The organism is Siphonobacter sp. SORGH_AS_0500 (assembly GCF_002838835.1).
Taxonomy (GTDB): domain Bacteria; phylum Bacteroidota; class Bacteroidia; order Cytophagales; family Spirosomataceae; genus Siphonobacter.
The window spans coordinates 1-46,238 of record NZ_NHPP01000029.1; the positions used below are offsets into that span (position 1 = coordinate 1).

General features: G+C 41.5%; 46 protein-coding genes, 1 other RNA gene and 1 pseudogene. 14 read left to right on the forward strand and 34 right to left on the reverse strand.

All coding sequences use genetic code 11. The features are described from left to right. The 11 genes from BWI96_RS23030 to BWI96_RS20930 all read right to left on the reverse strand — a co-directional run. Positions 1 to 377: DnaJ domain-containing protein (locus BWI96_RS23030; protein ID WP_157830475.1), on the reverse strand; the 377-nt coding region annotated here is incomplete at its 3' end. Between the two features lie 18 nt (positions 378 to 395). Beyond that, complete coding sequence (locus BWI96_RS20885; RefSeq protein WP_157830476.1) at positions 396 to 698, reverse strand: DNA/RNA non-specific endonuclease; 303 nt, start codon at positions 696 to 698, stop codon at positions 396 to 398. Next, complete coding sequence (locus BWI96_RS23505) at positions 679 to 876, reverse strand: DNA/RNA non-specific endonuclease (RefSeq protein WP_106638439.1); 198 nt, start codon at positions 874 to 876, stop codon at positions 679 to 681. The genes BWI96_RS20885 and BWI96_RS23505 overlap by 20 nt, the downstream gene beginning before the upstream one ends. After that, a complete protein-coding gene (locus tag BWI96_RS23510) occupies positions 857 to 1,252 on the reverse strand; it encodes a DNA/RNA non-specific endonuclease (RefSeq protein WP_106638440.1) in 396 nt (131 codons plus the stop codon). The genes BWI96_RS23505 and BWI96_RS23510 overlap by 20 nt, the downstream gene beginning before the upstream one ends. Positions 1,253 to 1,262: 10 nt before the next feature. Continuing rightward, positions 1,263 to 2,321 (reverse strand): hypothetical protein, encoded by a 1,059-nt coding sequence (locus tag BWI96_RS20900; RefSeq protein ID WP_106638441.1) that lies wholly within the window; start codon positions 2,319 to 2,321, stop codon positions 1,263 to 1,265. Next, positions 2,318 to 2,641 carry a hypothetical protein gene (locus BWI96_RS20905; protein ID WP_106638442.1) on the reverse strand — a complete coding sequence of 108 codons (324 nt, stop codon included), beginning with the start codon at positions 2,639 to 2,641 and terminating at the stop codon, positions 2,318 to 2,320. The genes BWI96_RS20900 and BWI96_RS20905 overlap by 4 nt, the downstream gene beginning before the upstream one ends. Positions 2,642 to 2,671: 30 nt before the next feature. Further along, entirely contained in the window at positions 2,672 to 2,905 is a 234-nt protein-coding gene (locus BWI96_RS22745) for a hypothetical protein (RefSeq protein ID WP_106638443.1), read from the reverse strand. Next, positions 2,902 to 3,969, reverse strand: a complete 1,068-nt coding sequence (locus tag BWI96_RS20915; protein ID WP_157830477.1) for a hypothetical protein — start codon at positions 3,967 to 3,969, stop codon at positions 2,902 to 2,904. Before BWI96_RS20915 ends, BWI96_RS22745 begins: the two co-directional genes overlap by 4 nt. Before the next feature lie 17 nt (positions 3,970 to 3,986). Then, positions 3,987 to 4,610 (reverse strand): hypothetical protein, encoded by a 624-nt coding sequence (locus BWI96_RS20920; RefSeq protein WP_106638445.1) that lies wholly within the window; start codon positions 4,608 to 4,610, stop codon positions 3,987 to 3,989. A 41-nt stretch (positions 4,611 to 4,651) separates the two neighbouring features. Then, entirely contained in the window at positions 4,652 to 5,728 is a 1,077-nt protein-coding gene (locus tag BWI96_RS20925; protein ID WP_106638446.1) for a dsDNA nuclease domain-containing protein, read from the reverse strand. Positions 5,729 to 5,780: 52 nt separating this feature from the next. Further along, on the reverse strand, positions 5,781 to 6,533 hold the full coding sequence (locus tag BWI96_RS20930; protein WP_106638447.1) for an Ig-like domain-containing protein: 753 nt from the start codon (positions 6,531 to 6,533) through the stop codon (positions 5,781 to 5,783). A 165-nt stretch (positions 6,534 to 6,698) separates the two neighbouring features. Here BWI96_RS20930 and BWI96_RS20935 point away from each other — a divergent pair, with 165 nt between their 5' ends. Beyond that, positions 6,699 to 6,899: a hypothetical protein gene (locus tag BWI96_RS20935; protein ID WP_106638448.1), complete on the forward strand. Its 201-nt coding sequence runs from the start codon at positions 6,699 to 6,701 to the stop codon at positions 6,897 to 6,899. Between the two features lie 27 nt (positions 6,900 to 6,926). On the opposite strand, the gene BWI96_RS20940 is transcribed toward BWI96_RS20935, so the two are convergent. The 10 genes and pseudogenes from BWI96_RS20940 to lpxK all read right to left on the reverse strand — a co-directional run bounded on the left by BWI96_RS20940 (position 6,927) and on the right by lpxK (position 18,347). Continuing rightward, positions 6,927 to 7,253 carry a helix-turn-helix transcriptional regulator gene (locus tag BWI96_RS20940; RefSeq protein WP_106638449.1) on the reverse strand — a complete coding sequence of 109 codons (327 nt, stop codon included), beginning with the start codon at positions 7,251 to 7,253 and terminating at the stop codon, positions 6,927 to 6,929. 272 nt (positions 7,254 to 7,525) lie between these two features. Continuing rightward, on the reverse strand, positions 7,526 to 7,705 hold the full coding sequence (locus tag BWI96_RS20945; RefSeq protein WP_106638450.1) for an Arm DNA-binding domain-containing protein: 180 nt from the start codon (positions 7,703 to 7,705) through the stop codon (positions 7,526 to 7,528). Positions 7,706 to 7,889: 184 nt separating this feature from the next. Beyond that, positions 7,890 to 9,229, reverse strand: a pseudogene (mnmE, locus tag BWI96_RS20950) (tRNA uridine-5-carboxymethylaminomethyl(34) synthesis GTPase MnmE). Between the two features lie 246 nt (positions 9,230 to 9,475). Further along, a complete protein-coding gene (locus BWI96_RS20955) occupies positions 9,476 to 9,760 on the reverse strand; it encodes an SCP2 sterol-binding domain-containing protein (protein ID WP_106638451.1) in 285 nt (94 codons plus the stop codon). A gap of 82 nt (positions 9,761 to 9,842) precedes the next feature. Then, positions 9,843 to 10,835 (reverse strand): oxygenase MpaB family protein, encoded by a 993-nt coding sequence (locus BWI96_RS20960; protein WP_106638452.1) that lies wholly within the window; start codon positions 10,833 to 10,835, stop codon positions 9,843 to 9,845. Positions 10,836 to 10,838: 3 nt separating this feature from the next. After that, positions 10,839 to 11,732: an aldo/keto reductase gene (locus BWI96_RS20965; RefSeq protein ID WP_106638453.1), complete on the reverse strand. Its 894-nt coding sequence runs from the start codon at positions 11,730 to 11,732 to the stop codon at positions 10,839 to 10,841. Between the two features lie 59 nt (positions 11,733 to 11,791). Further along, on the reverse strand, positions 11,792 to 14,737 hold the full coding sequence (locus BWI96_RS20970) for a PD-(D/E)XK nuclease family protein (protein WP_106638454.1): 2,946 nt from the start codon (positions 14,735 to 14,737) through the stop codon (positions 11,792 to 11,794). A gap of 464 nt (positions 14,738 to 15,201) precedes the next feature. After that, positions 15,202 to 16,017, reverse strand: a complete 816-nt coding sequence (locus BWI96_RS23035) for a putative porin (protein WP_157830478.1) — start codon at positions 16,015 to 16,017, stop codon at positions 15,202 to 15,204. After that, positions 16,014 to 17,288 carry a putative porin gene (locus BWI96_RS23040; RefSeq protein ID WP_106638456.1) on the reverse strand — a complete coding sequence of 425 codons (1,275 nt, stop codon included), beginning with the start codon at positions 17,286 to 17,288 and terminating at the stop codon, positions 16,014 to 16,016. Before BWI96_RS23040 ends, BWI96_RS23035 begins: the two co-directional genes overlap by 4 nt. A 6-nt stretch (positions 17,289 to 17,294) precedes the next feature. Continuing rightward, complete coding sequence (lpxK, locus tag BWI96_RS20985) at positions 17,295 to 18,347, reverse strand: tetraacyldisaccharide 4'-kinase (protein ID WP_232793859.1); 1,053 nt, start codon at positions 18,345 to 18,347, stop codon at positions 17,295 to 17,297. A 122-nt stretch (positions 18,348 to 18,469) separates the two neighbouring features. Between lpxK and BWI96_RS20990 the strand changes: the two genes are divergently transcribed. The 3 genes from BWI96_RS20990 to BWI96_RS21000 all read left to right on the forward strand — a co-directional run bounded on the left by BWI96_RS20990 (position 18,470) and on the right by BWI96_RS21000 (position 21,120). Beyond that, positions 18,470 to 19,570, forward strand: coding sequence for an o-succinylbenzoate synthase (locus BWI96_RS20990; RefSeq protein WP_106638457.1), 1,101 nt, complete (start codon positions 18,470 to 18,472; stop codon positions 19,568 to 19,570). Positions 19,571 to 19,658: 88 nt separating this feature from the next. Then, positions 19,659 to 20,081, forward strand: coding sequence for a hypothetical protein (locus BWI96_RS20995; protein ID WP_157830479.1), 423 nt, complete (start codon positions 19,659 to 19,661; stop codon positions 20,079 to 20,081). A 169-nt stretch (positions 20,082 to 20,250) separates the two neighbouring features. Continuing rightward, positions 20,251 to 21,120: a PE-PGRS family protein gene (locus BWI96_RS21000; protein ID WP_106638459.1), complete on the forward strand. Its 870-nt coding sequence runs from the start codon at positions 20,251 to 20,253 to the stop codon at positions 21,118 to 21,120. 249 nt (positions 21,121 to 21,369) lie between these two features. Here BWI96_RS21000 and BWI96_RS21005 read toward each other — a convergent pair whose 3' ends face one another. The 3 genes from BWI96_RS21005 to lysA form a co-directional block, all read right to left on the reverse strand. Next, positions 21,370 to 22,371: an alpha/beta fold hydrolase gene (locus BWI96_RS21005; RefSeq protein ID WP_106638460.1), complete on the reverse strand. Its 1,002-nt coding sequence runs from the start codon at positions 22,369 to 22,371 to the stop codon at positions 21,370 to 21,372. Positions 22,372 to 22,427: 56 nt separating this feature from the next. Continuing rightward, entirely contained in the window at positions 22,428 to 22,955 is a 528-nt protein-coding gene (locus tag BWI96_RS21010; protein WP_232793860.1) for an alpha/beta hydrolase, read from the reverse strand. 195 nt (positions 22,956 to 23,150) lie between these two features. Next, positions 23,151 to 24,386 (reverse strand): diaminopimelate decarboxylase, encoded by a 1,236-nt coding sequence (gene lysA / locus BWI96_RS21015; RefSeq protein WP_106638462.1) that lies wholly within the window; start codon positions 24,384 to 24,386, stop codon positions 23,151 to 23,153. A 309-nt stretch (positions 24,387 to 24,695) separates the two neighbouring features. Here lysA and BWI96_RS21020 point away from each other — a divergent pair, with 309 nt between their 5' ends. Together BWI96_RS21020 and BWI96_RS21025 are read left to right on the forward strand one after the other, a co-directional pair. Further along, complete coding sequence (locus BWI96_RS21020) at positions 24,696 to 26,021, forward strand: alkaline phosphatase (protein ID WP_106638463.1); 1,326 nt, start codon at positions 24,696 to 24,698, stop codon at positions 26,019 to 26,021. Between the two features lie 280 nt (positions 26,022 to 26,301). Then, positions 26,302 to 26,811 carry a DUF421 domain-containing protein gene (locus tag BWI96_RS21025; protein WP_106638464.1) on the forward strand — a complete coding sequence of 170 codons (510 nt, stop codon included), beginning with the start codon at positions 26,302 to 26,304 and terminating at the stop codon, positions 26,809 to 26,811. A gap of 325 nt (positions 26,812 to 27,136) precedes the next feature. Here the strand turns inward: BWI96_RS21025 and BWI96_RS21030 are convergent, their stop codons facing one another. Both BWI96_RS21030 and BWI96_RS21035 read right to left on the reverse strand, forming a co-directional pair. Next, the gene (locus tag BWI96_RS21030) at positions 27,137 to 27,889 is read right to left on the reverse strand and encodes an SDR family NAD(P)-dependent oxidoreductase (protein ID WP_106638465.1); all 753 of its coding nucleotides are present in this window, start codon (positions 27,887 to 27,889) and stop codon (positions 27,137 to 27,139) included. A 130-nt stretch (positions 27,890 to 28,019) separates the two neighbouring features. Beyond that, the gene (locus BWI96_RS21035; RefSeq protein ID WP_106638466.1) at positions 28,020 to 28,661 is read right to left on the reverse strand and encodes a hypothetical protein; all 642 of its coding nucleotides are present in this window, start codon (positions 28,659 to 28,661) and stop codon (positions 28,020 to 28,022) included. 178 nt (positions 28,662 to 28,839) lie between these two features. Between BWI96_RS21035 and BWI96_RS21040 the strand changes: the two genes are divergently transcribed. From BWI96_RS21040 to ssrA, 3 genes are all read left to right on the forward strand, one after another. Beyond that, positions 28,840 to 29,364 (forward strand): metallophosphoesterase, encoded by a 525-nt coding sequence (locus BWI96_RS21040; RefSeq protein WP_106638467.1) that lies wholly within the window; start codon positions 28,840 to 28,842, stop codon positions 29,362 to 29,364. A gap of 54 nt (positions 29,365 to 29,418) precedes the next feature. After that, entirely contained in the window at positions 29,419 to 29,652 is a 234-nt protein-coding gene (locus tag BWI96_RS23515; protein WP_369804249.1) for a hypothetical protein, read from the forward strand. A 273-nt stretch (positions 29,653 to 29,925) separates the two neighbouring features. Then, positions 29,926 to 30,298, forward strand: a transfer-messenger RNA (tmRNA) gene (ssrA, locus tag BWI96_RS21050). 224 nt (positions 30,299 to 30,522) lie between these two features. On the opposite strand, the gene BWI96_RS21055 is transcribed toward ssrA, so the two are convergent. The 3 genes from BWI96_RS21055 to BWI96_RS21065 form a co-directional block, all read right to left on the reverse strand. After that, positions 30,523 to 30,834, reverse strand: coding sequence for a protein-export chaperone SecB (locus BWI96_RS21055; protein WP_106638468.1), 312 nt, complete (start codon positions 30,832 to 30,834; stop codon positions 30,523 to 30,525). Between the two features lie 597 nt (positions 30,835 to 31,431). Further along, the gene (locus BWI96_RS21060; protein ID WP_106638469.1) at positions 31,432 to 32,331 is read right to left on the reverse strand and encodes a glycoside hydrolase family 26 protein; all 900 of its coding nucleotides are present in this window, start codon (positions 32,329 to 32,331) and stop codon (positions 31,432 to 31,434) included. Then, a complete protein-coding gene (locus BWI96_RS21065; RefSeq protein WP_106638470.1) occupies positions 32,292 to 33,170 on the reverse strand; it encodes a hypothetical protein in 879 nt (292 codons plus the stop codon). The genes BWI96_RS21060 and BWI96_RS21065 overlap by 40 nt, the downstream gene beginning before the upstream one ends. A gap of 543 nt (positions 33,171 to 33,713) precedes the next feature. Between BWI96_RS21065 and BWI96_RS21070 the strand changes: the two genes are divergently transcribed. Both BWI96_RS21070 and BWI96_RS21075 read left to right on the forward strand, forming a co-directional pair. Continuing rightward, entirely contained in the window at positions 33,714 to 35,015 is a 1,302-nt protein-coding gene (locus BWI96_RS21070) for a glycoside hydrolase family 2 TIM barrel-domain containing protein (protein ID WP_157830480.1), read from the forward strand. Next, positions 35,012 to 38,350 (forward strand): glycosyltransferase family 2 protein, encoded by a 3,339-nt coding sequence (locus tag BWI96_RS21075; RefSeq protein ID WP_106638471.1) that lies wholly within the window; start codon positions 35,012 to 35,014, stop codon positions 38,348 to 38,350. Before BWI96_RS21070 ends, BWI96_RS21075 begins: the two co-directional genes overlap by 4 nt. A 220-nt stretch (positions 38,351 to 38,570) precedes the next feature. Here BWI96_RS21075 and BWI96_RS21775 read toward each other — a convergent pair whose 3' ends face one another. Continuing rightward, positions 38,571 to 38,774 carry a hypothetical protein gene (locus BWI96_RS21775; RefSeq protein ID WP_157830481.1) on the reverse strand — a complete coding sequence of 68 codons (204 nt, stop codon included), beginning with the start codon at positions 38,772 to 38,774 and terminating at the stop codon, positions 38,571 to 38,573. Positions 38,775 to 39,691: 917 nt separating this feature from the next. Between BWI96_RS21775 and BWI96_RS21080 the strand changes: the two genes are divergently transcribed. After that, positions 39,692 to 40,543, forward strand: a complete 852-nt coding sequence (locus BWI96_RS21080; RefSeq protein WP_106638472.1) for a nucleoside deaminase — start codon at positions 39,692 to 39,694, stop codon at positions 40,541 to 40,543. A 245-nt stretch (positions 40,544 to 40,788) separates the two neighbouring features. Here BWI96_RS21080 and BWI96_RS21085 read toward each other — a convergent pair whose 3' ends face one another. The 3 genes from BWI96_RS21085 to BWI96_RS21095 all read right to left on the reverse strand — a co-directional run bounded on the left by BWI96_RS21085 (position 40,789) and on the right by BWI96_RS21095 (position 43,696). Beyond that, a complete protein-coding gene (locus BWI96_RS21085) occupies positions 40,789 to 41,340 on the reverse strand; it encodes a hypothetical protein (protein ID WP_106638473.1) in 552 nt (183 codons plus the stop codon). 154 nt (positions 41,341 to 41,494) lie between these two features. Then, on the reverse strand, positions 41,495 to 42,580 hold the full coding sequence (locus BWI96_RS21090; protein ID WP_106638474.1) for a hypothetical protein: 1,086 nt from the start codon (positions 42,578 to 42,580) through the stop codon (positions 41,495 to 41,497). Positions 42,581 to 42,592: 12 nt separating this feature from the next. Then, positions 42,593 to 43,696 carry an STING domain-containing protein gene (locus tag BWI96_RS21095; protein ID WP_106638475.1) on the reverse strand — a complete coding sequence of 368 codons (1,104 nt, stop codon included), beginning with the start codon at positions 43,694 to 43,696 and terminating at the stop codon, positions 42,593 to 42,595. A gap of 571 nt (positions 43,697 to 44,267) precedes the next feature. Between BWI96_RS21095 and BWI96_RS21780 the strand changes: the two genes are divergently transcribed. Continuing rightward, a complete protein-coding gene (locus BWI96_RS21780; RefSeq protein WP_157830482.1) occupies positions 44,268 to 44,459 on the forward strand; it encodes an aldo/keto reductase in 192 nt (63 codons plus the stop codon). Between the two features lie 80 nt (positions 44,460 to 44,539). Here the strand turns inward: BWI96_RS21780 and BWI96_RS21100 are convergent, their stop codons facing one another. Next, the gene (locus BWI96_RS21100) at positions 44,540 to 44,977 is read right to left on the reverse strand and encodes a cold-shock protein (RefSeq protein WP_106638476.1); all 438 of its coding nucleotides are present in this window, start codon (positions 44,975 to 44,977) and stop codon (positions 44,540 to 44,542) included. Positions 44,978 to 45,253: 276 nt separating this feature from the next. Here BWI96_RS21100 and BWI96_RS21105 point away from each other — a divergent pair, with 276 nt between their 5' ends. Continuing rightward, positions 45,254 to 45,445, forward strand: coding sequence for a cold-shock protein (locus BWI96_RS21105; RefSeq protein WP_106638477.1), 192 nt, complete (start codon positions 45,254 to 45,256; stop codon positions 45,443 to 45,445). The last annotated feature ends 793 nt before the right edge of the window (positions 45,446 to 46,238 follow it).

The window sequence follows — 46,238 nt, forward strand, 5'->3', positions numbered from 1 at the left end:
GTATTATTCGTATTATTCGTATTATTCGTATTATTCGTATTATTCGTATTATTCGTATTATTCGTATTATTCGTATTATTCGTATTATTCGTATTATTCGTATTATTCGTATTATTCGTATTATTCGTATTATTCGTATTATTCGTATTATTCGGCTGGTTAAATTTGGATTTATATTTTATATCATAATTAAACCTAGCCTGATCATCCATTAGACAGACATAGGCTTCATTGATCCTTTTAAAATGATCTTCAAAAAACTTATCACCATCATTTTTATCAGGGTGAAACTTTAAAGATAATTTTCTATAAGCTTTCTTGATATCTTCTTTTGAGGCATTGGTACTAACCCCCAATATTTCATAATAATCTTTCATTGATGCTTTGTCTTCGTGTTAATTCTCAATCTTGTCCTGTATATTCTGATCCAACTCAGTAAAGAAGTTAAGGCCCGTCCGGCCTTCCAGCTCCCTTACCTTCAGCTCGTAGTTCCTCCAGCGAGTACCAGAGACATCCTGGCTATTCGGCACATCGATTGCAATGATTTCTGACTTTACACCACTATTGAGACGAATCACATCATTAATACCCTCTGGCATGATGAGAATAACTTTCCAGCAACGTTTGGGTACAGTAACCTTACCACTGGATATGGATGCGACTTCACCATTTGAACCCTTACCCCCCCCCCGTGCCATATCCTCCGGCATAGATATACGCCTCATAGCCTAATTTGACCCGAGTGCGGCAATACTCTTCCAAATCACTCCAAAGACCGCGGTTTAAGCTTGGGGCTTGGGGAATCATGTTAGTCATCAGGAACGTAGCTGAGTTATCAATCTCACTGGCCGTACGATCAACCGGATGGACATACATGGCCCCGATCAAATCCGGATCCGCTATAATCTGTCGGCCGTACCTTTATAGCATCCGAGGGCAAAGACTCATCCAGTCTAAAATCATCCTGACGGTCAATGTCTCCTAGATCACTCGTCTGTAAATGCCAGCCAACCCAGCGAGGGATACCCTGCTTATAGAGATAAGCCGCTACGTATTGCTTTTTGAATAGCGGTTTCTCATGATCAATAATTACGTAGGTCTGAGTATTGTAAGAAGGATAGCCAAGAAGGATCTGATCAGAGAGAAGGCTCTCTTGAATAGGCTCAGTTGGGTATACAGTCTTACAAGCCCAAATTGTTAAAGCTAGTGTTAAGATTACAAGTGTACTTTTGGTAGGTAGGTGTTTGGTCATATTTTCAAAGTTACTTCGCTAATACAAAGGCGGCTAAATAAGCTAGATGTATCAATCCAATTACATAAATGGTATAGATCAATAAAGCAATCCATGGGTATCTGCGATAATCTACCCTAGCATGGTCTACTCTCCAACTAAAGAATACCAACGCTGTATAAAAGAACACTACCTTAAATCGTTCCAAGAAACTTTCGGTACATTCTTTAATAACTAATTCAGTATCATGATCTGAATTTGGAGAGTAAGCTCGAAATACTTTCTTATATCCAATGAAGACTATCAACAATGAAGCTAAAAAAGCCCATACAATATTAAGCAAGATATTACTTCGCTTATACCCGAAACCCCACCAATAGTCCTGAAACTGAACTATAGATTCACCGAAAATACCGTATTTATGCCTAATTTTAAATATTTGGTACTGGATATCAAATCCTTCAATACTTTCCTCCATGTTCAATTCACGACATGTATTAATAACTTTCTCGTAAACTGTTAGCATTTCATCATATCTAAATAAACTATCATACTCAATCCAAAATAACTTAGAATCAATTATAACGTTACTTGCATTGTCCGGGGATAACGTAATTAAGCATTTACCAAGAGGATTCTTATTAAAATATTTAAATTGTGCACTGTCCATTTTACAGTAAGTAAAATTCAATTTATAATCTGCTGTTTTAAATTTGTTATTCTTTAATTTAAAATATACAGGAAGCTGTGTATCACTTAAATCAATGTCTGAATTAAATAAATTATTACTCCAATCCCATCTATATTCAGAATTATAAGAATAAATATCTAATTTCTCATTAATTGTATTATCTTTTAATGTAAAATAATCAGAATCTAATAATCTTACTAAAACTGCTTTTTTTATTAAATTTTTCTTTAAAATAATATGAGCAGCTTTACCATTTAGTGTAAAAATATCATTAAAATCGCAATATTCGAAAGAAACATAACCTTTAGATGTAGCATCAAAGTGACAGGAATTTATTAATTTCAGACTATGAACATCAATGTTATTTGCATAAATACCATCTGCTCGTACAAAATTCATTTCAGAATTACTAATCGCAAAATCTTTCTTAAAATATACTGAAAAAAATCTGATATATAATTATAATTTTTCACTTCTAACTTAAACTCTTTTTCGACGATTGTTTCTCCAATACCGATACTTTCTACACCACCTAAATAAATCAGATCACTAAAAACTTTTCCATTTGTAATAGTATCCTTTTTAAAATCTTTCAAATAAAATATCATTCTAGTAGTACCCCTTCTGAATGCTTTCAAATCATCATAGTAAAATGTTTGACCTATAGAAGTGGTGATACCAACTACGAAAATTAATAATACTGTAATCAGCTTATCCATAGTCGAATGATCTTCAATTGGTGATGTATTTTACATCTTCTTCCTAATCTGCACTTTCCTTCCGTATCGGACCACCTCATACCCTATCTCACCAACTTGTACTATATAGTACGGCTTGTCGCCCATCTCATTGACAATCTCATTCTGCTTGCGGTTGAGCTCATTGGTCAGTGGGATAAGCATCTCACTTTGGTCCAGAGCAAAAGCGGTCATGAGGTCTTGAATACCTAGGTACTGGGCAGTGAGATATTCGATTTGGGTCATGATAAAAGAATAGCAAACTCAAAACTGTCGAAAACCGATTTAGCCCTAGTGAACTGACCAATGCTAATGACTTGTTTTTCAGCTACGTGTACAACATGGCTTTTCTTCTTAAAATCACTGAGAATCGGCTTATCTACTGCACATAAAAATATCTGCGATTCTTCTGGTGTCGAATTAGAAATCAAGTCTAACATAGACTTGTAATTTTTATCAGATTGATCCTGTTGTTGAGGTGTATCAACAATTAAAGGAGATATAATTTCCTGACTGTGTTTATTAATCAAATTATACAATGCAATATAATAAGCCAGTCTACTTCGTATTTTATCAGCTTCACTTCCTTGCTTACCTAAGGTCTTAAAGTCGGTGGGCTCCTTTGTCTTATCAGAGAGTAAAGATTCAACATCTACCTTCTGAAAGAATTCAATCAGGTAATTTATGAAATCTCTATTAATGTCCTTCTGATCGTTTTTAGTATTCTTTTGATCTAGTTTAAAACTTTTTATATCAATATCTATCTCATGTATAGCAGATAAGCTTGTACTACGGCTAGTATTGATTTTAAGCCTCAATGATTTTGAAGAGTAAGATTCAATTACATTCTCCAAATCTATACTCTTATCCTTATCTTCAATCAAATATTTATCTTGTAATTTTTTAATGTCATTTTTTATATCATCTAAGCTTTTTCTTGTTTCAAGAAGATCATGTTCATATTTTGAAATTTCTTGCTTTAAGTCTTTAGCCAAATCTTCCATTTTAGACTTGTCTTTTAGAAAATCTAGCCTACTATCCATACTGTTCTCATGAATAGTACCACATACAGGGCATATCAACTCATCCTCTAATTCAGTACTTGCAAACTCATAATCTAGCTGCAGATCTTCAATACTATTAAGTACAATTTCGTATTGACTTTGCAAATAAGATCTCTCACCTTCTTGAATAGCCAAATCATTTAGTGTCAATTCTTGTTTTCGAGTTAACTCAAATAAATCATTTTGCAATTGACTTGTCAATAACGAAAACTCTTTTTCACTAATTGATAAAATAGTTTCCGGCACTATAGCCCCAATTATTTCTAACGTAGTATCATACTTATCAACATATTTTTTTGATTCTCCTTTTCAAATTTCTTTTCATTTATTTTAATCTCTAAATCATAATACTCTTTCTTCAATATACCTACATGTGTTTGTATAATTGGCTTTTCCCAATTAGGGTATTGAGTAAGATTTTCAAAATTTATAAAAGAGGACACCCAACCTTTCCATTGCTCGATATAAAATGGCGTAAAGTAATAAGCTGGAGGAGGAACTTCTAATCGATTACTATAAGAAGGTAACAGAGCAGGGAAATTAACTATCTCAGCAAATCTAGATGAATAATCACCCGTTATTTTATCATAAAACTCTACCGAATTATCATTTACTTGAATCCAGACACTATTCAATATCCGTTGAAAAGTAAAGGTTGTTTCAAGTATTGTAAAAGAAACGATTGATTTACATTTTAAATTTTTCCAATCATCATCAAAAAAGGGCTCACAACCTAGTGTCCATAATAGCATTTTTATTATTGCTGACTTTCCATAAGAATTGCTATCAGATGTTATTAGGTTTAGGTTCTCTCCGAATTCGTAATACCCCCCTTTCTCTTCTGTAGTTGATAGAATCGACAGCCTTTTGAATTTTAAGCTCTTCATGTTTCTTATTTCTTAAATTTCGAATAAATAGTTTGTAGTTTTCATTTGCCATCTTTTTGTAATATTAAGTATTCGCAAATAATTGCACAATTTAGTTTATCGTCAGACTCAAAAGAAGTTACACATTCATTCGAAAGAATTGCTTTAACTAATGACAATAAAACAATAATATCTTCTTCCTCTTTATCTAAAGTATTTATAATAGCATTCCTTATTTCTTTAATTAATGACAATTTAGTTAAAGTTAATGAATATCTATTTTGATAATAGTTTCTAAAAGCATTTTTAAATTTTACTGCTTTCATACCTTTAAATTCAAAATCCACCACTAAAAGATCAAAGTCTTCCATGATAGAAGTTTCTTCTTCGGAGACTATTAAGCTTTTTATTAACTGATCAACTGTAGTAAATGTTACCCCTTTATGAAATACAAATTCTTTCCATTTTGGATAATCTCTAATGTCTGTACCTTTTCTATGTAACTCAATTGCTAAACTTGCAAATATACTATGTGATTTGTAAGAATATTTTGGGTAAACATTCTCTATCATTCTACTTAAATTACCAACTACTGTACTTTCACTTGATGTAATAGGTAATGTGGAGTTAATAAAACCTAAATTATCCGGAAGCTTGTCCAATTGCAATTCTGAATTTAAGGCTTTAATAAAATAGTCAATTACATTATCAGTCAAATGGCAGGTATTAATGCATGTCAACTTAAGTTCTGGATCTAACGTACGTATCTTAAAACCACTGGCTGAAACTAAATTTATATTTCGAATCAGTTTTCTGAATTTAGGTTTACTCGAACTTATAAACATTTTCCCTAATACTGAATTCTTATCTTTTTCTTCTATTTTAATTAATTTATGTTCCGTAAATTCTTTTTCTGTAGCTTTAACTTGGTTGAAATCAAACTTAACTTTTTTAGGATCTATTGAGTCTGCCAATACTACATCTTCATGTGTTTCCATGAAAATAATGTACTCTTCTCCTTTATAGTGAAGCTCAATTATTTTATCAATAGCCCAATGGTATTGATAATCGAATCTTCCTAATGAAATTGAGCCCATTTTCTCTCTTTGTGGCTCAAACAATGGATTATCTTCTTCCAAAACCTATATGTTAAGATCTAAAATTCAGCAGTGAGAAATTCAAGACTAGATTTTAATGTCCATTAGCTTCAAGTGCCTTCAAACCTTCTTGAAAAGAATCATAATTCGCCGATTGTCGGCCTCCGCTTTTTTGAGGCATATATAATGCAACCATTCCTAAAGATGAGCTAACTCCTACCCCTACAGTAACAGTACTGGATACTCGGAAAAAGTATACACCGTTGGCTGTACCTATTGGTTTATATCTTTCTAAAAAGAAAGTAGCAACTTCTTTGGCTATTGCAGAATTTGATCCAAATACTAGGGTCGAAGAGGTCAATGCGTTATTTTCAAATAGGTATATAACATTTTTGAGCTTCGAGTTTTCACCCGTATAAACAATTCCCGTAGACGTACCCGTGCCATATTGAGTCCGAGTTTCTTTACTTTTTAGGGCGGCTTGGGTAATACCAAACTCGATAATAGGTTCTTTACAAGTATTATAATATGGTATCACCTTTACTATACTTTCCACTGTTTCGGATCCATTTTTTGATACCGCAGTTACTTTGGAGTCTCCTACTATGCCAGCATCGAGTTTGCCAGAAGTGCTAATTTCAGCTACATCGGTGTTGGAAGATTTCCAGGTATAGTCAGTAGCTGCAACGTCCGATGCCCCTTTTTTAAGAGTAAACTGATGCGTCTCATCATAATGAAGCGATAATTCCTGAGAATCTATTAGGGTTGCTGGTTCTTTTTGTTCCTTATTACAGGCAAGAACAGTAAGGGCAAGAAAAAGGATGGGGTAAAATTTTGCGATGAGCATAGTTGGGTGGGTTAAAATGTAATAATAAATTTTTACTATAAAAAATATAATAATCTCAATAAAAGATCACATATATTACTCAAAGTATGTGTTTTTTATACATATCATAGTTTGTTTGTGCATATTTATTAACTAATTTTACATAACTATAAACCTTTGATAAGTATGCCCTCTGAAACATCCACTCAAGCACTCACTGAATTATCTCAAATTCAAAGCCCTTCTGAATTTGATACTGATATTGATCTACTTATCGCCTTAGCTTCTGGAAGTAAGCATTTTAAGAAACTTAAGGGCTTAGAACGAACTAACATTCTTTTGAAAGCTCAGGCTTTATCAAATTACTTTCGAAGTATCAAGCATTAACGAGCCCTGCCCCGCCAGGTAGGCCTATTAACCTTTGATCATTTCCTTTAGCATCTCATTCTTAGAATTGCATATATCCAATTCTCTGCGAAGGTTATCAATGATCTCGTTCTTTTCAGCCAACTCTTTCGTGGTCTCGTCAGACTTACTCATTATTTCTGTGTACCCAAAAAGCCAATCTAACGATACATTAAATACTTCGCATATCTTCTTTGCATTCTTTAAGGATAAAGACCTTGTGCCATTTTCGATAAAAGAAATACTCCCCCTATCTGTACCTATCAAAGAAGCAAACTCTTCCTGTGTTTTATTACCACGCAATTCAATAACCCTCTGAGCCTCAATTGATTTCATAATCGACAAAAAATTATGTAAAAAATTGTAGCTAATAAGTATCTTAATAATACATTTTTGCTACATTTGTCCTGTCCTTATAACTAAGCTTAAACAAAAGTACACATATAAGCATAGCATAAGGGCTGAAAGGTTATCAAGCAGCATAGAAAATTGTAACATTTGTTACAAACATGTTTGAAAAATTGCACGGGTCTCTGGCGGAATTGGCAACGCACATCTTTCGAGGTGGTACCAATAAAGACAGAAAGTGCACTGGGCTCTTAGCTAGGCTAACAGCCATCCAGGTTCGAGTCCTGGGTAGTCTTGGCCGGGACGATGTAAAGTTTCAGGTATTCATAAGACCGCTTACCCTTGATATAGATATCAAGGTAAAGGCTTTTGACTCCGTTTTTAAGATCTTTTTCCCTTAAGCGTACTGCTTCTTTAGAGGAAGATTTTCTAGTTGCCATTTTTGTTTCTTTTGTTTCTCGGTATCCGTTGAGGCACAAAGGAGAAACAAAAATGACTAACTAACAAATGAGAAAAATGTAACAAAATGATATTAACTAACCTCATTAGATGCAGTATAAATAATTGTATATCAATTACTTGTATAATTATTAATCATTTTATTATATTATTATAGTGCAAACTCTATTTCCCGATACAAAACTTAGAAAATATATTCTCCAACAAATCATCCGTAGTAATTTGACCCGTAATTTCTCCTAGATGTAGTAAGGCCTGACGGATATCCATGCTAGCCAATCTTGGGTAATGCCCGCATCCAGCCCATTTAATGCTCTTTGCAAAGAAGCATCGGTTGCGGTTAGATGTTCGAAATGGCGTAGATTTGTTACTACGGTATCGTTCGTACGATGCTGATTAACCCGATCAAGTAACCGCTGTTTTAACTCTTCAATACCTTGTCCGGTCTGGGCGGAGATGGCCAGATCGGCGTTACTCTCCTCGGATAAATCGGCTTTGGTATGAATCGAGATCACCCGGCTTGGGTCTCCTACCCGCTCTGAAAAGAGTTCTTCAAATTCGGTGCTGGCCACGTCTGGACTGCTTAACTTCAAAATAATCTCGGCTCGGTTGAGAGCTTCTAGGGAACGTTCTACACCGATGGCTTCCACCCGGTCATTTGTGGTGCGAATACCCGCCGTATCCAGAATGCGGAATTTGATTCCGCTGATAATTAAGGTATCTTCGATGACATCGCGGGTGGTTCCGGCAATTTCAGTCACGATGGCCTTTTCCTCGTTCAGTAAAGCATTGAGCAGGGTTGATTTTCCCGCGTTCGGCGGCCCGACAATGGCTACCGGAATGCCTTCTTTCAGGGCATTTCCAAGCATGAAGGAATCAATAAGCGGCTGTAAGGTTCGACGGATGGCATTAATTAAACGGCGTAGCTGATCCCGATCCGCAAACTCCACGTCTTCTTCGCCAAAATCAAGTTCCAGTTCGATGAGTGAAGCAAAGTGAATGAGTTGCTCTCGTAGCTGAGCAATGTCTTTCGAAAATCCCCCGCGAATCTGGTGAATAGCAGCCCGGTGACTGGCATCATTGTCAGAAGCAATAAGATCGGCAACGGCTTCAGCCTGGGCTAAATCCAACTGACCATTCAGAAAAGCCCGTTGCGTAAACTCTCCCGGCTGAGCCATCTGACAGCCATTCTGGATTAGTAGTCGCAGGATTTTCTGAATAATATAGGCCGATCCGTGGCAGGAAATCTCGATGGTATCTTCACGAGTGTAAGAATGCGGCGTTCTGAATAAGCTGAGTAATACCTCATCCACAATGCCTCCATCTTCATCCCGAAGGGTTCCGAAAACGATCGTGTGGCTAGCCTGATCCGCCAGCTTTTTACCTCGAAATAGTTTCTGAACAATGGGGAAAGTCTCGGCACCCGACACCCGAATCACGGCAATAGCTCCAATTCCAACGGGAGTAGCCAGGGCACAGATGGTAGATTGAGCTATAATCGACATGATTAGTTTACTGTTTGGGATTTTGAGTTTAGCGTTATTTACACTCTACTTCCTAATACAAATTCTATTATTTTCTGAACATTTAAATAATTATTAGACAGACTATTATCCATCTCTTGCTCATCTAATAGTTCATCACCATTTATTTTCTCATTCCATCCTTCACTCATTCAAAATTATAAAAAGCAAACCCTGACGAATTGGTTCATCAGGGTTGCTGGACTCTTGAGATTAAATCGCTGAGATTTAGAAAAGATCCTTCAATTTCATGGCGAGTGACATATCACCGCTGATGTTAATTTTTCCGAACATCAGAGCCGTCATGGGATTCAGATCGCCCGTCATCAGCTTGCTGAGGTCTTTTGCACTGATTCCGATGGTAACGTCGCTTTCACGATCATCGTTGTAAACGGTTCCATCACGGTCAATCACAATGTTACCTTCGTCAGTCTGAAATTTTATAACGTCACCGGTTCCGCCCTTCTGAGCCGCCAGTTGCTTGATTTTCGCGTCTACTTCTTGAAATGTCATAGATGTCTGTTAAATAAAAAGGTTCAGCGTTTCTAACTTCACCCACAAAAGGGCCGCAAGTTGCTTAGTTCTGATGAAATAATCAACCCTGACTTTTGAAAAATAGTCCAGAAGGAATCCAGGGAATAATCTTCTTCTCGAAAGGAACCGCTGGAACTGCCAACTGATCCGCCCATTCATCCCCCAACAAAAACCGCATTTGGGCGGCAGGTAAGCTTTTTAAAGCTTCTGGAATATCTTCCTGCATAACCTTCAACAAGGCCCGAGTTAATAACTGTCCCTCCGTTGAGGCTCGGAATAAGTGACGGGAAAGCTGCTGACTCAGGATATACGCTTCCCGTAAATTAATGGGGAGCAATTCTTCAGCTACCCCACTTAAAAAGCCAGCTACTTTCCAGAAATGCAGGTAGGATTCTTCCTCTTTTTCATCCAAATGAACGTTCATTTTTCGGAGCCCCAATACTACTAAATAACTGAAAGACAGATTCGTTCCAACCATATCTTCCTGATTAATGGGCATTCCCCACGCAGGATTCCATTTGCCAGAATGAAGCGAAAACCAGCGAACGGCGGCATGAATTAATCGTACGTTCAGAAGGCGTTCGAGTGCTTCGGGGGAATCTCCCTTCCAGGCGGATTCATCCAGAATGCCAAAAACAAATTCACCCGTTTCTTCCAGTCTTTTACGGGTATCGTTCTGCATCCGCTGCGAAAGCATTAACACCTGAACGCCATCCGCCCCCAGGTACGTATAAGGCAAAGACATACATCCTAACAATAAGGTTACGATATCCTTATTCTTTTGAAACAACTGACAAGCCTTGTCTATTTGTCGCTGATCCGCCCAGGCCGGTAACTGATGATGCGTTTCGTAAAAATCCTTACAGTAAGGATCGTCCTTTAGCTGAATGTGTCCTGCCGTCCGCTCCAGCAATAGCTGCCGAACCCCTTTCGCTCCTCCTTTTTCTGCCATAACGGACACTACTGCATCAGCCGCCGGATCCATTTGCTGGCGATACTGATTAAGCAATTCCGTTGAGAAAAAACGAGTGGTTTTGATGATCCGGGTGCTCATAGGCTAGTTGATGCGGTGTTCTTTGTAATTAGCAGCAGAAAGTACATTACCTAGTTCCGAGAATTCTTCGGGACTTAATGTGGCCTCCCCCGCTTTCAGGGCGTCTTCCAGTTGCTTCAACGTTCGAATGCCGACTACCGCCGCAGCCACCGCTCTCGGAAACAAGGCATAACGAATCGCCGTAGCCGCTTCGTTTCGCTCTGCTGAACTTAGGGCTTTTATGGCTTCTGCGGCCTGTTGAACCTCGCTTTCATTATAATTCAGGTACGGTTCCGGCGTTTTACCCGCCAGTAAACCTTTCGCCACACTTCCGCGAGCAAGAACGCTGATGTTGTGCTCCGCGAGTAAATCCAGTACATTTTCTTCAGGCCGACGATCCAGTAAACTGTACTGCATCATAACGCTGGCAATGTTCGAACGCTTGACGTATTCATTAATGACATTGGGACGAATGGAAGAAATGCCGTACGCCCGGATTTTTCCCTGATCTTTCAGTAACTCAAACGCCTCAATGGTCTCGTCTATCGGATCTTCAATTGTGCCGCCGTGTAATTGGTAGAGGTCAATGTAATCCGTTTGAAGCCGTGTCAGGCTTTTCTCAACCGATTCAAGAATATAGGCTTTGGTCGGGTTCCAGTCCCAGCCTTTTCCATCTGCTCTTTCCTGATTACCCACTTTGGTGGCCAGAACAATATCTTTCCGGTGCGAACGCAGGGCTTCTCCTATCATTCGCTCGTTTTCTCCTTTGTTATAAATATCAGCCGTATCGAAAAAAGTAATTCCTTTGTCAAAAGCCTGCTGAAGTAACTGCGTAGCAGTCTCCTTTTCCAGCGACATGCCGCCAAAGGCAATTTCGCTGACTACTAAATCGGACGATCCAAGTCGGGTATAATTCATAGCTTACTGATCAAATAATGACTGGCGGAATCTTCAAAAAAACTCCGCCAGCCAAGGCCTCACACGCCACGACCACAGATGCGGGCGTAATCGCAATATTCACAGGCTTTAAGGTTTTCCGTTTGAATAAACGGGGTTGCTTCGTTCAATAACTCATCCATAAATTGAGTCAGAATCAGCTCACTATCCTCAATAAACGTTTCAGGGGTTTCATCGGCTCGGAACCGTAACTGTTCCTGAGCCATAAAACCTTCGGCAAGATTTCGGAAGGAAATCATTCCTGGCTGAACCATCTGCGAAGCGGATAAGGCTACGTCCCCAATTTGCTTATGATTTTGTTTGATTACCAGGTATTTATACAACCATAACTGACGTAATACTTCCCAGTCTTCGTTCGTCAGGAATTGCTGATGCAACTCCTCCAAATCCTGATTGGCTTTCACATCCAGGTTTTTGGCTTCTACTTTTCCTGTCTTATAATCGACAATGCGAACCTGTTCATTCACTCGTTCTAATCGGTCAATTTTACCGGAAATCAGTACCTGGTGACCTTTATATTCGAAGCTAGCGGTGAGTTTCTGTTCGGGAGCGAGCATTTCCACCACCATCCCCGACTTTAGTTCCTCGATACGCATCTGAAAGTAATTTTTCAGATTGCGTCGGGCAATGTTATAGAGTAACAAATTCTGGCCTTCGTCCATAACCTGGCCTTTGAACTTGTCCTGAAAAACCGCTTCCAGTCGAGCCGGAATTTGTTTTATAAACTGTTCGTAATCCATTTCCTGATAGATACGAACGTCACGGTCAAGCATTTCCCGGTCAATGCGTTCCAGCACTTCGTGTACCCAAACCCCAAAATCATTCGCCTCCAGTTTTTCGGATACTTCCTCTTCTTCAGCCACGCCTGCAATGCGTTTGAAGTAATACTGGAGCGAGCATTTGTAGTACATATTCAGGTGCGTGGCGTACACCCCTCGCTCGGTAAGCGACTTCAAAATTTCCTGTTGAATCCGGGGTGTTTTATGAATCAAGAGTTGCGTTACTTCCGCACCCTCACCCTGTGGGGCCTGAAATTCAATCGATTGCGTTTTCAGTTTGGATTGGGAGCTATTACTTTCCTCCCACTCATGCTTCAGTTGCAGCAGAAAGCGACTTTTCTCCGATTTAGGGCCTTCACCACCGGGCTGGGTATAGAGGAAGACGACTTCTTTGGCCCGCTGAATCAGTCGGAAAAAGTGGTAACTCATTACCGCATCCGCATCCATGTAAGTAGGTAAGCCAAACTCCTGGGCGGCGTCAAAAGGAATGAGCGAATTTTGCTTCTTCCCCGTTGGTAAGGTGCCTTCGTTCACGGACAGAATAATTACGCGATCAAAGTCCAGACACCGCGTTTCCAGCATCCCCATTACCTGCAAAGGAGCCGCTGGTTCCCCCGAAAAAGGAATCTTGGTCTGGCGTAACAACTCCAGCAAAAAGCGGCGATACGACTTGATCGACACGGGAGCTTTGCGTTCGGCCAGCAGGCGTTCCAATCGCTTCAGAATGGTATAAAACTCGTAGAGATATTCCGTTTCAATGGCATCTTTTTCATCATAAAGTGGCCGCAGAATATCAATCAGGGCGTACAGGGCATGCGTAGCCTTTTTCGAATCATTATCCCAACGGGTAAATAAAGTCCGAACCAAAGGTTCATCATTAGCTAATTCCCGTAATTCCTTTTCATCAACGAAGAGTCGGTTTTCGTTTTTCAGCGTTCGTAATAACGGTCGAAACGACTCTTCCTGCTGCATCCAGTAGTTCTGAATGAACGGATGGTGCAGGATTTTCGCAATGTGCTTGTAACTGAACTTCGGCACCATAACCGTCCCAACGCCGTCCTTTTTTCGAAATTCAATTACGTTGCGTTGTAATTCAAACAAGCTTTCCACCAATGAATACAGCAAACTGCTTCGCATGGAAACGCCCATCGTTACGTTGAAATCATCGTATTTTTCGGGAATGGAAGCCAGCATCGGCATCAGCAGGTTCTCGTCGCCGAGCACCACGGCTGTATGGGGCCTGTAGACCGGATTACCTTCGATCTGCTCCCAATTCTCCATCAAATAAGCCGTTACTTTGGGCTGCATGGTGGCGTTTGGAACGCCCATTTCCGTGAATGCTTTGGGCTTGATAAGTAACTCAGCCGGAAGCTCTGGAGCCATCGGGAAGGACTTATAGTGGCGAAAACGCTTATTCCATTCACCCCGACTTAAGTCCGCGTCAGCGAGGTATTTACGAATGAATCGTCCGGCTTCGTGATGGCCTTTGAGGTAATAGGCATCCGCATCCCAAAGCATTTCGGCCCGGTTCAGCGAACTTAGTTTTCGTAAAATCCGCTCTTCAGAGGCACTCAGGGCATTAAATCCGAGGAAGTAATAATAGTCGTGGCTGGGATTATCAATGAAAATGGACTCGACGTTTTCGGCCACTTTACGATAAGCCATGCCCCGATACGCCCGGTCCTGCTGTTCCAGCCTGACTTTTAATTGATCGTAGACATGCAGCAGGTTTTCAAAAAGTCGGAAATAATTCTGGGTATACACCTGATCTGTAAATTCCCTATCCTTTGTTCCCCAGCGTTCAATGGCCTTCTCGGCCTCTACCCAGCGAAAAACTTCCCGGGCATTACAACCGTATAAATCAATCTGATCGAAATCCCGCAAAACGACCGGAGCCCAGCTTGTGAAGCGGTCAAAATCCAGATGTGGATCAATTCCTTTGAAGGTGTCGTATAACTCGAATAATAAGGCAACCGGGTCAATCTCCTGCACACCCGAACGCTCCATCACAAAATCATCCATTGCCATGACCTCTGGGGCCAGAAAAGGACGATCCGACAGAGCCGCCAGTTCCTGTTTGAAAAAGTAAACCGCCCGACGGCTGGGTAATACCACGCTGATTTTAGAAATCGTTTCGGGCGTATATTTTTTCCAGATATAATCAGCCGATTCAGAAAGGAAAGACATAGGAAGCGTTTTCTGTTTGGGGGTTTTCAATTCTGAACGAGTAAATCTATGTGATGCATGAGTGAATGCTATACTTTACTGTCGCTTACTCATTTTACCCGTAAAGCTTTAGGGTAATAACCCCAACGTGAAGTAATAACAACAAGAACTGAATAGAATTCAACTATTCATACAATCTATTTAGTTACCAATATAATCATTTATATATCAACACTTTAGTATGCTATCTTTCTAAACGTTAGTCTCAAGTTATTATATAATTTTACCAGCCCGGTTTCCAATGCCAGCAGAAGAATGAAGGAATAAACCACCATAGCTAAAAAATAAACGAAGCCCTCTAGGATGCCGATACCCGCTTTTCCACTAGCATCACTAGTTACACTAGATCAAACAAAAATGTCCTTGATCATTTACCCATCGCTTCATCTAAACAACTAATATTCATTCCCTTCATTCATTCAAAATTAATCAAACAAAGGCCAGCAGACGCCGAAGCCGAAGGAGCGTTTCATGCCGGGGTAAAAAGGAGTTGGCATGAAGTTTCGGGGGATTAAGCCATCGGCAGCGTTTTTCAACTGCACAAATACCCTTACCCGATTAATCCGAACATCGGCGAAGGCATCCAGTTGAACGTAGCCATTAACTTTGAACTTGTTATTGAGGTAAAACTGATTGGAAAGCGGCTGGTACAAATCCGCATAATATGCCGAACGGTAATGGGCATCTATGCCCACCTGCACATACATTACTTTCGAGTACACAAAATCAAAACCTACTTTCGAGAGGGTCTGAACTTTGGGCATCCGAATCAGATCCGGGCCGGAAGTGGTGGTTAGGTAGGCCAGGTGTGACGTGCTGAACTTACCTTTTCGCCAGGAAAGATTTACTCCCGCCCGATACACGCTAATGGGGCGACTTTCCTGCTGAGCCACAGAACTCGAATCAAAGTAAATATGGTTTTTAGTCAGACTGTAATGAATATTGGGTTCAATCAATAAATCCTTGATTTTAATCGGTGCCGAGGCCTGAATCTGGTTTGTAAAGACGTTCGAAAGATTTTTGTTCCAGTTCAGAATCGGGCTATAAAACTGCTCCTGTAACAAGGTTGGCGAGTTAAGCGTACTGGTAAACGTAGCCTTAAACCATTTTGCGTAATAGTTGCCGTGGAGACGATAATCCGCTCCGATCAGATACTCTCCTTCCGCTTCCAATCGCGTACTGTCTTTGAAGTAATAGGCCAGCCAGACTCCCAGAAAGTTTTCATTCTTGCGGCGACTCACGTGATCTGCAGGGTAATATTGGAAGGCGTAAAACTCTGGGTAGTGGGGTAAGTAACCCCACCAATCACAACCGGAACTGTGGTGATATAAGTAGAATCGGCTCCCACGACGGTCGTTCTGGAACGTTGATTCACCTGATAATCCCGACGTCTGAGGTGTACCCGGTAATTGAAACCCTGATAAGCTCCTTTCAGGCCAAATTTATTTTCCAGTAACCAGTAATTAGCCTCGGCTAATAAAGTATCCGCCTGTAAACGCCGATCTGTCAGGTTATTATAAAAGCCTGTAGTTGTAGCAGTTAGGTATCGGTTGTCTCTAAATCGGTTGAAACGATTGGTATAGTCCCCCACGTGATAGACCTGAAAACCTTTTACCGGCACGTATTCCTGATAGACGTGCACCTGATTCCGACGATCCCGGCTACTGGCTGCGGGTAACATTTCAATGGCATCGCTCGGGCTTTCCAGGAAAGTATTCCAATTGGCCTTGACTGGATCTGTACCGGGGTAAATACCCCCCGTTTCCCGAATGCTATGTTCAAAAATATTGGTATGAGCCAGAATAGCGTATTTGTTGTCTTTCGTATGGTAATTGGTATGAACTACAAAGTTCCAGAAACCCCCTAAATCCCGCTGGGCACGTGTCGTAGCTGCCCCCAGAGCAATTTGCCGCCGACTAATGTTCCGCTCCACGTGTAAACCGATGTTCCACTGCGAGTTAATGTTACGCGACAAGTCGAATTGAAGCACACTCTGGCCATTTCCTCCCTGCACATAATACGCCTGCGTGAAAGGCGATTTGGTGTCATAATACTTTACGTCGTAGGGCTTAATGGTATAAGGCGTATAGGAATCATACCCCAACTGAGCTCCAATTTGCTGGGGAGCCTCAAAGAATAAGGGCCGCAGAGCCGAATTCATCACCCCCAGATCTGTATACCATTTATTATTCTTGAATTCGTAACTGAATCGATGGAAATTGACATAATTCGTATCAATCGTATACAGGGTCTTACGATTGTTGAAAACGTCTTCTTCGAGAAAATAACGGGAAGTGGTTGGACCGTAAATCTGCTTGGTAGAATCATCCAGAATTTTACCGCGTGCAGCCGGATTGTCTCCCGGTTTAGGGGAAACTTCGCCGGGAGCGTTAGGTAAAGGGGCAGGCGTGATTTGAGCCATGGCGTTGAACGACCACACCGTCAGAACAACTGAGAACAGGTATTGATATAGTTTCACGATTTCAAAAATACGAGCAAAATTTCGTTGCACGGGGACTTAAGCTTTTTTAACGTCAAAACCCAACGTTTGAAGTAACCAGTCGTCAAAATGCAATGGGTTACTTTTTAGAAAATACACTTCAATCGGTAACACATAAATAGCTGTACTACTGTTACTTACCGATTTCAGTTTCACATAATCTTTTTCTGTGGTTAAGACCCAGGCTTCAGGACTGCCCGTTTGCTGGAGTTGGGTTTCAACCTTCTGCCAATCGCCTGCGGTATAGGCATGATGATCGCCAAAAGCTAAATGTTGGGCCAGTGTATACTTCGATTGGGCATAGGTTTCCAGCAGCTCCGGTCGGGCCAGTCCCGACACTAACACTGCCGGAGCCGCCGGAGGCGTTTGTTGCTGGCTATTCCGGGGGGTAGCATAGCGAATGCCGGAAAAGAAAACGGGAGCTTTGGAGTATTTTGCTATTTTTTTTATAATTTTTTTCTGCCCCTCTGCGTCTAAATTTTCCGGGCATTTGGTCACGATGATGGCATCTGCCCGGGCGGCTCCGTGTCTTCGTTCTCGCAGGTTTCCAGCTGGAAATGGATAATCCTGATAAAAGAGATGATAAAAATCTGTTAAAAGTAGATTAATTTGGGGTTGAATCGCCCGATGCTGATAAGCGTCATCCAGTAAAATCAGATCCGTTTCCGGGTGAAGTTTCAGTAACTTTTCGGCGGCTTCAGCCCGCTTCTCCCCAACAGTTACCCGTATTTCTTTCCCAAATTTTTGGTATACTTGCAAAGGTTCATCGCCTAGCGTTGCAGCCGTATCCTGATTAGTAGCGATCCGAAAGCCTTTTGTGTCCCGACCATACCCACGACTCAAAGTAGCCATCGAAGCGAACGGTTTCAGTAAACGAATTAAATATTCCAGATGAGGGGTTTTCCCGGTTCCACCCACCGTAAGATTTCCCACGCTAACTATTGGAACCTCAAACGTTGCAGAGGGTGACATACCCCGATCATACAGGCTGTTTCTCCAGTCGGTAATGAAGCCGTAAATCCAGGAAAAAGGAAGCAAAACTCTACGCAGGAAAAGTATCAAGTGACCCATAGATGGGTAAAAGTAAATGAACAATTTTTGACGCTCCGAACGGATTTAATGCGGCAAAGATCGACAAAACGCGGCTAAATGTGTAGTTTTGCCCCCTTTTAAACTAATCACCTCCCTTCAGTATGTCTCTTAAAGTGCTGGTTCACAAGCATATTCTTGACTTCCGGTTTGCTGCCGGCACGTCCAGGGGTACTCTTACCCAGCACACTGCCTATTACCTAAAGGTTTTCGATGAAGAAAATCCTTATGTTTTTGGCCTCGGGGAAGCTAGTCCACTGGTGGGTTTAAGTCCTGATTATGTCAATTTTGAACATACCCTGCATAAGGTATGTCAGGCATTTAATCGTTACGAACTCGAAGTTTTTCACTGGAACCTTGATCTTATTCTTAGTCAGGTTATTGATCAGCGTTATCCTGCCATTCGTTTTGGCTTTGAAACGGCCCTGCGTGACTTGTTGAACGAAGGGAAACGGCAGGTTTTTAAAAATACTTTTTCTGAGGGTGAGCGGCAAATCCCAATCAATGGGTTAATCTGGATGGGTAAGAAGGACTGGATGCTGGAACAAATCGAGCAGAAGCTGGATGCTGGGTTCAAAACCATCAAAATGAAAGTCGGAGCGATTGATTTTGAACAGGAGCTGGAATGCCTGCAATTCATTCGTCAACGGTATTCCGCCGATGACATCACGCTGCGAATTGATGCAAACGGAGCCTGGACCTCCGATGAAGCCATTGAAAAATTGAATCAACTGGCCGATCTCTCGATCCACTCCATTGAACAACCCATTCAGCCACGGCAGCCCGAAGCCATGGCCGATCTTTGCGAAAATTCCCCGATTCCCATTGCCCTCGATGAAGAGCTGATTGGCGTTACTGACTACATGGATAAAATGCGGCTACTGAAGAAATTACAGCCGCCTTATATCATTCTGAAACCAACCTTGCTGGGTGGCTTTACGGCTTGTAAAGAGTGGATCGAAATTGCGAATCGTCTAAAGATTAAATGGTGGTTAACCTCCGCTCTGGAGTCCAACATCGGCCTGAATGCCATTGCCCAGTTTGCGGGTGAGTTCCAAAATACATTACCCCAAGGACTCGGAACGGGTAGTTTATATTTCAATAATATTCCTTCCCCCCTCCAGATTCAACGGGGTACTATCATTTCTGATCCCCAGCAGCTCTGGGATTACAGCATTTTTGAAAAGTCCTTTATTACCCAATAAATAAGTCAAGACTGACGCGGCAATGATTCGTTTTTTCGTGAATTGCCTCTATTTTTGCCCCGTCACTCTGATTTTTACACAAGACCTTATGAACACTCAGGCACTAAACGATACTTTACTAAATCTGTTATCGAAACGCTTTGCTCTTCGTGAGATGGGATACGATCATCCCGGATACGATGACGCCGAAGAAACGCTGGAAGCTCTGGAAGACGATTTTGTAGATGAATACGGTGACGAATTTGAAGGCATTCTTCAACGGGTGCACGCCAATTTCTGTCCAGACACCGACGTATTACTTCCAACGGCTTATTTACCCCGTACGCAATACGAAAAAGTAATCAACGAGGAAACCGGACTGGAAGAATTTGAAATTGGCCCCGGCGATGGCGTTTGGGTTACGCTGAAAGACTTCCCGAATCTGGATGCAAAAATGGTTCTGTTACCTTCACCTCCACGTCTGGAAATTCTTTCTATGGGTGGTAGTCAGGAAGTATGGCGGGCCGAATAATTTACTAATATTATCCGAAGGTACTTTTATATTAACTCTGTCAATGGTCTGATTTTGTTAGACTATTTGCAGAGTTTTTTGATTTATACAAGGAGATTCGTACAGTTTTTTTGATATAGAGCTGATCCTTAGTTCTTTTGTATAGATGAGAAAAGTACCGCCGATTAAGATGAGTACGCTCCGTGTCATTGTATTAGGGTTGATGGTAACAGGCTTGACACGTTCTCAACCAGAGCCGCCGCCCTTTATTTTTGAGTACGAGCAGTCCCATAGTATCCCTGCTGGAACTATAGACGAAGCCTCAGGCATGGCCGATAGCCGTTCGATGCCCGGGCACTTGTGGGTGCAGGAAGATGGCAATAACCCCAACCGTCTTTCATTAATCAACTACCGGGGCCAATTGAAAGGCCGGGTTGATTTACCGTTTCCCAACCGAGATTGGGAGGATATGGATCTTTTCTTCGACAAAAAGGATAGCACTAATTATATCTATCTGGCCGATACGGGCGATAATCTTCAGCAATATCCTGAATATTACATTTATCGCTTCAAAGAGCCTGAATCCGTTGATTCGAAAGTAGAGAAATACGACCGGATTGTTTTTTATTACCCGGAAGGCAGCCGAGATACGGAGGCCATTTTGATTGAGCCCAATACGCAGGACATTTACGTCATTACCAAAAGTCCAGGGCTTTCAAAATTGTATAAACTGGCTTATCCCCAGCAGTTTGAGAAGCCTATGCCGGCTATGTACATCTGCGATTTACCCATGTACATGATCACCAGCGGAGATTTCTCTGCGGACGGTAAGCAGATTATCCTGAGAAATTATACCACGATGTATCTCTGGAATCGGGATGACGTGAACGAACCTATTCAGGACGTTATCTTTTCCAGTTACAAACTCATGCTACCCTATGTCTTTGAACCTCAGGGAGAAGCGGTGTGTTTTGAAAAAAATGGTAAAGGGTATTTCACCTTAAGCGAAAAATTGAAGTACCTCCCCTCCCAGCTTTTCTATTTTGCCCGAAAGAAATAATCCTGTTAACAATCCCGAAGCAATGCTTCGGGATTGTTTGTTTTCTGCCAAGGAAATAAGATTTAAGACGCGACTTCATCGCGTCTGAGTAGAGGCGGCTTTGGTTACTCCTTCCATGGCTGGTGTCTGCACCAGCCATTATTAAAAGCCCGTGGTTGGTGTTCTCACCAACCACGGCGGATCTTATCATTTAAATGATATTCATCTCCCGGCCAGACGCGATGAAGTCGCGTCTCTACCTTTTAAACCTTACAATCCATAAAAAGAACGGATAAAAGCGTTCACTTTTTCCGATTCGCAGGAGGTGGCCAAGTGCCCGCAGTTACCCGTCAACTCGACTAGCGGAGCTTTCGCAAACTTTGCAAATTCCATCGCTGAAGCCGGGTTAACCATGTGATCCTGCGTAGCAACAATAATCATCATTTTTGCCTTTACTGCTTTCGCCGTTTCCTCCAGTGATTTTCCCTGCGTTACATCCTGCGTCAGCATGGCCCGAATCTGGCTGGCCCAGTTGTAAGGATTAATGACATCCTGATTTTTTTCTACGCCTTCGATATAGCTTATGGCCTCTGTCAGAGGTCGTTTTTTCTGACTATACTCAGGCGTCAATAAGTTTAGTTCGTGAATGAGACCTGTCGTTTTCATGGCTTCGCGGCTGTAATGACCCCGTTCCAGCGTACGTAATTCCAGATTCCAGAAAAGTACATCGTAACTCGATTGCCGCGGCGTTCCAACAATGGGTACCACGCGATCCATAAAATCCGGGTAGCTTACTGCCCATTGATACGACTGCATGCCTCCCATCGAAACACCCATTACTGCGTATAGATGGGGCAGTTTCAGTTGCTTCGCCACTAATTCATGCTGGCTATTCACCATGTCTCGAATCGTGAACAGCGGGAATTTATCATTCAATTGTTTCGGGGAATTAGAGGGCGAAGAGGATACACCGTTACCAATGGCATCTACGGTAATCACAAAGAAATGAGTGCTGTCGGCCATACTTCCGGGACTAGCCATGCCTTTAAGATTCTCACTAACTCCTCCAAACCAGGTGAGAATTAGAATCGCATTGCTTTTCTGAGCATTCAGCTTTCCGAAGGTTCGGTACCCCACTTTACAGTCTTGAATAACCTGACCATTTTCCAATTTGAAATCACCCAGATTAGCAAATTTCTGCTGAGCCCGACTAGTCAGTATTCCCGCACAAAATGCTAGTAATGTGAGAAGGTATGAAGGTTTAGATAACATTAGATTGATGTCTGAGAATCCTTTAATCGAAGAAATATTAACTAGGCACGCGGCTACTACTTCATGGATAATCCGCTCAATTTCTTCAACAACTCAATTCCATCCAGCCAGGGACCGTAGCCAGAAGCCACGTTTATATGCCCGGCATCGGGTAGCCAAACCAGCTCTGAACCCCACGAATCGGCGAAAAGCTGAGCCCTTTCGGGAGTTACATAATAATCGTTAGTACTTGCTACGACAAGTGATGGAAAAGGTAACGTGGATAAAGGCATGGGTACAAAACCCGTAGTTCCTTCGGGATAGGTAGTGGCTTCCGTATCGCTGGGAGCCACCAGTAACGCTCCTTTGATGGGACGCTTGTATTTTTCAGCCCAGTACGCAATCGTTACGCAGGCCAGGCTGTGTCCCACCAGTAGTACTTCTGAACTACCAGCTTTGAATACCATTTCATCTAATACCTCTACCCAATCCGTTCGCTCTGGCGTGTCCCAGTTTTCCTGCTCAATTCGACGAAAGCCATACTGCTTCTGCCAAAGTGTTTGCCAGTGGCCCTCCCCGGAATTACCCAAACCCGGAAGAATCATAACTTTCGATTGAAACGGCATCGTGCAATGAGTTTGAAAGTAATTTGAGATTTGATGATGTTTGAGGGAGATAGATGAAGCTTGAGAGGGTTTGATTCTGTTTGAAAGGTTTGATCGAAACGTTTTATAACCGCTCAACCTATAGCATACTACGTTATATCAAACCTTCTCAAACTCAATCAAACCTAGTCTATTCTATACATCAATTTCAACCTGATTTCTCAGAATATCGTCCATAGTCTCGCGTTGGCGAATGAGGTGGGCTTCTCCGTTCAGAATTAATATTTCTGCCGGACGAAAACGGCTGTTATATTGACTACTCATCGCGAAACCGTAAGCTCCGGCATTGAGTAAGACCAGAATGTCACCCGCCGTAACTTTATTCAAGGGGCGACCTAAAGCGAAGTTGTCAGTCTCGCAGATGTAACCTACTACATCATACGTTTCCTGCACACTGGCGTCAGGATTTGACGCATTTACAATGTGATGATACGCATCGTACATCATGGGACGAATCAGGTGATTCAGCCCAGAATCTACGCCTACAAACGTACGGCCAGGGGCTTGTTTCACGACATTGGCCCGAACTAGCAAGTAACCGCATTCGCTGACCAGGTATTTACCCGGCTCAAACCAAAGTTGGAGTTTACGACCGTATCGTTCGCAGAATTGCTGGAAAAAGCCCGATAACTCTTTGCCGAAGCTTTCCATATCCGTTGTATAATCGCCCTCTTTGTAGGCCACTTTGAAACCACCACCGAGGTCGATGCATTGCAAATCAGGGAAGGCCATGGCAAACTCAAAAATCCGGCTGGCGGCTTCAATGAATGCGGAAGCTTCTTTCACATCCGAACCCGTATGCTGGTGCAATCCCACGATTTTCAGGTCGTATTTTTCAACCAAAGCCAGAATTTCTGCCTGCTGACGAATGTCAATACCGAATTTGGAACCTTCGTGAGCCGTCATGATTTTCGCATTTCCCCCCGCCGCGACGTTGGGCTTAATGCGAATCATACAGGGTTTGGAAGAACCGTATTTTTGTCCAAATTTTTCGAGGACATCAAGATTATCGAGGTTCACAAAAGCTCCATTTTCTACGGCAAATTCGATTTCCTCAAAATCAACCCCACTGGGCGTAAAGTTAATCTGGCTACCGGAATACCCAGCCCGTAGGCCAATCTGCAATTCCTGAGGCGATACCACGTCCAGCTCTACGCCGTGTTTACGCATCAGCTTGAGTACGGAAATAGAAGTTAATGCTTTACAGGCATACTTGATTTTCAGGTCAATACCTACAAATGCCTGTTGTAATTGTTGAATCTGTTGTACGATTTTTTCGCCATCGTACACATAAAGCGGCGTGCCGAACTGGGCGGCAAGATCAGTAACTTTCTGATTCTGTATGTAATAAGAGCCTTCTCGAACTTGCATGGGGAAGTATTAAATAAAGTTGCAAATTGGCAGAAAACCATGTATTTATCAAATCTGTCTGGATGGTTTGAGAAGGTTTGATTTTAGTTGGAGTCCGTTTGAAGAGCTAAACCACTGCCAGCGTGGCCCGGCCCGCTTTTTCGCTGGCAGCAATTCTTTGGTATGAAAATGCCGTCTGCCAATTAAAATAATTGATTCAAACAAAACTCAAACCTCCTCAAACTTCTCCTTTGTAATTTAGCATAACCCCTAATTTTGTAGCCAGCAAGTCAACGAGCTATTCTTCATTAAAATTTAATACTTGTTCTTATGCAGAAATCGATACGATTCTGGTTGTTAAGTCTTCTTTCCTGTTTCCTCCTGCAAGCTCAGGCTCAGCTCAAAAGTGGCCCTATGCTGGGCTACTCCGATTACATGGAAGTAATGCTTTGGGCTCAGACTCAGAAGCCCGCTAAAGTGAAAATTGTCTATTGGGAAGTAGGCCAACCCGGTCATAAACGTTCAACGGATGAAGTTACTACCGAGAAAACGACCGCATACATTGCCCGTATGTACGCCGACCAGGTAGAACCCGGCAAAAAATACGATTATGAAATCTGGGTGGATGGCAAAAAAGTAGCCCGCCCCTACGCTCTTCAGTTTCAGACACAGAAACTTTGGCAATTCCGCACCGACCCTCCGGCTTTTAGCTTTGCTTTCGGAAGTTGTGCGTATTTAGGCGAACCTGAATACGATCGACCTGGTACGCCTTACGGTCAGCAATACGAGATTTTTACTAAAATTGACAGCTTGAAACCCGACTTCATGGTTTGGGGCGGTGACAACAATTATTACCGCGAAGTAGACTGGAATACCCGCACGGGCATGCTCCGCCGGATGACGCACGGTCGGGCTTTCCCTCAGTTACAGTCGCTGATGGCTCATACCCACCATTACGCCATTTGGGATGACCATGACTACGGCCCGAACGATGCTGACCGTAGTTACTGGATGAAACGGGATGCTCTGGATATTTTTAAGCTTTTTTGGGGTAACCCTAACTATACCTTTGAAAAAGAAGGCATTACCAGTACGTTTCAGTGGGGAGATTGCCAGTTTTTCATGCTGGATGATCGTTGGTGGAGAGCTCCTAATGATCTGGAAGGAAAGAATAAAGATTACCTCGGCAAGCAACAGCTAGACTGGTTAATCGACGCTCTTCGGTTCAGTCAGGCGACTTTCAAATTTGTTGTTTGCGGAGGTCAGGTAATTAATCCAACGGCTCAATTTGAAAATTATTCGGTATACGCTGAAGAACGGGAAGAGTTACTGAAACGCATTACCGAGCAGAAAATTTCAGGAGTAGTATTCCTTTCGGGCGACCGCCACCACACGGCAGTACACAAACTAGAGCGTTCGAAAGCCTATCCTTTCTACGATTTCACCATTTCGCCGTTTACCTCGGGCCCAGCCCGTCAGACGAAGGAAGAAGCGGTTGCTCCTACTTTATTACCCGAAACAGTTTTACAGGAACGTAACTTCGCAGTCATGTCCCTCTCCGGCTCTCGGATTGAACGGGTATTAACCGTAAAAACCTACAACACCCGCGGCGAACTGAAATGGACGAAGGAAGTGAAGGCCAGCGAATTGAAGTAGGTTTCCGTTAAGAGTTTTTTTTCAGTTATTGACGGCCCAAAAGTTTGATACTTTTGGGCCGTTTTTTTAAACGTAATTTTCAGCCCCAGAGGAGTTAAACACAGCTACTACAGTCTGGTGAAATTAAATAATGATTCTAAATTTTACCCAAACTCAACTAGTGCAAGATTTCTCTCTTGTACTTACCACTTCGGAAGGTTCCTACCTTCCATAATACGAAAACTAAGCAAATAGAAACGGGTAGAACAGCCCTTCTATTCCCAAAATCTGATTCATCACTATGCAATACCTCGACATCATCGGGCGATCTTTAGCCGTTTACCTTTTTATTATTGCGGCAATCCGGCTGTTTGGCAAAAAAGAGCTGGCTCAGTTATCCATTGTCGATCTGGTATTTATCTTACTGATTTCCAATTCAGTACAAAACGCCATGGTGGGTTCGGATACGAGCTTACCCGGTGGAATCATTGCGGCGGGTGCTTTATTTCTGGGTAACCTGATTCTGAAACGGATTATCTACAAGAATCAGCAGTTTAGCCATTTTCTACAGGGCGAACCCATTATGCTGATTTACAAAGGCAAGGTGAAAGACAAAAACCTGACTCGGGCCGAGATTAGCGTAAACGAACTAGAGGCCGCCGTCCGCGAACATGGCGTTCTTAACCTGAAAGATGTCGATCTGGCGGTATTGGAAGTAGATGGAAACATCAGTGTTATGTCGAATGATTTTCAGAAAAAAACGTCCCGAAGACATAAGAGTCACCGTTCGTTAAATAATCCAATGTCTTAAAAACAAAGAACTTATCCCTTGCACGATAAGCTTTTTGTTATCCAGGCACCACCCGCTGTCGCTCGGCTCTGTCCGAGGGTATGTAATCCTGTTTTTGCTTGGGAAAGGTGTTCTCTGATCATCTACTAGCTCGCATCCTACCGGCCAGAGGCCTACCGTTAGGTAGTTACTCGGCTAGAGCCGAGCGACTGCGGGGATAATACCTTCTTCACACACCTTAATTTGTGCTCTTGTTCTTTGACATAAAAATACCCCCAAGTAGTGTCTAACTTCTAGGGGGCATTCCAGGGAGGAGAAGCTCTTTATTGTTGAGAGATGTAGGTGATTAATCCCTTTTCAAAATCATGGCGGATGCCTGAGCAGTGGGGAAAATTAGAATGTCGGCCAGCACTACGTGCGGAGGACGGGTTACTACAAACGTAATCGTGTCCGCAATGTCTTCGGCACTTAAAGGCGTAAAGCCCTGATACACGGAATCAGCCCGTTTTTCATCGCCTTTAAAACGCACCATTGAAAATTCCGTTTCTACCGCACCGGGAGCAATATTTGTGACTTTAATTCCGTAAGGATTCAGGTCCTGACGCATTCCCTGACTAATACTTTCCACGGCTGACTTTGAGGCACAGTATACGGCTCCATTCGGGTACGTCTGCTTACCCGCAACGGAGCTGATATTAATGATATGACCGCTCTTTCGCTCGATCATGCCAGGCATCACCAACTTTGAAACGTACAGAATTCCCTTCACGTTACCATCAATCATTGCGTCCCAATCGTCGGGATCGTTATCCTGAATGGGTCCTAGTCCGTGAGCATTACCCGCGTTATTTAGCAGAATATCAATCGTTTTCCACTCGTCGGGAATCTTCGAATAGGCCTCTTCCACATCCTCCCGGTAACGTACATCAAAGTTCGTGGTATACACCTCGACTTTCGATCCCAGTAATTCTTGCAGTTCATCCAGCCGTTCCTGACGGCGACCGTGCAGTAACAAACGATAACCCAAATCGGCAAAAGCCAGAGCCGTTGCCCGGCCAATTCCGGAAGTAGCTCCGGTAATAAAAGCAGTACGAGACATTAATTCAGTTGTCAGTTTACGGTTATTAGTTGTCAGTTATGGGTATTTCTGTGTAAGCATCAACACTAATTTGCTCGACAACTACATTAATTTTTTCGGCAATACTACCAACAACCAGTAACGAACAACCTTAATTTAAAGAATGATAAAGCAGGAAGCTTAACAGCCTTTCAAAGGTTTGTTGTTCGTCGATGCTGGCTCCTAACTTAGCTACCTGTAATCGGTAAAGGTCAATGAGCCGCAAAAATCGCTCATTATTGGTAAATCTGGCCGCAATGATGCCTTTAAAACAACGGTGCGTCTGATTATAGAGGTATTTGCAGGGTTTAGACGGCTCTTTATTGAAAAGTTGATCGAGAGCTTTCAGGCCGTCGTATTTTTGCATAAAGGCAAAACCCGTCTGTACCAGAAATTCCTTAATCTGATCACAAACATCATCCAGGTCGTCCGTTCCGTGCAATTTGTAACGAAAATACTTATCGTCATTAAATTTACCGATTGAAATCACGAGCGTATTAGCGTCGTCCCGGTATTCTTCGGATATATCCAGAAATTGCTGAGCCAAAAACTCAATTTCCTGATGACGCAGGCCAATACTTACATCCAACCAGGTTTCCTGACCTTGGGAAGAAGTAGAAAAGATCACATTGTGAAAACCAGTTGGGGTTTGTTTTCTGAATTGCTTCCGATCCGACAGCAATTCAAATCCGTGCTGAGCGAAAAAAACGCTAAGTTTTTGATAAAGCTCGGTTTCAAAAGGAGTAATGATCATAAGCAACTAGTTTAATAATCGTCTCGTCGGGTACATTTATTCTGCTTTTAATCAATCATAGGAAGAGATTTTCTCTTCTTTTGGAACGTGCCCGCCATCAACGAATAATGAACAAATGATTTCAACTGACTTTCAGTGAAATTGCTGATGAGCGGCAAGGTAAAAGGATACTTTAGAAATGAAAAAGATTTTATTATTTTCTGATACCCACGGTTGGTTCGATGAAGCCCTGGACTCCCACTGTAACTGGGCAGATGAGATCTGGCACGCAGGCGATTGGGGTACGGGTGTTTACGAACGCCTCCAAAGATATGCCAAGCCCATCCGGGGTGTTTACGGGAATATCGACGGCCCTCCCATTCGCGGGCAGTTTCCCTTACTAACCCATTTTACTTGCGAAGGCGTTCACGTAGGCATGACGCATATTGCCGGAACACCGGGACGTTACAAGCCTGATGCCCGTCAGTTACTTACCGAAGGACGACCAGATGTACTGATTTGCGGTCATTCGCACATTTTGCGGGTTGAACGCGATCCGAACTATCAGAATATGTTATTCATGAATCCCGGAGCAGCGGGAAAAGAAGGTTTTCACCGCATCATGACAGCCCTGCGTTTCAAAGTCGCTGACGGTCGAATTTTCGACGTAGAAGTGCTGGAATTGGGCAAACGAGGCAAAATTCCTGACAATTTTACCGCCTAGTTTCGTAGGGAATATTCTTTTTTGACCCGAAAGTATTACCAGAATTTTACGAAAATGAGTACGCTGGACGGCATAAATACCCTCAGAAAAATAATAATGTCGGGCGACAAAGTGCTGGTTCGCCCCACGAGTGATCAACACAAGACCCGCTCGGGTTTATACTTACCGCCTACCGTTACGGAGAAAGAAGACATTCAGCAGGGTGTGGTTGTGAAGGTAGGCCCTGGCTTTCCAATTCCGGCGGCTAATGACGAAGATGAGCCTGGAAGGAAAAAAAGGAAGCTTTGAAATACATTCCACTTCAGGTACAGGAAAAAGATCAGGTTTTATTTCTTCGTAGAATGGGTACGATGTGGAAATTGATGGCGAGAAATACCTCATTATTCCTCATTCTGCCATACTCTTAATGGTTCGGGAAGATGAATTGAGCGAGCTGGGTCTCTAGGCCTTCTCCAGGAGGTGAACATTTTCTCAGAAAAAATCGTTATCTTTGTGCCCCGAAATTAGTCCAGAGTTTATCGCTAGGTAGATTTTACGATTAATCAGGACGCACAATCATCCGGGGACGACGGGTATTGACAGCGGGCTGAGGTTGCGGGTGTAAGCATGTCGGAAGTTGGAAGAACCTTCCGTGTAAAATTCTTCTAAAACAATAGCTGGCAACAATAGCTACGCTATGGCTGCTTAATCCGGAGGATTAACCATTAGCCATCGTCCCGCCGAACCATCACACTACTGGGTCGGAGTTCGGGGCGTCGAAAGGTAGTGTCGGAGGGGCCGATTTCGCTGAGCCCTATCTGTACTAGCGAATACGGAATTAATTCGGTTTGTTGTCGACCTGATTAGTTCCCGACAATCCAAGGACAACTAAGCATGTAGAAGACGCGTGGCGTCCCTGTTCTGGACGAGGGTTCGAATCCCTCCGTCTCCACAGTTAAAACTGTAAATCAAATAGTTATGAGATTTACACACAATTAAAAGGGAACCTCTATTCGGGGTTCCCTTTTTTATTCTCCAGCTCTGCTATTCGCATATCAATATATTTTGCCAAAATGTACCGAAGGGGTACCGACTAAACTGACAAAAGTTTTATTGAAATGGATTCAAATGAAAAAACCCGATAATACATCGGGGTTGACTTATTATATGATCAATAGTTTATTGAGACATCTGAGATGAGCTTTGGCGATTACGCTCAGCCATCTCGACAAAGTTAAGAGGAGGCAATAGAACCGTTGGAATTCCAGCCTTGCTAGTTATTGATGCTATTGTTTCTCTAATAAATGGATAGAGAATAGCCGGACCATTTATTTGAGCAAAGTTTTCTATTGATGAGTCTTCAACCTTTCCTACAATTTCAAACATCCCAGCAGTGTTTACCGCCATTTTAATCAATGGATTCTCATCCTGGCTCTTAGTCAACTCTACCAATACGTTTACCTGATGTCGTTGAGCAACGGACTCAATCATACTTGTTATTCAAAGTCAGAAACATTATCAGGTAACTCGCCTTAACGGAAGGAAGAAGTTCAATTCTATTAATGAAATTGACTTGGGGTTAATAGAAGCCATATGAAATATCATGATATTAGTTAAGCAGCCATTGCATGGCTATCTTTTCCGGGGTTGACTGAAATATCATTGAGATTAAAGCTGCTAGAGACTGATTCTGCTTTAATCTGATTAACATGAGGTCTTTTGTTGTTTGTTAAGCTATTAAATAAATCTTCAATGCTTAAGCTATCAGAGTTAAGATAGCTTTGCTTCCACCTTATACAAGGGAGACTCCACAGGAAACGTATCTTCAGAATTAGTAAACAGCATAGCTTCATTTGGGGTTTTTCGATCCGACTTGTTATAAATTGAGAGTCAACATAGATTTTTAAGATAACGATATGAGGTACTTTTTGCGAGGTTTTTGAAGTCTTGTGTAGAGTTGTGTAAATGTTTCACATAACTGGCGTTTGACGAGATGGTGCATAAGAGCGGAGCATCTAGAAGGGCAACATGTCAGGTAGAGTGATGATCCACACCATCAAAGATTTATTCTCTTCATCCGACTTTAAATCAATTCATTGCCAGCCGTTTATTGGCTATCAGCTGGACAAAATGGGATAAGCTTTTGGGGCTAATGCTCCAGTTAGGGGGAGAGATATTGCCCCAAACTTTCGGATTATCCATTAAGTTAAAATAACAGACACCCGCTATTTCAGGATGCTGGTTGATTGTAATTGCGGCATCTTCAAGCCATTTTTGTTGATAAGCTTCTGGCCCCTTAACCCCAAATTCGGTTATAAAGAAAGGCTTGTTGGCAAATCGCATGCGATACGATTTACGATCGTAGATCCTCCGAAAGGTTTCCTGTTGGGCAGGGTCAGTAATATTTTTGTCAGGCAGACCATAAATAGCTATACTGATGTAATCAACGGCATCGTCTCCCGGCCACCACTCCATCGAACCCCGGTCGCCCGCTGGTCCCCACACTTTTTTCACATTAGAAGCGTGATTCTTGTCAAAAAACATAAAATAACGGAATGCCTTGATATATAATGCTGGATCCTGACTTTGCCAGGAATATCGGTAAATAGGAATTTCCATTTCATGTGCAAAACGCAAATAAACCGTCTGATTAGTAGCCGAAATAAGGGTATAAAGCTTACTAAATTCTTTATCGTAAACACCGTGAAGGGTATTCAAGAGCACGTTTGTATCTTTTCTGGCATAGGTATCTTTCCAAGGCTCAAACGTTACGATTACATCATGGTTTCGGCTCAGGACATCGTTAAATTCTTTTTCAAAAGAGCCATTTTGTATAGCTCCCAGATCGGTAAATAGATGTTCAACGTGCACGGATTCGTTTTCAACCAGTAACTTCTTCGGGTCATAAACGCCGATTTTAAGAGGAGTTGTCGTTTTGTCGTTGGGTTTTAACGCAGGTTGAACGTCAGATGACGGTGAGAAGAACATGCGTTCTTCCTTTTTAATTGATGAATCGCTTGATGGAATGACTTAGTAATTATGGATACGCCCTTGTTCTTTATTGTTTGTGGTCCCAACACTAAGACCGGTTTGTTCATAAATCTCATTCTATAGATTTTTCGCCTAATGGCAATTGCCTGATTCACCGGTCGAGGATAGGCATTGGTCAACTCCTCAGACACCCCCTTTAGTGTAACACTAATTAAATCGACTACTTCTTTCCCTGGCCAATACTCTTCAGCACCAGGGTAGCCCGCTGGTCCCCAGACAATCTTTATAGCTGGGAAAGCGGCTTTACACAGTTTTGACACATGCTGAAATGCCTCGTTGTATAGTTTGGGCGATTGGTATTGCCAAGGGTAAACATGAACCGGAACTTCCATTTCCGGGCACCATCTGAGTAAGATTTCTCTATTAGATTTGGAAAGTATACGGCAATATGTCGTTAACGTTTGATCATATTCACCTCTTAGAGTTTCGTTGAGACAATTTTCGTTACAATCACTCAGTACAAGGCTTAGTAGATTCGTTTTGTCTAAGGCTATTTTCGACGAAAGAGCCTCCACGATATCACCTTCTACAGCCTTACTTAATCGTAAGTAGGTATGTTGGTAACCAGGTTTGCCTACATCACTTTGCTTATCTGTCCGATCAAAAATGCCAATAACGCCCTCCTCTTGATCCCGGTTGATTGAGACTCTGCGGTCCAGTTTGGCCGCGGACAGAACCCTGTTTACCTGTTGTACATGGCCGTATTCGTGAATTAAAAGTACTAGCCCTAAAATGACGGATATTCCTACCAGGTAATAACTGACTTTTAGCTTCATTGACTTAACTAATTTCAGAGATGAAGTTGGAGAGCGATCTAATTTGTGGATCCCAAAAGAATTTCTTATCTATTATAAGTTTACATAAATTTATGGTAACAAACTAATTTTAAATAATAGACATATAATAGTTACTTGTGGGAACTCACGTCAACAGAGCAATCGCTATGAATACGACCTCCCGTTACTCATTCCTTGCCTGTATCCCTTAAAGTACAGGTCGATGGCTCTGTTCCAAAAATTCATCAGCGGAAAAACCTACTAAAGCAGTTTTGCTGATCTAGTTCTATTTATAAATGCAGAGCCAAAAATCAGCAGAACGTAGATGCTCTTTACAGGCTGTGCTAGAAATGACTCAACCACTCTTGGTTAGCCATTAATTAGGTCTAAGTTTTTAAGTATAGATCGACTTCGTGAAAAAAGCCGAGCGTATAGCACGAATCACTGGTCTGTTTTAACCATCAACTGGTTTGCTTCATGCTTATAAACACCTTTTTTTTGTAAGCATATTGGTTAAACTTGTAAATCTATCTATGGCTTTTAATGAAATCATTCCTCCTCATACTCCCGATAATTTTTATTTTTTCAACCTGTAACAGCGATAATGAAAACAGTTATTCCCCAAAAGTAAGGATTGTAAAAAGCGAAGGCAAGTACATTTTATATCGAGATGGGAAACCATTTACAATCAAAGGAGCGGCAGGCTACTCGCACTTCAGTGAGCTAAGAAAAGCGGGCGGCAATGCTATCCGAATCTGGGATACCCTACATTTAGCTACTATTCTGGATAGTGCATGGGCCAATAACCTGTCCGTTATTGTAGGGCTTCCCATTCCTGACAATAAAGACTACATGATTTATTATGATAATCCGGATAAAGTTGCTTCTCAACTTAAAGCCTATAAGACCATCGTTAATACGTTCAAGGCTCACCCGGCAGTTTTAATGTGGTGCGTTGGCAATGAGTTGACGTTTCCTTATGGGCCTGCTTATAATAATTTTTATAAGGCATTTAATGAGTTAGTCGAAATGATTCATCAGGACGATCCCGATCATCCGGTTACTACGACTATTTTGAATTTTAATGAAAAATACATCTTTAACCTATCTATTCGTTGCCGTATTGATCTTATTTCGTTTAACATTTTCAGCTTAATCAATAAATTAAGGGATGATTTAAACGCTTTTTCTTGGTTTTGGGATGGCCCCTATTTATTGACGGAATGGGGCGTAGATGGCCCTTGGTCTGGTACTGAACAAACGGCCTGGGGGGCCTATATTGAAAATACAAGCACTAAGAAAGCTGAAATTGTCCTGAATCGATATCGACAATTTATGCCTGTCGACGACCCACGTTTTCTAGGTGCTTTTGTGTTTTTTTGGGGACAGAAGCAGGAAACGACACCCACCTGGTTTAGCCTATTTGATGAAACGGGTGCCCGCTCGGAACTGGTGAACACTATGCACACTATATGGACCAGAAAACCTGCCCTCTACCAGGTGCCAGCCGTCAAATATATGCTGGTCGATCAAAAAGGAGCCCGGGATAATATTCTTTTAAATCCCAACCAACCCGTATCGGCCGAAGTGCTGATGGAGTCGCTAACCGACACCATAAAGGCCGTTAAATGGCAAATTTTTAACGAAGATTGGTACGCCGAAACGTATCGGAATGCCCCAGCAAAACCAACCCCACTTTCCCTGTTTACAGCCCAAAGTCGCTTAAAAGCGACCTTTGTGGCACCTTCCAAAGAAGGGCCCTATCGCCTGTTTGCGACGATTTACAATCATAATGGAAGTTATGCAACCTGTAATACGCCATTTTATGTGGTAGGCAAACCATGAAACCAATGCTTTCGGCTAAACCTCCTTCCCGAAAAGAACGAGTTACTTTTCGCCTGATGATTTTACTAGGTCTGATAAGTATGTTCTTCTTTTGGGAGCGGATGCTAGACGAGGGGACCCAAAGCCACAGCCTTCTATATGGATTACTCATGGTTGCCCTTGGTTTTAGCTGCTTGAAGATTCTCCATGAATGGTATCACTATTTCAGTATAACGGTGCCGAAAGCCCCGGCTTCAACGCAGGTTTATACAGTGGATATTTTTACCACCTTCTGTGCCGGAGAACCGTATGAGATGATTGTCGAAACGTTGACGGCCATTCAGGACATCTCGTATCCACATACAACCTATCTGTGCGACGAAGCCGATGACCCCTATCTAAAAAAAGTATGTCATCAATTAGGGGTCCATCATATAACCAGGACCGAAAAAAACGATGCCAAAGCGGGTAATATCAACAACGCACTCAAACAATCATCGGGCGACTTATGTGTGATCTTGGACCCCGACCACGTTCCTTTTTCCCATTTTCTGGACCCGATCGTTCCCCATTTTAATGATCCCCAGATCGGTTACGTTCAGATCGTGCAGGCCTATAAAAACCACGACGATAGTTTGATTGCGAAAGGTGCAGCCCAGCAAACCTACCAGTTTTATGGGCCGATGATGATGACGATGAATCGATACGGAACCGTGCCAGCTATTGGTGCTAACTGCACGTTTCGACGTTCTGCACTGGAATCTATTGGCGGGCACGCAGCTGGATTGGCTGAAGACATGCATACTTCCATGCAATTACATGCCAAGGGCTGGAAGTCCGTTTACGTTCCGGCCGTTTTGGCTCGGGGTCTTGTGCCTTCCACCCTTTCGGCTTATTACAAGCAGCAATTGAAATGGTCGAGAGGTGTTTTCGAGTTGCTGGTCAGCACCTACCCCAGGCTTTTTAAGCAGTTTACCTGGCAACAGAAGTTGCATTACGGTGTTATTCCGCTACACTATGCTTCCGGCTTTGTTTATCTGATCAATTTTGCCATACCCATCCTGGCCCTGCTGTTTGGACTTAGCCCAGTCCATATCGACTTCGCCCATTTCGGTTTGATCGCCTTACCATTCATTTCGGCGGTTATTCTCATTCGACACTTCGCTCAGTGGTGGGTTATGGAAGACCAAGAAAGGGGATTTCACGTGGTCGGCGGCTTATTAATGATTGGCACCTGGTGGGTGTTTATAGTCGGCTTCGTCTACACAATTATCCGAAAAAAAGTCCCCTACATTCCCACGCCCAAAGATAACCGGGAGGCTGATAACTGGCGGTTGAATATCCCCAACCTGGTCGTGATTGGGCTTTCGATGGTTGCCTGCACATACGGATTATACCGGGACTGGAATCCTTATAATCTGATTATGGCCAATTTTGCTGGTTTAAACGCATGTATACTGGGCTTTACCATATTGGCCAGTCGAGAACAACAGTTCGGTAGAGTTGTCAATCATTTTCCCTGGCTAGCTGAATTAACAAGCAGCCTCAAAACGCTTAAGATTAACTTTTGGCTTGTTCGACGCCGGATCTACACGGCTGTGCGGAGTACCGCTTCTTTACTTACCATTAGTCTATTGAGTTGGATTACCTATATAAGCTATCTGGGCGAGAACGAGAATTGGCTTCCCTCTCCTACGAATCAGTTTCGATTAGATCCCGTTTTGTCCCAAAAGCTACGAACTATTTCCCGTTTGTTCGACCAGGAACAATCTACCCAACCAGTTCCTTTCACGATTGCTCCCTTGTCCATTACCTGGGGAAACATCTCGAAAAGCGTTGTGCCATTCGCAAGTCTGGACTCAATTTACCAGCTGGGTTCCATTCCGATGATTACCTGGACGCCTATCGTAAACAAATCCGATGTAGCCAATCCGCAAAGAGCTACTGCCATTGTTGAGTCTGTCCTGCGTGGTGATTATGACGCCGATCTACGTCGCTTTTCACAGCAGATTATTGCACTGAAACGTCCGATCTGCCTTAGCCTTGTCCCTGATATAGACATGAATACGGCTTCCTTTGAGGCAAAAACATTTAGAGACTATTGGCAATACGTACACGATTATTTCACCCGACAGGGAGTATATAATGCCATCTGGGTATGGGATCTTGGGAAAGCAAACCGTTTGAATACGTATTTTCCTGGCAAATCCTACGTGGATTGGATCTCTGTGACAAACTTCTCGGCCGGATTGTCATCTAAACTACCTTACCGCCCCATCGATCAACATCCTCTTTTCCGGTCCAGAATCCCTATTGTGTTTATCAGTTCGGGAACTATTTCATCAGCGAATAATCGAAGCGAAGGCTCGGTCACCGCTTTAACCGCTTCGAAGAGCAACTATCCCGCTATGAACAGTTACCTGATTGTGCATCAACCAGGTCCTCACAAATCGGAAGCACCAAAGTCAGCCGAAATACCTAAGCTCATGCTACTAGCTCAGCCGTATACGGATTCAACGAGTGTAAAGCCGAAAAACTTTGTAGGATCCCCTATAGGTGTCAGCTATAAAAAAGGACAGAATTGGACGAAAAGTCTTCAGGCTTTCACCCAAAAAGAGCTTATGGCTGATTTCGAAGCCATGAAGCAGGTTGGCCTTAACACCATCCGACGGTATGGCCCTACTATTTATGACTATAACATCCTAAAGGCAGCTCAATCCTCTGGTCTCAAAATTCAATATAGTTACTGGATTCCGGAATTGGTCAACTTCCGACAAGATCAAGCTCGGTTGACTACCTTGAGTCAGCAGATTCTAAGCAGCGTAAACGACCTGAAAGAAAAAGAGACCATTGTATCCTGGCACCTGGGCAACGCTATTCTACAGAAATTAAGTCAGCAGTATGCCAAACCCGAATTGCTTTATCAACAAGACGCGTATTTGAGTTGGCTCAGAAAACTAGTTATCGCCATTAAGCAAATAGATCCGGCTCGACCGGTAACGGTTGATGTAGAAGTCAATGAAACGCTTGCCCAAACAATTGAAATACTCCATCGGGTGATTCCTGAAATCGACTCCTATGGATTACTTGTGGAGGGACAAATGACGGTAGATCAGCGTCGGATAATCAGGCAAACAAGGCTTCCTTATTTTTTTAGTTCTATTAGCGTTTCATCGTATGCAGAGTTCAGATCCCTAAAGACCCCTGTTTTTTTTCCAACTGGCAGGATGAGCAACTGGTTGACCAAGTTAGTTTTAACGGCCTTAGGGATCATCGGGGCCGGAATAAGTTTTCCCTTTTGCAGTTGCGTCAGCTCCGAAAGGGAATACCCTTACTCGATTCACAGCCCACGGTAAAAATCCTGAGGCCAGCACTAGCTACCGAACCCAATACGCTACTATCTTACCATGTCCTGTTAAATACTGGAGGTAAATGGAGGTTGGCCAGCGATACGCCATCCACTTATTCCTTTGAATGGAAACTAGTTAAGCTTGATCCATTGGGTAAGCCGATTGCTATTCAGGCTAAAGGTAATGGTCCAATCCTTACCCTGAGTATTCCCCCCAATCCATCCTCTTACCGATTGATGCTATACGTATTATCCGGGTCGGATGTAGTCAATGTGGTAACATCTTCACTTAATACGCCCTTGTTGTAGGTATATCCAGAAATATCCAGTTCGTCGCTTAAAAACGCTCTTTTTGAACTATACTTGTAAAAGGCTCTTTCGAGCCTTTTACTATTTTGTACAACTACAAACGTCCATTTGCTTGTGTACATCTTAACAAAGCTATAAGGGTCATTTGTAAAAGGTTATAACCGAATTATTACTACACACAAATTCAAGATTATAAACGTAACAACTCAAAATATGCCCGGTTATTCCCCGCCTATGACGACAAAGGATTTTGGGGCCAGTTCAATAAACCATAATTCAAATTAAGCAATTATTGCAGATGCCTTCAAAGTCCAGTCATACGTATAGGTACATTCTCAGTAATCAATACACCAACTTTGTTCTTACGCTTTTCAAGAAAAAAGGATATACTCCTTTTGAGTTCAAAAATGGAAGTGCTCATAGTTTGCAAATCATATTCACACACACTTTTTGCTTTATTTTATATTATCCTATTAATATTATATTTAAATATAAAAGCACCTAATCTGCTGTAAATGAGCATATTTTAACAATCCACTTGGCTATATCTATAGAGCCTCCGTCTCCCCAGAAAAGCCCTTCGAGAAAATCTCGAAGGGCTTTTCTGGGTATTCCTGTTTTGGGAATTGTTGGTAATGCTTCGATCAGTCCCACCAGTAACATCAAAAATTATTTATTTAAAACAGAACAGGTTTTGTTCTTGTGCATGTTTCTTTTTCATTTGGCTCCTTCCCTGATTTCTCCACCTATCTCTGTCAACAATTTTGATTCAAAAAGCTAGATGAATTTTCAATGAATCTCGCTAAGGGGATTAACGCTGGAGGTTTGCAGATTCAACTTAATATCAGCATAATACTGTTCAATTAAGACGATTGGCTGAATTCATCTATCATCTTGCGTTAACGAGCAAGGGCATCTATCTACATGAATGTAAAGTAGCCGTATGAATCGCATTAAACGGGTACCTTTTATTCCTGATCGCCAAATTTTGTAAATATCCTTGAGTATACTATCTTTTGGTTAATATGTATCATTTGGAATGAAAAGTAACGCTACAGAACATGTGATGAACCTGAAAAAACACAAGCCTTCTTACAATCTAACTTTTACGATCAAACGGTTTGCTTATATAGCGTGCCTAATGTACCTCATGGGCATGACTCATTCTCTGAAAACATATGCAACTCATCTTGGAAAGCCTAAAATCCAACCAGATTCACTATCAATTCAAGATGAACGTGATCACATTTTTTCACTCCTTGCTTATGCATTAGTTTATCAAGACTGGCAAGGGGAACAAGTGCCCCGGGAAAAAAGAAGAGGATATAACATTGGAGCTTTGCTAGTGAATGAGCAAAATGAACCCTTAGCCTATAACTTAAATTGTATTACTTCTACTAACAATTCAACCCAACATGCAGAGATTCGCATGATCACAAAATATTTGGAAGGCAGTCATCAATACAATTTAAGAAACTGCACGGTATATACTACATTGGAACCCTGTGCAATGTGTGCAGGAATGATTCTAATGACAGCTACCAAGCGGGTTGTTTACGGACAACACGATATCGAATTTTCAAAAGCATTTGAACGCCTAGCTGCAGATCACCGGGCAAGCGGAGGACTTGGCCCCTACCCTAGAACTGTTCAGGTCTCTCCTTCCAGCATTCCTCTATGTCAGCAACTCGATCGTCAATATGAAACCTTTCTTCAATCAGATGCTGAAAAAGTACTAGCTAAGTTCTTAGCGTCCGAATCGGCGAAAAGCATCTATCAATCAGCTCATCCTTTACTAGAACAATTTAATGTACTGCACCCCGAAAATATAGGAATTAAACGAGTGGCTCTGGCCTTCTACCAGAAGATTTTGCATTCGATAGATAAATAAGACATCCTATTTTATAATGTAATAAGCTACGACAAGGATGTTATATCTACAATCAAAAAACGAATTCAATATTCTCCTTTTCCAAACGTATGAATAGGTTTTAAGACTGCTAAGTTATTTTCCAATACCTTCTGGCTGGCATACTCAATTTTTGACGTGGTAGGTAAATTAGCTGTACTTGATTTATTTTCAATATTCTATCTGGCAAATTCGACTGCTTTACCCAACTTGGTATCCTGTTAACACTAGGGTTCGTATACCTTATTCTCATATAAAATGGACCAGTCAGCTACTTCATCAATCATTAATTGCCCCATTTCATCAAGTTGCTCGAGAAGTTTGATAAAAAAACAACCCTGTTCTATACTCGAAAGTTTCGGGAAACAATCCTTAAGGCGTTCGATGGCTAAAACCTGGTTCTGGTAACGCGTACTAAGCTTTTTACCATCCTGATGAAAATTTATAGCGATTAAAATAATAACAACTGCAGGTAAAAAAGTGGCAATTCCCAGCAAAGGTGGACCAAATATTTCTGCGAGTATAGAACTTACTTCTCCAAACCAATGGAAATGCTCTGCCGTTTCCAATAGTATCTCAAAGCTAACAACTCCCAAAACCGTTTTACTTAGAAACTCAGAAGCTTTTTCAATTTTGTGAAAAATCTGGCTATACCTATTCGAAACCTTCATATAATAATTAATTTGTTCTTGATACCACCAATGTTTAATATTATCTGAATAATCAATTACATCCTTAGAGCTTAATTCAAGTGTGTAAGAGAGGGTTACTTTAAACACCGAAAGTATATCCTGATATTTTTTTCCGCCGGATTTTTCCTCAACTGGGTCTCGTCGTGCTTACCAATAGTTGGGTTTATAGGATTAAATAGTCCACCAATAACAGAATATTGGTTAAATTTCAAACGCTCGGAAAGATAGCGATATTGAATGGCTAAAGCGTTGTAATTGTCTTATTAGATTCGCGTGTATTTATAATAATTATTGATAAAATAGCAATTTTAATCAAGCCCAAAACAATCAAAGGCCAGTAAATATGATGCCAATATCTTAGAGAATAGATATAATACATCATTGCTAATACTGCTACACAAACAGCTGCCATAGCTGCGATATAATTTAGCATATAGCTCCCTCGATAATGTATTTGAAAACGATTTGCGTTCTCACTAATAGGCCTACGTATATCCTCAATAGCATCATATATTATTTTTAATTTTTCCAAAATAGGCTGTCTGAAATTGGGATCAAATCGGGGCTTTTCTCTATAAAATAATCTTTCAAATACATTCCAAGCTTGCTTTCTGCACTTAAATAAAAGTCCACCACTTGGTTTAATTAAGTAAACATCTGAATCATATTCTGGTCTTATACGCCTCTCAAACCACTTTACCAATTCTTCAACAGTAACAGCGTGCTTATTTAGATTTGAATCATCTTTTAACAGAAATTCATCCACGTGTTGAAATAAGTAAAATTGATGCTCTTGTAGATCGTAGAAAATTACAGGCTTAGCAAGCTTTAAAGCTACAATCACATTTTCCAACGTACCCCCTCCGTTGATGTTTTCACTTCTAGTAGAAGCAGCGATGAAAACATCCGCAAATCGTGCCAAGACCTGCCCTTGTTGTCTGTACGCTTTTACCCTTGCTTCCTTTCCCTCTGCACCCTTGACATAATGGCCATCCAAATGCAATTTCTGCTCGAGACGTTGATAAAGTGCCTCATAAGCAATCAGATCATCCATGGTATCAACGTAATCTGACTGTTGAAAGGGAAACACTCCACCAGTAGACCACAAGTTTTGCGTATTATTAAACGGAGCTTTTAAGACCAGACTAGTAGCAATTTGATCTGCTCCGTCAGCACAACCTGTTAATAGTTGAAAATGAACGCTATTAACCGCTTGATCTAACTTTTGAAATAAAGTTTCCAGTTCGGGCTCAAGTCGATTAAGTTGTTCGTATTTCCTTTTTCCGGAAAAGGAAAGGGTAACATTTTTAGTTATGTTCGTATACATAGGTTTCTAAGCTTACACTTGGGAAGATTTAACACCGAAATCTTTTAATAAGGCTGGTAATTCATCAATTCTGGCAAAGTGCAATTTAGTTTTTTGGTACCCTTCCCCTTCTCTGTTGACATGGAATAAAATACCTTGCTGAACTCGGTCTAACAATAGTTCACTATGTTGTTGTAATAGAGCATCATTTTTCCTTTTTACTATATTCTCTTTATACGTAGGATTTAAACTAAAGCGATCCTTCATAGTAACTAATTTAGGAGATATCTTTAAGGGGTAAATTGTTCTAGGTAAATCGAGAACAATTCCATCAACATGATAGATAAATGCCATTCCTTTCCCATCCTCTGGATCGCTTAGTCGTTCTTCTTTGACTTGATACCCTGCCTCTGTCAGCACATCGGCCATACGTTTCTGGTCTTGTGCATAAGTGTTTAATACGCTATCGGGGCGAACAATAACCAATTGTTTAATCTTATCAGGGTGTTTGGTAATAAACAGGCCATCCCGAAGAAGACGCCCCACAAAATTATAATAATAGCCAGTTGCTAGACCCACAGCTGCACTAATGTCGACAATAGGTAATCCTTTATAAAACTGTGTGATCCGATTATTGCTAAAATTGGTATCGTTATGAATATCAAGAAATATAAAAAGTGGCCCACGGAGATTCCTTTTAAGATCGTCTTCTTTAGGAGAATATCTGTAGATTTTGTAGTTACGAAAATAAAATTGTTGTTCTGTTCCTTCCTCACTCATCATGATACACGGTAAGCCTAATGCGTGTACTAAACCTAGTTCATAATAAACATTAGCACTTGGTGCTCCTTTGGAACTGCCTTTAGGAGTTAGGTTGATTATGACCAGATCAGCAATATCTAATTTCTCTAGAATACCATCAACAATTTCTGTATTATGAAAAGCAGTAGGAACATGTACTTCTGTAGTCATTACGCCAGCATCTAGCAATAGTTCTTTGGCTCGATCTTCTTCTAAAAGTTCCCTAACAACAATACCTAATTCAGTCGTTGAGACATTAATATCATTAGTATTACCCATCGAACCTAGAACCAAAATATCCAGGCGTGCGTCCTCAAAGTAATTTTTCCTATTCATAGGTGATGAGAGTATAATTAGAGGCATGAGAAAAATTCAATTAAAACAACCTAATTTATGAGTACCAGAAAGTTTCAGCCTGATTGATATTCAATTCTCACGCTTTTGCTATCTAATATACTTTTCATCTACTGTATTAAACAAATCAATCAGCAGAGCTTTACTATATGCAAAATAGAAATCCATTTCCAATTTTACTAATTATAAAGCTCAGAAATAAATAAGCTATTCATTTTTAAATCAGGACAAATTTAGTGAATCAAATAGCTCTATTGCATAGCTCTGGAAACACACATTCTCGACCTAAACAGCCTTCTCTATGGGCCGACATACACAATGTAAGTACCTTTTATTGGGTAATTCCACGGTTATGATTGCAATCATAGGCAGGTTTTACCCAGTCTATACTACCAAAGAGCCATGCAACAAAGCCGAATTAAATTAGAAATTGTAATAAATTTTATTAATAGTATAACCTATTGATTAATGTTATTTAGTTTATCAATTTCAAGTTAAATATTATTTCCCTATAAATTGTAAATAACAGACTACATTCATATAGCAGTATGATTTGATTTTACTTAGGCCAGTAGAAATATATTTACACTTACGTATACATCCAAGAGTATTACTGCACCGCTCCAATCATATTCTGCTCATTCCGGGCACCTCCAGTGTAAAGCACCTGGAAGAAAATATGGCCGCGGGAGAGATTTCATTAACCGATCAGGAAATGGAAATGCTTAACCGCATCGCTGAATGAACCGTTTCTGATCTGCCCTAAAACGCCAAGAGGAATCCAGACTGGATTCCTCTTTGTATTGCTTATCAAGTAGTAATCAACTATTGAATTTTCTTTACCCGCACGGCGGATGGTCCCTTGGCCGTATTTTCAATCTGAAATTCTACGCGGTCTTCCATTTCTACGGTTCCTTTCACCTGCAAAATGTGTAAGAAAATGCTTTCCTGAGTCTGGTCATCTTTGATGAATCCATAACCTTTGGCAGCATTAAAGAATGACACAACGCCAGAGTGGATTACTGGATCGTCAGTCACGGGGCCTTTTACCGTAAATTCCCGGGGGGCTTTTGTCTTACGTAACTCAGGGGGCACACTGGTAAGATTGCCGTTTTCGTCAACGTAAACGAATAACTCCTCAACGGTTTTACCCTTGCTGGAATTTTCTTTACGCTGCTCTTTGCGGAGCTCTTTCTCCTGTTTTTTCTGAATTTTTTTCTTGGTGGTTTCTTTCTTACCGAATGTCTCCTTGGCTCTACCCATTAATACGAATTTAGATTTAAGATGATATAACGTTGTAGCACCGACTGTTGAAATAACTGATAAAAGGCTTTGCGGAAGAACAAAAGAATAGCCTAAAATGAAGATCAAGAAGTGCTCTACTTCGTGTAGTAATAGCAAAACTACAATTTTTTACTGATAGTTCCTAAACAGCTCTCCGATCTCTGAAAAGCTTTCCTGACTGATTTTCAAATAAAAAGACTTAATAAGCGGGATTATCCGATTAGTAATCGTACCTTTCCGACTCAATAAAATACAATGCAAGAAGGAACCATTAAGTTTTTCAATGAAACCAAAGGATTTGGTTTTATTACTCCAAAAGATGGAGGTGAAGACGTTTTCGTACATACTACCGGTCTGCGTGATCAAGTTCGTGAAAACGACGTTGTTACTTACGAAGTAACCATGGGAAAAAAAGGATTGAACGCGATTAACGTACAGGTTATCTAAATATCCGTCCTGATTTTAACAGCAAAGAGGTTCGAATGCACGTTCGAACCTCTTTGTGTTTTACAGCCTTCCAGCTTCCAATAGTACAATTTCATCAGCCAAACTTCTGAAAAGACGTAGTTTTCATTTATTTGGTAATCGCAGCAAGTTCTCTAAAATCACTTGCTTTCGTTTTGGCTTTCCCCCCAAGTTTCTAAACAGTGATACTCTCCATACATTCGCTTGTCTGAAAAGAACAGCTCTCCTACTAGTTATTGAATTACTCCCAAACTGGCTACTGACCATTTCATGGTAGTAATCGGAAAATACTGGCCTTATGCCTCACACGTTAGTTTAAACTAATTCTAAGTTAACTTATTCATTGTTAATCATTTATCAACTGAACTAGAAGAACCAATTTTTGTAAAAATGACACGCATAATGGTTCAACGGTTAAATCCTACCAAACAACGTATAAAGTCTACAGTTCATAGAAAAGCGAAGTCTATGTTCAGGCTTCACTGTACTTTTGAATCATCAAACGGTTTAGACACATAGGTTTAGAGGTTAACGGGAAACTCCTTCGTGATTCATGAAGGAGTTTTTTTATGCCAAGCCTCAAGGCTCAAAAGCTCAGTCAAACCGAATAATCATTGGTTATTGCGTCTTTTGAGCCTTGAGACCTGATTTCCTTGCCTCTTAGAAAGATTCAATTTTACTCTTCCCATTTTGGGAAAGGATCCCGAAAACGAACACCTGCTTCCATTTGCCGAATTTCTGCCGCGGTGCAAAGGCAGCTTTCCAGCTCCCGGAT

Coding starts and splice junctions, on each gene's coding strand:
- BWI96_RS21055 (WP_106638468.1), bottom strand. CDS start 30,834: ATGATTGAGTCCGTTGCTCAACGACATCAGGTAAACGTATTGGTAGAG.
- BWI96_RS20900 (WP_106638441.1), bottom strand. CDS start 2,321: ATGAATTTTGTACGAGCAGATGGTATTTATGCAAATAACATTGATGTT.
- BWI96_RS20965 (WP_106638453.1), bottom strand. CDS start 11,732: ATGAATTATACCCGACTTGGATCGTCCGATTTAGTAGTCAGCGAAATT.
- BWI96_RS20995 (WP_157830479.1), top strand. CDS start 19,659: ATGAACACTCAGGCACTAAACGATACTTTACTAAATCTGTTATCGAAA.
- BWI96_RS21070 (WP_157830480.1), top strand. CDS start 33,714: ATGAAATCATTCCTCCTCATACTCCCGATAATTTTTATTTTTTCAACC.
- BWI96_RS20955 (WP_106638451.1), bottom strand. CDS start 9,760: ATGACATTTCAAGAAGTAGACGCGAAAATCAAGCAACTGGCGGCTCAG.
- BWI96_RS21010 (WP_232793860.1), bottom strand. CDS start 22,955: ATGATTCTTCCGGGTTTGGGTAATTCCGGGGAGGGCCACTGGCAAACA.
- BWI96_RS20960 (WP_106638452.1), bottom strand. CDS start 10,835: ATGAGCACCCGGATCATCAAAACCACTCGTTTTTTCTCAACGGAATTG.
- BWI96_RS23510 (WP_106638440.1), bottom strand. CDS start 1,252: ATGACCAAACACCTACCTACCAAAAGTACACTTGTAATCTTAACACTA.
- BWI96_RS21075 (WP_106638471.1), top strand. CDS start 35,012: ATGAAACCAATGCTTTCGGCTAAACCTCCTTCCCGAAAAGAACGAGTT.
- BWI96_RS20970 (WP_106638454.1), bottom strand. CDS start 14,737: ATGTCTTTCCTTTCTGAATCGGCTGATTATATCTGGAAAAAATATACG.
- BWI96_RS23515 (WP_369804249.1), top strand. CDS start 29,419: ATGAGTACGCTGGACGGCATAAATACCCTCAGAAAAATAATAATGTCG.
- BWI96_RS20905 (WP_106638442.1), bottom strand. CDS start 2,641: ATGGATAAGCTGATTACAGTATTATTAATTTTCGTAGTTGGTATCACC.
- BWI96_RS21100 (WP_106638476.1), bottom strand. CDS start 44,977: ATGGGTAGAGCCAAGGAGACATTCGGTAAGAAAGAAACCACCAAGAAA.
- BWI96_RS22745 (WP_106638443.1), bottom strand. CDS start 2,905: ATGACCCAAATCGAATATCTCACTGCCCAGTACCTAGGTATTCAAGAC.
- BWI96_RS21040 (WP_106638467.1), top strand. CDS start 28,840: ATGAAAAAGATTTTATTATTTTCTGATACCCACGGTTGGTTCGATGAA.
- BWI96_RS21090 (WP_106638474.1), bottom strand. CDS start 42,580: ATGTATACGAACATAACTAAAAATGTTACCCTTTCCTTTTCCGGAAAA.
- BWI96_RS20945 (WP_106638450.1), bottom strand. CDS start 7,705: ATGGCAACTAGAAAATCTTCCTCTAAAGAAGCAGTACGCTTAAGGGAA.
- BWI96_RS21105 (WP_106638477.1), top strand. CDS start 45,254: ATGCAAGAAGGAACCATTAAGTTTTTCAATGAAACCAAAGGATTTGGT.
- BWI96_RS21095 (WP_106638475.1), bottom strand. CDS start 43,696: ATGAATAGGAAAAATTACTTTGAGGACGCACGCCTGGATATTTTGGTT.
- lysA (WP_106638462.1), bottom strand. CDS start 24,386: ATGCAAGTTCGAGAAGGCTCTTATTACATACAGAATCAGAAAGTTACT.
- BWI96_RS21030 (WP_106638465.1), bottom strand. CDS start 27,889: ATGTCTCGTACTGCTTTTATTACCGGAGCTACTTCCGGAATTGGCCGG.
- lpxK (WP_232793859.1), bottom strand. CDS start 18,347: ATGGGTCACTTGATACTTTTCCTGCGTAGAGTTTTGCTTCCTTTTTCC.
- BWI96_RS20990 (WP_106638457.1), top strand. CDS start 18,470: ATGTCTCTTAAAGTGCTGGTTCACAAGCATATTCTTGACTTCCGGTTT.
- BWI96_RS20920 (WP_106638445.1), bottom strand. CDS start 4,610: ATGAAGAGCTTAAAATTCAAAAGGCTGTCGATTCTATCAACTACAGAA.
- BWI96_RS21000 (WP_106638459.1), top strand. CDS start 20,251: ATGAGTACGCTCCGTGTCATTGTATTAGGGTTGATGGTAACAGGCTTG.
- BWI96_RS21060 (WP_106638469.1), bottom strand. CDS start 32,331: ATGTTCTTCTCACCGTCATCTGACGTTCAACCTGCGTTAAAACCCAAC.
- BWI96_RS20935 (WP_106638448.1), top strand. CDS start 6,699: ATGCCCTCTGAAACATCCACTCAAGCACTCACTGAATTATCTCAAATT.
- BWI96_RS20885 (WP_157830476.1), bottom strand. CDS start 698: ATGGCACGGGGGGGGGGTAAGGGTTCAAATGGTGAAGTCGCATCCATA.
- BWI96_RS21775 (WP_157830481.1), bottom strand. CDS start 38,774: ATGTACACAAGCAAATGGACGTTTGTAGTTGTACAAAATAGTAAAAGG.
- BWI96_RS21080 (WP_106638472.1), top strand. CDS start 39,692: ATGAAAAGTAACGCTACAGAACATGTGATGAACCTGAAAAAACACAAG.
- BWI96_RS20930 (WP_106638447.1), bottom strand. CDS start 6,533: ATGCTCATCGCAAAATTTTACCCCATCCTTTTTCTTGCCCTTACTGTT.
- BWI96_RS21005 (WP_106638460.1), bottom strand. CDS start 22,371: ATGTTATCTAAACCTTCATACCTTCTCACATTACTAGCATTTTGTGCG.
- BWI96_RS21035 (WP_106638466.1), bottom strand. CDS start 28,661: ATGATCATTACTCCTTTTGAAACCGAGCTTTATCAAAAACTTAGCGTT.
- BWI96_RS21025 (WP_106638464.1), top strand. CDS start 26,302: ATGCAATACCTCGACATCATCGGGCGATCTTTAGCCGTTTACCTTTTT.
- BWI96_RS21020 (WP_106638463.1), top strand. CDS start 24,696: ATGCAGAAATCGATACGATTCTGGTTGTTAAGTCTTCTTTCCTGTTTC.
- BWI96_RS20940 (WP_106638449.1), bottom strand. CDS start 7,253: ATGAAATCAATTGAGGCTCAGAGGGTTATTGAATTGCGTGGTAATAAA.
- BWI96_RS21065 (WP_106638470.1), bottom strand. CDS start 33,170: ATGAAGCTAAAAGTCAGTTATTACCTGGTAGGAATATCCGTCATTTTA.
- BWI96_RS23505 (WP_106638439.1), bottom strand. CDS start 876: ATGTATGTCCATCCGGTTGATCGTACGGCCAGTGAGATTGATAACTCA.